Raw genomic sequence first — 57,671 nt, forward strand, 5'->3', positions numbered from 1 at the left:
CTTGAAGATGAAGAGCTTCTGGGGATTCTCCTGGATGACATGCTGACTCCCAAGAATGGCCAGCTCGCGGCTTTTTCTCCGGTTCTGGTCAATGTCATCCGTCAGCTCCTGCCCTGATATTCAAAGTATCGCGGTCATTCCGGCGGACAAAAAAATGGCGAACGTTTAATCACGTTCGCCATTTTCATTCAGAGCCTGCCGCAATCAATCATCCGGCATTTCCGGCGGCTTGGCCGGTTTGGTCGGTTTCGCCGGTTTTGTCCCTTTCGCACCTTTGGCCGGCGCCGGTTCTGCAGCAGCCGGGGCCGTCACCACAGTGGAAGTAGTTTCTTTCTCGGCGGCAGGCAGCGCATCGATGGTGTCGAAAATTTTCTTCAGGTCGACCGTCGCCGCTTCATCCCCCGAAGCCGACAGTTTGGTCTCGCCATCCTTACCCACCAGAAAGACCTTCGGATACGCCCCGGCGCCCAGCTTCAGCGAGCGCAGCAGCGCCATGGTTTGCTGCTGCTCCATGCTTTTGCCATCGACCTGACCGCTCATGCTCAGGATGGTGTAAACCTTGATCTTGCGGTCGGCGATGCCTTGTTTGTTGGCCGGGTCGTCCAGCGCTTTTTTCAGGCTGACCCAATAAGAATCGACCGTACTGGAAGCGATCACGATCACCGGGCGGTTGATGCCCTTGTCGACGTCCAGAGGGGAATCGCCGTCGGCGGCGAACAGGGGGCCGGCAATCGCCAGCAAGAGTGTCAGGGTCAGTGACCTGATGAGCATGCGCATCTCCTTTTGATATCCACGCTCTAATGATTGCGCATCGTGGCGATTGTTCCGGGGTTGCCCGGCAAATATGTGTCGCCTTGTTCAAAGCGTAGGTCAGCAACGATTTTGCGCAACCGCATGCGCTTGATCATGTCGCGCATTTGATTACCTTTTATGACCGTATCGGGATGACGATTCAGCGCGAAGCGCTCGCCTGGAACAGTACCGAATCCAGCGCCGCTTCCAGCCCGGCCGAATCGACACGTCGGCCTTCGAGCCGCAGCGCTCCGCCATCAAGGCTGACGCTCAAGGTCACCGCAGGCTTGTCACCCGGATACTTGCGCAGCAACAGGTCAATGCCGTCGGCTGTTTCTTTGCTGGAGTTCAGATCCCACTGGCTTGCGCTCAAGTCCAGTAGCGTCTGATTGCGCTGTTGATCGACCACCCGCGGCGCATACAGCCAGTGGCTCATGCGCATTTCCCGGGGCTCGACCGTGATGGCGAGGCGGCCATTGCAATGGAATGTCGTTTCGCTCATGGCTGCCTGCCAATCAGAACGCCAGTTTGTAACCAATCAACACCAGCATGGTCGCCAGGCATGGACGCAGCAGTTCATCGGAGACCCGACCGGTCAGGTGACTGCCAAGCCAGATGCCCGGCAGCGAGCCCATCAGCAGGAAACCCAGCACGCTCCAGTCCATGTTGCCCATGCTCGCATGCCCGAGGCCGGCGACCAGGGTCAGCGGTACGGCGTGGGCGATTTCGGTGCCGACCAGACGGCGCGTCGGCAGCAGCGGATAGAGGATGAACAGCGCGACGGTGCCGAGGGCTCCGGCGCCGATGGAGGTCAGGGCGACCATGGTGCCGAGGATCAGGCCGGTGATCACCGTCATGATATTCAAGCGAGTTCCGCTGGGGTTGTAGTTGCCGCCTGCGCGTTTGTGGGCGAATGCCAGCAGGCGTTTCTTGAACAGAATCGCCATTGCGGTGGCGAACAGCACATAGCCCAGCGCCTGCTTGATGATGGCGTTCATCGCATCCGGCGCGGTGTGCAGGGTACTGAGGAACCACAACGTCATCGCCACCGCCGGGACGCTGCCCAGGGTCAGCCAGCCGGTAATGGCCCAGTCGATGTTCTTGTTTTTCCTGTGGACCAGCACGCCGCTGGATTTGGTGATAGCGGCGTACAGCAGATCCGTGCCCACCGCCGTGGCCGGATTGATGCCGAACCACAGCAGGATCGGCGTCATCAACGAACCACCGCCGACACCGGTCATGCCGACGATGAACCCCACCACCAGCCCGGCAACCACCAGGCCGAAATTTGCCAATTCCATGAAAACATCCAGAAGACGACAGGAAAAATCCGGTCCGCAGCATAGCGATTTTTCTTATAACCACCTATATCGATCCGATCTATCGTTATTCCATTTCACTGCACCGGTAGAAAATTCAAAAACAGCAGACTCTGGGCATAATTCAAACCGATGCGTCGGTAACGCTCGTCGAGCATCTGGGTCAGCAGATCCAGACGAGCCACGACTTTGCCGAACTCCGTGGCGAAACTCAGGTTGCTGCCCTCCTCCGATATCTCATTGGAAAACAGCAGCGGCTGGCCTTCTTTGTTTTGCCGCTGGGCAAGGATCCACGTGGCTTTCTCGATGTTGCGCGCGGCGTTGTTGACGAAGGTCGGGTTGATCGCATCGGTCATGTAGAACTCGGTACGGTTGCCGTGAGCGGTGACCAGCATGCTGCCGATGGCATAAATGAAGGCGCCGACCCGGTCACCCAAAAACTCCGGGCTCATGGCATAGCTCAGTGCCGCCAGATCTTTCTTGCCGCCGAGAGTCGGCAGCGGTTGCTGCTGCTCAATGGCCAACCGCACCTGCTTGACCGCCGTGCGGATGTCGAGGAAGCCGGATTTGCGCAATTCGTCCGGGTTGCGCAGGTACAACTTGCCCATCAAGCGATAGAGGCTGTCGAGATTGTCGCGCATCGCCAGGGTGGCCATGCGGTCGACGCTGGTCTGGAGAAATTCCTGTGGCCTGCCCTCGCGCATCTGACTGATGAAATTGTTGCCGTCCTGGTGGCTGCAAGCGCCGAGCAACAGCGTCGACAGGCAGACCAGCAACAGACACGGGCGATGAATGAATGCAGCGATGTGGGGCAAAACTCTCGGCATGAATTCTTTGACGGACACGTTGCTGTGCGGCGGGAGTCACCGCAACCTGGCCATGGATAGAGCCGGGGATTTCGCAAAAGTGCGGTGCCGCAGAGTTTTCCCGACTTTCGGTGTTTGACGAATCACCATTTAGTCCGACTTTATTTTTGCAAAATGCGTTTAATCGTCTATAAATTTTTACTCAAACGCCTATTAGCATGACTATTTAGTGATTTTGAAAACAACAACAAAAAAGGAAGGTCAACCATGCTTCAATCCCGACAATCACTCTGCGGCCTCGGACTGTCCCTGATGATCGCCACCCTCTCCGCCCAGGCCGCCGGCCTGACCAGCGAACACAAAGCCTTCGGCAAAACCAATGACGGCACGCCGGTCGAGCAATACATCCTGCGCAACAGCCATGGCATGCAGGCCACGGTCATCACTTACGGCGCGACCTTGCAGGCGCTGCAGGTGCCGGACAAACACGGCAGGCTCGACGACATCGTCCTCGGCTTCGACGATGTGCAGGGTTACCAGAAAGGCACCGCATACTTCGGCGCGACCATCGGCCGCTTCGGCAATCGCCTGGCCGACGGCGCCTTCGAGCTTGACGGCAAACGCTATCAAGTGCCGCAGAACGACAAGACCAATGCCTTGCACGGCGGCACGCAGGGTTTCGACAAAAAGGTCTGGAAGGCAACGGAAACCAAAGACAAGGATTCGGTCGGCGTGACCCTGACCTACCTGTCGGCGGATGGCGAAATGGGTTTCCCCGGTAACCTCACCACCGAAGTGACCTACCGCCTCACCGACAACAACGAACTGCGCATCGACTACAAGGCCAGCACCGACAAACCGACCGTGCTCAACCTGACCAACCACAGCTACTTCAACCTCGCCGGTGCCGGCAATGGCGACATCCTCAAGCAGGTCGCCACCCTGCACGCCAGCCATTACACCCCGGTCACCGCCAAACTGATCCCGACCGGCGAACTGGCCCCGGTGGCCGGCACGCCGATGGACTTCACCAAACCCACCGCCATCGGCCAGCACATCAAGGCCGATCACCCGCAGTTGAAATTCGCCGAACCGCAACACGGCGGCTTCGATTTCAACTGGGCGCTGGACACCCAGGGTGACGTCAGCAAACTCGCCGCCGAAGTCAGCGACCCGCAATCCGGTCGCCACCTGCAGCTGTACACCAGCGAACCGGGTGTGCAGTTCTACACCAGCAACTTCCTCGACGGCACGGTCAAGGGCAAGGGTGGCAAGGTCTATCCGCACTGGGGTGCGTTCACCCTGGAAACCCAGCACTACCCGGACTCGCCGAACCAGCCGAACTTCCCGAGCACCCGACTGGATCAGGGACAGACCTACACCCAGAGCGTGGTGTTGAAGTTTTCTGCGAAGTAAAAGCAAAAGATCGCAGCCTGCGGCAGCGTCTACAGGGGAAAATCAATCCTCATGCAGAGCTGTCGCAGGCTGCGACCTTTTTGCTTCTTGAACCCTTGGACCGGCCCTGCCCACTCTGGATATCGACCAAGGCAGACAGAAGTAACCGAAATTCAGGGACTCAGCTGATTACGGCGCCTTTCGGGCCACTGGAAATCAACGCGGCTCCACAGGCGGTTTTCATGCCGTCCAGCGCGATGGGCACGCCATCGACGGTGTAGGTGCTGCTGCCCTCGGCAATAGGAAAAACCCCTTTGCACAAGGGACAGCTGACTTTGTGACCAACCCCGGCAATTGGCTTACCGTTGAGGTTGGTTTGGGAGAATGCTTCGAGCACCTTGCCACCGTGTGTGGTGGAGTCGCCCAAGCGGATTGCGTCTTTCATGTAGTCACTCCTTTGACTCGAGGGTTAGCTGCCCGCTTCAATCTGTTGACCCGCGAGCAGCCCTCACTTTTTACTCAGCCATCCAGACGTCTTCATACCCTTCGCTATCGATGATGAATTTCGCGCCCGTGGGAAGGCAGAGATAGTTCACAACCTGCGGTAACATTTCGCTCAAGTGCTGAATGTGAACAGCCTGATAAAAGTCATCAGCTGCCGAGTAGTCGCCGCAGTGAATGAACCAGCTAACGTTCCCGCCTTCCGGCAATTGAACCCTGGTGCCGTAGATTGGTGACTTGCCAAGCGATCCAATGGCCACGGCCACCATCTCTTCTGGAGGGAGCACAGGCAGTCCGTACTGCTCACAGACCTTCTTCTGCAAATCGTCGGGATAAACGGGTTCAGCCTTTTGCATTGATCAGATTCCCAGCTTGGTTTTCATACATTTTGAGAAGAATGAAGCATGGCCACCCTGCTTTCTGGAGCAGACTGGGCAATGCGATTGCACAGCCCCCAGCGAGGTCTGGTGCGTCTTGTCGTTACTGCCTGTCCGATAGTACTCCACCACCAACGCATCTTTGTGATCCGCCACCATTTTAGGCGCGACCGTTCCACATACAACGCACGGGACACCTTGTACGGAAGCGGTTTGAGCTGTCGTGGGCCCACAGGCCGAGTCACGGGCATAGGGTTTGGTGATACCAGGCTTGGGGTCGAACTGGGTATTGTCAGGCACCCCCAAGTTGCTCAGGGGGACGGATTTCCCTTTGCCGTCGGTGGTGTTCGTCAAGCCCAACGGGTCGACCCAGCCTGTCGGGTTCGGTGCATACGCATAGGTGTTCAAGCCACCCGCATATCCCACCGGATCTTTGCTGATGAATCGACCAACTCCAGGATCGTAATAGCGATGGCGGTTGTAGTGCAGTCCTGTTTCCTGGTCGTGATACTGCCCCTGAAACCGGATCGGGTTGGTCAATCCCTGCTGCTGCGCCCACGCAGAACGTTTTTCGTGAGCCTCACCCCAAGCCTTGTAATGCGCACTCCATGCAATCTCGCCATTCTGGTCCGTCAGTTCTTGTGGCGTGCCAAGATGATCGCACTGATACCAAGCCAATGCATCGAATAGTTGCGGTGTCGGCTTGAAATTCCAAAGGGGATCATCGTCGAGACTGTATTCGCCGCCATAATCCGGCAGGCTCGGCAATTGAATCGGATTGTGTGAAAGAGCTTGGGCTACCGGTATGAAACTGCCGGGCTCAAAGATGTAATGAACCGTGCGCCCCGAACTTCCGTCCGCTTGTGCCGGGCTGCTTTCCCACGCCAGATTGTCTCCGTCCCAGCCAAACAGCGTGAACCCGCAGCCAAGCTCTCGTTGTTTACGCGTGCGCTCGTTACGGTTCCATTGAGAGCCTGCTTCCGAACGCTCCTTATAATGAGCGTTCGAGTCCTTGTACAAGCGCCGACCCAAGGCATCGTATGCGAAGTCGACGCTCAGACGCGCGTCGTCGAAGTTCACCAGACGGTCGAACAGATCCCAGCGCATGCGGCTGTAATTGCCGTTCTGCCAGCGCTGGATAAGATTGCCCCTCTCGTCGTATTCGTAATGCGTACCGGCGTACTCCCGTAAAAGGTTGTCCAGTAACTTGCTGCGCGGCTTGTCTTGATCCAGCGGTCGACGAATTTGCGTAACCGCATCATCCAGCAGATTGCTGGCCGGATCGAAAGCAAATGTTTCCGTACTCAAGCGGCTGACGGCGCTGATGAGACGACCGACCGGGTCGTAGCGGTAAGCCAGTGGCCCGCGACGGGTGTCATTCAGGTCGGTCAGTTGGCCAATCGCATCGTACTTGTACTCGCGTTTGAGCAGCGTCGTTTTGTCATCGCTGCGTCCAAGCAACTGCTCTTGGAGCCGACCTGCCGGATCCCACTTCTGTGTCTGCAGTAATCTGTTGCCTTGATGACGTGCCACTTCACGATGTAGATCGTCACGCTCGTACCCGATCAGGTCATGCTCATCCAGGCGCAACCCCAGAAGATGGCCGCTCCCATAGGTCAACCAACTGACCTTGTGCCCATCTGGCCGAATGGTCGCGATTCGCTGATTGAGAGCATCATATTCATGGTGCCAGACGGCCGCCAAAGGCTTGTCGAGATCCAGATAATGCTGATGCTCTCGGATCAGGTTGCCTGCCGGGTCATGGAACCAATGCAGACGACTGTTAGCGTTGCTGGCCATGACCAAACGACCATTACCATCGTAGGCGTAGGTTTCGCTTTGAGACTCACCGCCCAAGCTGGCATGGCGATCCGTCAGCCGCCCCATCGAGTCGAAGGTGAATTTGATGACGCGTTGGCCATTAAGTTTGCTGGCCAGGCGACCGGTTTCAGGATCGTATTGATAACGCGTGATCCGACCATCGAAACCGGTTTCCTCCAACAACCGGCCCAGTGGGTCATAGTGAAAGTGGGCCCGCCGTTCGTTCTGGTTCTCCAACTCGACCAGCCGTCCCAACCGATCCCAGTTGTAACGCAAGGTCTGCTCGGCGGCATCCACACGTTCGCTGACAAGTCCTGCCGCCGTGTAGCTCCAGGTCGTGCATTGCCCCAAGGCATCCACGTGTACCAGCAACCGTCCCTCGGCATCGCGTTCAAAGCGCTCTTCAGTTTTGTCCGGGTGTATGATCAGCACCAACTGACCGTTCTTGTACTCGTATTCTGTGCTTTGTCCCGCCGCATCGGTGAAACAGATCAGTTGACCACGAGCGTCGTATTCCCACGCGCTGGTCTTGCCGGAGCAGTCGGTATATTTGGCCAACTGGCCAGCATCGTTGTATTCGATAACCTTCTCATTGCCGTTGGCATCCTTGATCGCAGTGGGAAGGCCGGCCTTGTTGTAGGCATACTCGGTCTTGTTGCCTAGAGGATCTACCGCCTCGACCAGATTGCCGTGGTCGTCATACTCCCGCTGCCACAGACCGCCCTCTGCATCGCTGATCTTGATCAGTTGATCATGATCGTTGAAGGCGTAGTGCTCCACGCTGCCATCCGGTCGGATATGCTCAAGCAGGTTCCCGCGCTCGTCGTAGCTGTAGCGGTCGGTGCTGCCATCCGTGTGGACATGACGAATCAGATTCTTGGCATTATCACGGAAGAACCATTCAGAACGTTCATCCGGATAACGAATGCGATACGTGTAGCCAAGAATGTCGTAGTAGTGCCAGGTTTCATTACCGTAGGCATCCGTCACATAGGTCAAACGAATGTTTTCGTCCCATTCCAGACGGGTATCGAAACTGCCATCATCCGCCCACTCACGAATCGCTTTGGCATCCGAACCCTGACCTTGCCATTCGAGGTTCATGCCCCGGGCCGTCCGATCGGTGTAACGCGTAATCAAATGATGCTGATACTGGTATGACCATGTAGCGCCATTCTGATCCTGGGCCAGAATCAGGTCGCCGAAGGCGTCGTATTGGTAACCACACAGTTGACGCTGAGGCACACCTTCGTGAATTTCCCATACCCCGGTCAGGCGGCCGTGGTCATCAATCATTGTCCCCAGGTGCGAAAGCACCTGAGTGACATCGTCCTGATAAGTGATCAGATCAGACAGTATCGATTCACTACCGTGACGATGTTCGTAGTGCAGCATGATGCCGGCACCATTGCGCAGCACAACACCGGCCAACAGGTATTGCTGACCACGACGGACGTAGGTTTCCTTGCGCTCAAAGCCTTGACACCGCAGTAACCGGTCTTCACTCACCCGTATCAGAGTGACGTTTTCCACGGCATCGTAATGAAACAGTCCAACTTTGGGCTGTGGGTACTCCTGGCTTCTGCCATCGGAACCGAAAAACACCAAGTCATCGCCCCGACAGTCGAAGCGAGTGCTGAACTCGGTCACCCAACGCGCGCCCAAAACGCCATCGTCATATGCGTCCAGACGTGAGTTGTAGATACGTGACCACTCAATCGGGAATGCGCCGGGAAGGCTGAAGTCGGTGTGACGAAGCAGCTCCGATCCCAACGAAAAGCTGATGCTGTGGCAAGTACCTGTACAGGCGACGTTCTTGTCCGGATTAGCCACGCCTTTTGCCGGCGCCTGACGACTGGTGGCTTCCAGACGCCCCTCACCGGCCTTGTGTTGAGCCTTGCTGGTAGCGTTCGGTTTAACGCTTGCGCTCTGACCATGACCGCGACGCTTACGCCATGCTACAACAGCACCACTGAGCATCTGCAACAACCAGCCGATTGAGTGACGCGTGCCGGGGTCGCCCAACTTGCTCAATTGGGTTTTGATCTCCGGCCCCATCGCCCTCAATGTTCCTGTATGGGTCAGAACCAGTTTTTTTGCTTCATCTGGGAGAAGATTCTTCGCCGCGCTATTGGCGACCCCTTTGCCAATAGCTTTGTAAGCACTGAAGGCCGCACCAAAAATGTTGCTGATGGCGGCTTTCGGATCGCTGAGTAACTGATTGCCCGCCGCAGTAATTTTCTGGCTGGCTGCTCGAGCATCGCCTTTTGCATCCAGCTTGCCGTTGACCACGGCCTCAAGGCCCTTGGCGATTTCATTGACTGCGCTTTCGCCCAGTTTTCCGGCATCGGCAAGAATGCCGGACAGCTTGCCTTGCGCCTGTTTGACGAAGTCGTCGATGGTGCCGACGATGGTCGCATTCAAGTGCCCGACCAGCACCTCGATCATAGAGTCACCGAGCAGCATCTTAGCGCTGTTGCGCAGCTCTTGACGCACCAGGAACAGAGTCGGCCGCATGCTCATACGCGCCGCAGCCATGGTCGGGGGCGCCGGCAATACGCCGATCAGATTGATGCCCAGGCTTACCCAATCGAGCAACTCACGCTGCTTGCTTTTGGCCAGGGTAACAATATCGCCCAGTGCGTCCACCAGCGCCATTATGTTGCCCACTACAGGTAAGGCACCTGCGACACTCTTTATACGATCCAGTGTCACCACATTACCGCTGATCGATTGAAGCCAAGCGTCAAATCTGGCCGCTCCGCGTCCCACGTCCTGCACATCCAATGTGTTCAACGGAACAACGGCAACCTGTGGTTCGCGTTTTTTCGCCCCACCTGCATCAGTCGTCATGACAACACCTCATCCACCGATAATCCCGGTGTTTTCAGGGAACGTTTCGGTAGACTCGGCAACTTGCCTGCCTTGCTCGCCGCCTCGAGGATCCCCGACGCACTTGGCATCGCCGCGCTTGCCGTTTTCGGCAACCCGGCCGCCCCACCCTGAATCACGCCTTTCACCTGCTGCGCCGTTTGCATAGTGCCTTGCGCGGTCTGCATCGCATTCATCCCTGTTTGCACCATGCCCTTACCCTTCTCCAAAACATCCCAATTCTTGCTCGGCAACGCCTGCGCCACCATGGCCTGCACCTGACTCGGCACGTCATCAGCACCCGGCAGACTCAACGGCCACTCCGGCTTGCCGATGTAGCTGCCCTCACTCCAGGTGTCTGCCGGATCCTGGCCGAAGAGGACACGGGCCGGGCCCGGCGCGGCACCGGCAACGCTGGCGAAGCCCTTCGCGTCGAGCTTGCCTTTGATGCTTTTACCCAGCGCATCAATGACTTCGTAATCACCTTCCTTGATGCCCTGACGCCCGGCGTACTGGTTGAACAATTCGAGGTTGCCCTTGCCGGGTTTCGGCGGTTCCGGGAACACGCCGGCCAAGCTTTTGGCGCCGGTGTAGGCGAAGTTCGCCGCGTGCGCGGTGTACGGGCCGCTGGTGGCGTGGGTGATGCCGCCGGCGTTGTAGGTCGTGGCGCTGCCGCCGCCCTGGATCACCAGTTCGGTCTTGGCTGTGATGGTGATCCGGTCGGCGTTGGCGGTGATGTTGAGTTTGGCCAGCAGGTTGATGCTGTCCTTGAGCGCCTTGATGTCGATGTCGCCGGAGGCCGCCACCAGCCGCCAGCCCATGCTCTGCACGAACAGGCGCATGCCGCGACTGGCACTGGCCAACAGGCGTTTGCCGATGGAAAAACTGGTGTGCCCGGTGCTGCTCAGCGCCAGGTGTTCGCCGGTGGCGATGTGGCTGGAGCGCGGTGTGGTCAGGGCGATGCCGGCGGGACTGGCGAGCACCAGATGCGGTTCGGTGAACTCGGGGAATTCGTTGGCGGAGAGGTTTGCAGGTCCCGAGCCGAGTACGCCTTGGTGCTGGGCGTGCAAGGCCTTGGCGACATCGTCCTGATCACCGGCCTCTTGAGCCTGAAGCTCTTTGGCCTGCGTGGCGAAACCGTCCTGTTGATCGCTGGCGGTGGCCAGGCGTTCGGCGGTTTCCGGCAGGTCCTTGTGGTGTTTGGATTCGTTCGGGCGCGGCTCGGTGGTGATCAGCAAACCGGCGCCGGCACGCACGGCGCCGTGGCGGTCGGTGCGCAGTTCGAACCCTTCACCGCGTGGCTGGCCGCCGCTCGGACGCGGATGGGTCAGGTAACCGAGGTTGATCGCACTGGCGCCGTGGTCACTGCGCAGCGCGATGCTGATCTCGCTGGTGGTGTCGTCGATGCGCAGTTCGTTGGCGCGGCTGCCCTTGTATTCCTTGCTCTTGACCGTGGCCAAGGTCTTGAAGTCCGGCAGTTTGTACGGCGGCAGGTTGGCGCCGTGGTACAGGCAACCGGTGATCAGCGGCTGGTCGGGATCGCCTTCGAGGAAGGTGATCAGCACTTCCATGCCGACCCGCGGAATGTTGATCGAGCCAAAGGTTTCGGCGGCCCAACTGGAGGCCACGCGCATCCAGCAGGTGGTCTTGTCGTCGTGCTGGCCTTCGCGGTCCCAGAAGAACTGCACTTTTACGCGGCCGTACTGGTCGCAGAAGATTTCTTCGCCTTCGGGACCGGTGACCACGGCGCTTTGCGAACCGAGGACCTTGGGTTTCGGGTGATCCAGAGGCGGACGGTACGGCACGTCCCACGGTATCGCGTTGAAGCGGTTGCGATAGCCCTGGTGGAAATCGTCTTTGTTGTCGGTGGTGTCGCTGGTCACCGACTCTTCCAGCACTTGCGGCTGCTTGCCTTCGTGGAAAATTTCGGTGAGCAACCACAGGTCGTTCCACATCGGGTTGGCGTGGTCGGTCAGGGCTAGAAAATGCCCGGTGACCAGAATCGGCTGATCGCTGTTGCCTTCGGCCAGGCGATAGTCGCTGCGGTGGCGTTCGAGGTTGCGGTTGGCCAGGTGCTTGCCGCGCTCGCGGTCCACAAAACGGCCTGGGTAATCGTAGTCTTCCAGGTCCGGCTGGGCGCTGCTCTTGGCGTCGCTTTCCAGCTCGATCTTCGGTTTGACGAAGTCGTAATCGCGCCGCGTGGTGCGGCTGGTGCGGGTGGCCAGACGCAGGCCGAAACGCTTGACCACCGGCTTGTCCGCCACCAGCCCGGAGTCCTGCTGATAGGCCACAGGCGCGAGTTTCGGGAACACCGTCTGGTCATCGCCGAAGGTCAGTTTGTGGCCGCTGGAGGTGTGCTGGAAGTGATAGTGAATCCCCTCCTCTTCGCATAGGCGCTGGACGAAGTGCAGGTCACTTTCATCATATTGCGTGCAGTAGATGCGCTCGGGATAAACCGCGCTCAGCTGGAAGTGGTAGTCGCTGGCGAGAATGCCGTGCTCTTCCAGCACCGTGCTGATGATCTGCTGCACGGTCATCTGCTGGAAGATGCGCTGATTGAAGCGGTGCGCGAGGTACGAAAGCTGCGGGCGCAGGGAAATCTTGTAGCGGGTCAGGCGTTTGCCCGCCTCGCCCTGGGCGATGCTGTAGATCAGCCCGTGAATCCCTGTGCCGCTCGGCGACAGCTGAAGGAACGCCAGTTTGTGCAGCAGGCTTTCGAGGTTGATCGAGGCCTTTTCGCTGACCAGTTCCAGCTCGAATTCAAAGGGCGTGTTGAGGGCTTCTCGACCGGTGAACGACAGCACCTGAAAATCGCTGTCCGCGCCATCGATGGTCAGATTGAAATGAGCCTGGTTGGCCGGTGAGAACATTCCCTTGTCCCTCGCACAGTGCTGCGACACACGCCCGATCAATAAGGATCCGACGGTAAAAACTCTTTGAGTCGTAAAGACGCCTCGACCGGCAAAACCGGCCGAGGCGCTACAACCGTCAGCCGAAATTAAACGACTGGAGCACGCCAGTCATCGGAACCCGAAGTACCGGATACTTCGTGGGTCCAGGTGATTTTGCGGTAGGTGAACTGCACTTCTTCCAGGTGGGTGAAGTGAGCGTTCGATGGGTCCTGGCAGTTGTGCATCTTGTTGTTGATGGCGACGATGATCGCGTCTTCCAGTTTGGTGGTGTAGTAGTGCTCTTGAGTACCTTGAGCCGAAGTGCGGTACCACTGGATGACGATTTCGCTCATGCGCTCGCCGGAGGTCAGAGCCGCTTGCAGCAGAGGCGAAGACTTGTCGTAGACCTTGGTGATGATCACTGGCTTGTGAACGCGCTGACCGGTTGGCTGACCGGACTGTGGGTCACGCGGGATGATCACGTTGTGTTCGAACGCCTGAACCATGACCTGGTCTTCGTGACCTTCCTGGTAGGTGTTGCCAACGGAGTCGGCGGTGAAAGCGCCGGCAGTGATCAGGCCTTGTTTTTCGCCGGTAACCGACATGTACGCTGGTGTTGCCATGGGATGCTCTCCTTGCTCAAAAGACAGGACCGGACGGCGTGATTGCCTGTCCAGGCGGCAAAGGAGGAATCAAAAGTCATACCAGCAATCACATGGCCATTACCCATCAAGGGCTTACAAACTTCGTGTGGGAATTCTCCAATTTTTTCTGTAGGAAACAGCGAAAAAGTGCGCAAGAAGTTGCGCAGTACTGTGCAACTTCTTGCGCACTTGGCTGGAGGCCCTGATCAGCAAGTCCTGTAGCGGTTTTTAGTAGGGTTTTATTACGGGTAACTGCGCAACTTTTTGCGCACTTCCAAAACGCCCTTTCAATACATCGCAACAACAGAACCTCACCATAGTCGCCTCAACGGGCCGACACGCCTCATTTGGAACTCATGGGCTATCCTGCTGCCACTTAAAGGTATCGACCGTTTTCAGATAGGAGGATTGAATGCGTACCCTCGAACTGGCTGGCGTACAGGTTCCGGTGATTGGCCAGGGCACCTGGCGCATGGGCGAAGATCGCTCGGCGTACAAGCGTGAAGTGGCGGCCCTGCGCAGCGGCATCGAACTGGGCATGACCCTGATCGACACCGCCGAAATGTACGCCGAGGGCGGTGCCGAAAGCGTGGTCGGCGAAGCCATCGCCGGCCTGCGCGATCAAGTGTTCCTGGTCAGCAAGGTCTACCCGCACAACGCCAGCCGCAAAGGCATTCCCCAGGCTTGCGAACGCAGCCTGCGCCGGCTCGATACCGATTACATCGATCTTTATCTGCTGCATTGGCGCGGTCAGTATCCACTGGAGGAAACCGTCGAAGCCTTCGAGCGATTGCGCGAGGACGGCAAGATCGGTCGCTGGGGCGTGTCGAATTTCGATGTCGACGACCTCGAAGAACTGTCTTCATCGGCCTGCGCGACCAATCAGGTGCTGTACAACCTTGAAGAACGCGGCATCGAATTCGATCTGCTTCCATGGTGCCAGCACCAGCGCATGCCGTTGATGGCGTACTGTCCGATCGGCCAGGGCGGCGCCATGCTGGGCGAGCCGGTGCTGCAACGGATTGCCGCTCGTCACGGCGTGACCCCGGCACAGGTTTCGCTGGCGTGGATTCTGCGTCAGGATGGCGTGATCGCGATTCCCAAGGCCGTGCGCACGGAACACGTGCAGCTCAATGCACAGGCGGCGCAACTGCAGCTCGATGCCGGGGATCTGGAGGCGCTGGACCAGGCGTTTCATGCGCCACAACGCAAGCAGCGGCTGGCCATGGTCTGAGCCACCGCCAACGGGCAGAGGGCTTCGCCATGAGAAGCACTGATGAGTACGACCCGTTCAACCTGCAACGATTTGTCCAGGCCCAGGACCCGGTGTTCGAACGGGTCCAGCGCGAACTCGGCGAAGGCCGCAAGCGCAGTCACTGGATGTGGTTTGTGTTTCCGCAGTTCGCCGGGCTCGGGGGCAGCGACATGTCGCGACGCTACGCCATCGGCTCGGCCGGTGAGGCCCGCGCCTATCTGGCCCATGGACTGCTCGGCGCCCGGCTGCGCAACTGCACGCAATTGGTGCTGAATGTGCAGCAACGTTCGATCGCCGAGATTTTCGGCCATCCGGACGACCTGAAATTCCACTCGTCGATGACCCTGTTCGCCCAGTTCGCCGATGCAAGCAGTCCCTGTCATCAGGCGCTGGAGCGCTATTTCCACGGCATTCAGGACGAATGGACGCTGCAACTGCTGGACTCAAAACAGGCCCAGTTGCCCCCCGATCAGGGTTGAGAAATCGTCGTCGACAAACGGCAGGATCGCATCCGCCACCGGTTGCAGCTGGCGGGTGATGTAGTGGTCGTAATCGATGGCCGCACGCCGCACTTCCAGCGGCTCGGGGCCGGCCAGGGTAATGACGTAGCTGATCCAGCCGCCGTTCTGGTATTGCCGCGGGCGACCGCGCTGCGCGTTGTAATCGTCCGCCAGCCGTGCGGCACGCACGTGGGGCGGCACGTTGCGCTCGTAGTCGTCGAGGGTGCGACGCAGGCGCTTGCGGTAGACCAGTCGCTCGTCGAACTCGCCGGCCAGGGTCTTGCGCACGTATTCGCGCACGTAATCCTGATACGGCTTGCGCTGGAAGATCCGCTCGTACAGCTCCTGCTGAAATTGCCGGGCCAGCAGCGACCAGTCGGTGCGCACGGTTTCCAGGCCCTTGTAGACCATTTCTTCGCTGCCGTCGGCACGGGTCACCAGGCCGGCGTAGCGCTTCTTGCTGCCCTCCTCTGCACCGCGAATGGTCGGCATCAAAAAGCGCTTGTAGTGGGTTTCGTACTGCAATTCGAGCGCGCTTTCCAGCCCGTACTGCTCACGCACATGCGCGCGCCACCAGTCGTTGACGTACTGCACCAGTGCCCGGCCGATCGTCGCCGCTTCTTCCTGTCCGTGGAGGCGGCGCAGCCAGACAAACGTCGAGTCGGTGTCGCCATAGATCACCGTGTGCCCCTGGGCCTCGATCAACTGCCGGGTACGCAGCATGATTTCGTGGCCGCGCAAGGTGATCGACGAGGCCAGCCGTGTATCGAAAAACCGGCAACCGCTGGAGCCGAGCACGCCGTAGAAGGCGTTCATGATGATCTTCAGCGCCTGGGACAGCGGCGCATTGTGCTCGCGCTTGGCGGTCTCGCGGCCCTCGGCGACCCGGGCGACGATGGACGGCAGGCAATGCCGGGTGCGGGAAAACCGCGCGCCACGAAAGCCCGGCACCGAGTCGCTGTCATCGGGGTGCTGCAAGCCTTCGATCAACCCCACCGGGTCAATCAGAAAGGTACGGATGATCGAGGGATAAAGGCTTTTGTAATCGAGCACCAGTACCGACTCGTACAGCCCCGGTTGCGAATCCATGACAAAGCCGCCGGGGCTGGCCTGGGGCGGATGGGTGCCGAGATTCGGCGCCACAAACCCCTGACGGTGCATCAGCGGCATGTACAAATGAGTGAACGCCGCCACCGAGCCGCCGCTGCGATCCGCCGGCAGACCGGTCACACTGGCGCGCTCCAGCAAGAACTTCAGCAGCTCGGTCCTGGCAAAGATCCGCGTGACCAGTTCGCAATCCTTGAGGTTGTACCGGGCCACCGCCGGTTTGTCCTCGGCGAACATCCGGTTGATCTCGTCCATGCGCTGGTACGGGTTGTCGATGGACTTGCCCTCGCCGAGCAACGTCTGGGCGACGTTTTCCAGGCTGAACGAAGGAAAACTCCAGGTCGCCGAACGCAGGGATTCGATGCCGTCGATGATCAGCCTTCCTGCCGCTGCCGCGAAGTAATGGTTGCGGCTGCCGTGTTCGCGCCACTGCATTTCCTCGCCACCGCGCCCAAGCTTGAGCGGCACGCCGAGGCGCCGGGCGTGTTCATGGAGGATGCGCAGATCGAACTGCACGAGGTTCCAGCCGATGATCGCGTCGGGATCGTGACGGGCGAACCAGTCGTTGAGTTTCTTCAGGATCAGCGTGCGGGATTCGCAGTATTCGAGGTCGAAATCGACAAGGCTGTCATCGCCGTTCGGCGCGCCGAGCATGTACACCTGCCGTTCGCCGCAGCCTTCCAGCGCGATGGAGTACAACTCGCCCTGCTCGGTGGTTTCGATGTCCAGCGAGACCAGCCGCAGTTGCGGGCGATAGTCGGGCGCAGGCTTGAGGTGAGCGTCGAGCAGCACACCTTCGGCATCGGGCGTGCCGCTGAACCACACCGGTGCGGTGATGAAACGCTCCATCAGGTAGCGTTCGGGCGGCCGCACATCGGCTTCGAAGACATCGACACCGTGACGGTTGAGCGCCGTTTCCAGGCGCATCAACTGACCGTGCTGCTGGCAATACAGCCCGAGCACCGGGCGATGTTCGAAATCCTGCAGGGCCAGGGGACGCAGTTCGACGTTCTTTTCGTCCGCCAGCACGCGCTCGGCCTGCTCGCGCTGCGCCGCCGGGATGAACGCCACCGACGGCTGATGCGGCAACCGCACGCGGCGCGGCCCGGCGTCGGTCGCCAGCCAGAACTCGACTTCGGTGCCGGCCGGAGTGTCGCGCCAATGCCGGGTCAGGACGAAGCCCTGCTGTAAATCCACCACTGCAGCCTCAAGAATTGATTCAGACGGGCATTCTACGCGGCAATGCAGCGATCGGTGACAAACCGCCCGGATTGAAAAAACCGGCAAATGACGTTTTTTGCGTGTTATCTGCCGTTTTGCGACCTTGCCCTGCGCGCCACGGTCTACGATGCTTGGAGAACAACGACAACACCTGAGTAACCGCCATGAAAACCGTCGCCCAGCTGCTCAAGCTCAAAGATCAGAAAAATCAGGAAGTGCACCAGATCAAACCCGATCACATGGTGCTCGAAGCGCTGATGAAGATGGCCGAGAAAAACGTCGGCGCCTTGCTCGTGGTGGAAGACGAAAAAGTGGTGGGCATCATCAGCGAGCGCGATTACGCACGCAAACTGGTGCTGCACGGGCGCTCGTCGGTGGGCACGCCAGTGCGCGACATCATGGTGTCGAACGTCATCACGGTGGACACCCACCAGACCGTCGATACCTGCCTGGGCATCATGTCCGACAAACGTCTGCGGCACTTGCCCGTGGTTGAAAACGGCAAACTGATCGGCCTGCTGTCGATCGGCGACCTGGTCAAGGAAGCGATTGCCGAACAGGCCGAGCTGATCAAACAGCTGGAGCAGTACATTCGCGGGGAATGATCAACCGGGCCAGTGCCTTGCAAAGACCGGCGCCAGCACCGGGTGCCGGTCGATGCGTTGCAGCCACGCATAAAACCCCGGCCGGGCCTGGCGCAGGTGTTCGCGGGTGCCGGCCCAGCGCGTCACCACTGCCGCCAACACATCCAGCGCGCCCGGTGTTTCGTCATCCAGATACAACTCGGCGGAAAACTGGTCGGCAAACACTTCCCACATCCAGTGCAATCGCTCCCGGGCGCCTGTCATCAGGTTCTGCCGTGACGCTTCGTCCGGCATCACCAGCCAGCGCTCGGGGTAGTCGATGACGCCGATGGCCCCGTAGCAATTGCTGACGATGTACACCAGACCGCGAATCGCCTGATCACGGTCGGCGGCGTTGGCCGGCAGCAAACCGGACTTTGGAAAACTCAATCCGAGATGGATCAGGATCGCCGCGCTCTCGGTCAGCACACTGCCGTCCGGCAGTTGCAGGGTCGGGATCTGCTTGAGCGGATTGAGCCTGGCCAGCTCCTGTGCGACTTCCGCGCTGGCTTCGACATCAATGAACCGGTAAGCGACCTGACACAGTTCGAGCGCTGCCTCGATGGCCGCCGCCCCTGAATTGCGATGTCCGTAGAGCTGATACATACCCCCTCCTCCATCTCGAAAGACATCCTCTCAAAGCCTATTTATAGCCGTTGTATCGAATTTGGCACGGATTGCGCATTCAACCGCAACTTGCGAATCCCTGATCTCGCAAAACAGCGCTGGCGGTGCCCATCCCGCACCAAGAGCAATCAGTGAACGCTACCCGCGTTCTTGTAAGGTGCGATACCGAACCAAAAGTTCGCGTATCCGAGCTGGCAACAAGGAGTTCACCGCGTGAATCTTCATCTGCTGCGCCACACTTTTCCCTCCGTACCCCTGTACCTGCGCCGCGTTCGTCCTGCGAACAGTCCGTGCATTCCTTTTATTACCTGAACGCCTGCACTATTTATTTTTTAAATAGCACGCAAAAAGTCATTGCGTGCGCGCTGCATTAATGAATGCAACAACACATTGTTCGACAATAACTTCCGGACAGCACACCGATACAACTTTCGCCGCTCGGCATTAATATTCAAAGCGCACCAAAACTGCACTTTCAATCACTACCCCGAGCCCGACTTTATTTAAACAAGAACAAGGAACATCACCTGTGACCCGCTAAAACACTGACCCGCACCAAATCAGTCCGCCACGCACCATCAAGCGTCCTGGCCGACACGAGAACAGCCGCTCTATCTCGCTGAACAGCGCGATACAGCGCCAAGCCTGTCTCGCCCCGAAAAAAGCCCTGCAAACAGGGCCGTCGGGAGGTTATGCGCCCATGAAAACCGGCGTGCTCAATGAAACTTATATAAATGCGACATAGGTATCATCCGTGAAATAGCCGCTACACAATTGGTCACTCTTTGGCACAGCGGTTGCTATTGCATCAATCATGAGGGCAAGAATGATGTTCGCCACTCAATTGCATACTCACTTATAAAAGAACAGCCACGGACCGGATCAATGAACCATCGAAGTTGGCATTACTGAAGCAACAAGCTGCACAAGCCCTGTTCAATAGATAGTTCAACTATCGGCTTCTGCACACCTGTATGAAAGTTGCGACCACTCACTCGAACAACGCTGTGTTGTTCGAACGGCACCTTATTGCCCTTCATCCACCCGAGGGAGCTTTAATGAACGATGCGGTAAAGCACAGAACACCGCCGGGGCCATTACCGAACGAAGCGCTTGCGTCGGTGGCGGATCGGCCCGTCTATAAGGCCAACACTTCGCAGCCCGGCGGCCTGAACAAACAGCAGATGCTGTTGCTGGTGGCGGTGTCGGCGTTGATACACGGCGGCGCCTGGTGGTTTTTCCAGCAGGCCAGGGCCGAGCCGCTGCCCACGCCACCGGAAATTCCGGAAATGACCGTCGAGCTGACCAGCCCGACACCTCCGGCCCCGCCGACACCGGAGCCGCCGCCCCCACCACCGCCCCCGCCCGAGCCGGAACAACCGGTGGAAGACGAGGACGCAGTCAAGCCGCCCAAACCGGTGGAGAAACCCAAGCCGATCGAAAAACCGAAACCGGTCGAGAAACCCAAACCGGTGAAAAAGGTCGAGCCGCCGAAAGCGCCGCCCGCCCCTGCGCAACCGACTGCACCTGCCACCCCGGCCACTCAGAGCGCGCCACCGGCACCTGCGGCGGCACCGGGTCCGGTGAAAGAGACGGCGGCGATTTCCGGCCTCGCCAGCCTCGGCAACCCGCCGCCGGAATACCCGTCGCTGGCCCTGCGGCGCAACTGGGAAGGCAGCGTGGTGCTGCGGATTCAGGTGCTGGCCAACGGTCGCGCGGGCTCGGTGACGGTGACCAAGTCCAGCGGCAAGCCGCAACTGGATGACGCAGCGGTCGCGGCGGTGAAGGCCTGGAAGTTCATTCCGGCCAAACGCGGCGACACACCGATCGACGGCTTCGCCACCCAGACCATCGATTTCAAATTGCCGCAATGACGGCGCGACAACCGAACTCACAACCGATTAACGCAAGCGAGGTGTAGCCATGAACGATTCTTTGTCTTCGATGATTGTCCCCGGCGTGCTCTGGGGGCTGGTGCTGTTTTCCGTGGTCAGCTGGGCGATCCTGCTGGTCAAGTCGGCGCAATACCTGCGCCAGAAAACCCAGAACCGGCAGTTCAGCAAAGCCTTCTGGGGCGCGCCGGATTTGCTCACCGCCGCCGAACACGCCAGCCAATATCCGGGCTCGCTCGCGCGAATCGCCAGCAGCGGTTTCGAAGCCCTGCTGGTGGAAGAATCCCCGCGCACCACCCAGCAACTGGCGCACACCATCAACCGTTCCGACCGACTGGAACGCAATCTGCGCCAACAGATCCAGAAGGAACGCCGCTCGCTGGAAAACGGCCAGGCGATTCTCGCAAGTATCGGCAGCACCGCGCCGTTCATTGGCCTGTTCGGTACCGTGTGGGGAATCATGGAAGCCCTGCAAAGCATCGGCGCCAGCGGTTCGGCCAGCCTGGAAACCGTGGCCGGGCCCATCGGCCACGCGCTGATCGCCACCGGTGTGGGGATTGCCGTCGCGGTGCCGGCGGTGCTGATTTACAACTTCTTCCTGCGGCGCCTGAAGCTGGCCTCGGCTGACATGGATGACTTCGCCCACGACTTCGATGCCCTCGCCTCGCGCAGCGCGTTTTCGATCAGCCGCCAGGCTATCGCCAAATCCACAGCCGCCGTGCGGGAGGCCAGCTGATGTCCTTTTCCACTCAAGACAGCGATGAAGTGCTCAGCGAAATGAACGTCACGCCGCTGGTAGACGTGATGCTCGTGCTGCTGGTGGTGTTCATCGTCACCGCGCCGCTGATGACCAACGCGATCAAGGTCAACCTGCCGAAAACCGACGCCGTCGCTCCCGCCGAAAAGAAAGATCCGGTGGTGGTCAGCGTGGATCAGGACGGCAAGTTCTTCCTGGCCAAGACCGAGCTGGCGCCGGAGTCACTGGAGGCCAGCCTCAAGGAGGTCAAGGCCAAGGACGCCGAAGTACGCGTGCAGCTGCAGGCCGACTCCGCCGTGAATTACGGCCAGGTTGCCAAAGCCATGGCGTCCATCGAGCGCTCGGGCATCACCAAAATATCGGTGATGACCACCCGCTGACAGCGGTGCCGGGCGCGCAGTGAGGGACGCGCCCGGCACCGTTGGCTGAATCCCGTCGCAATCGGCCGACCGAAAAAACGCAGCGCGTCTTCGGAGGGGATCGGCTTGCTTGAAGAAAGTGGTTTTCGCGGCGCGGCACCACCGTGCTCCGCGCAAAGAGGGCTCACAAGGCCATTTCGATAAACGTCTAACAAAGTCGGAAACAACCATGCTGATGAACACTCCACGCTTCACGCTCAAACCCTTGGTGGCGACGATTTCCCGCCACCGTTTCGTTCCGTTGTACCTGGTGGCCATGGGTATGGGCGCCGGGGTTCAGGCGGCCGAGGACGACAACAACGTCCCGGCCGCCGCTGCGGTGGTCGCACCGACTACGCAACTGCAACGGGTCGAGGTCACCGGTTCGGCAATCCGTCGGGTCGACGCGGAAACGGCGGTGCCGATCACCGTGCTCAAGGCCGATGAGCTGCGTAAACAGGGCGTGACCACCACCGCCGAACTGGTGCAGCGCATCACCGGCAGCCAGTCGATCAACAACAGCGCAGGCTCGGTCGGCGCGGCCACCGGCGGCGCCTCGTTCGCCGACATGCGCGGCATCGGCGCGAACAAGACACTGGTGCTGCTCAACGGTCGCCGGCTGGCCAACAACGCGCTGTCGGGCACCAACTCGGCCGGCGGCGCGGTGGATCTGAACATGATCCCGTTTGCCGCGATCGAGCGCGTGGAAGTACTGCGCGACGGCGCCTCGGCCCTGTACGGCACCGATGCCATCGGCGGCGTGATCAATTTCATCACCAAAAAATCCATGACCGACGGCCAGCTCACCCTCGGCGGCGAAACCCCGACCCACAGCGGCGGCGGTGCGACCAAGGACATGAGCGCCAGTTGGGGCTACGGCGACCTGGAGCAGGACCGCTTCAACGTGCTCGGCGTGTTCAACTACAACAAGCAGCAGAACCTCGACGCCAACGACCGCTCCTTCGCCCGCGACTACGTGCCCGGCCGTGGCCTGGACCAGACCTCAGGCACCGCGTTCCCCGGCAACTACAGCCAGAATGGCAACGCCACCAATCCACTGGCCAACAGCAATTGTAACGGCCCCAACCTGGTGGCCCGTGACGGCCTCTGCCGCTTCAGCACCCGCGAATACATCGACCTGGTGCCGCAGACAGAGAAGACTTCGTTCTTCGGCAAGACCACCGCCAAACTGGCCGACGATCACAACGTCAACCTCGAATACTTCTGGTCGCGCAACAACAACGCCACCGCCGTGGGACCTGCGCCATTGACCGGCCTGAGCCTGGATTCGTCCTCGCCCTACTACCCCGGCAACGGCATCACCCCGGCGCCCACAGGTTTCGCCCTCGACCCGACGCAACCGGTGGACGTGAACTGGCGCGAAACCGCCGCCGGCCCCCGCGAATCGAAAGACCAGAACACCAGCCAGCGCTTTTTGCTGAGCTTCGACGGTCTGGTCGGCGGCTGGGACTACAACGTCGGCGCCTCGTACAACCAGAACAAGATCGTCTCCAGCGTCACCAGCGGCTACGTCAGCGATCAGGCGATGATCAGTGGTCTGGCCAGCGGCCTGCTCAACCCGTTCGGCCCGCAGACCAGTGCCGGTCAGCAGTACATCGACCAAGCCATGTACCACGGTGCCTATTCCACGGCAGTCGGTCGGGTCGCCGGTTTCGACGGGCGGATCAGCCGCGAGATCGGCGACTGGTTCGGCGCCGGCCCGGCCGGTCTGGCACTGGGCGGCGAATACCGCAAAGAGAAATTCCATCAGGACTTCGAGTCGTTCGCCGGTGATATCCAGAGCCTGGGCATCGACCCGGCCGGCAGCGTCGAGGGCGACCGCAGCGTGAAAGCCGCCTACGCGGAAATCAACGTGCCGGTGCTCGACAGCCTGGAACTGTCCGCCGCCGTGCGTCACGACAAATACAGCGATTTCGGCAGCACCACCAACCCGAAATATTCGTTCCGCTATCAGCCACTCAAGGAACTGGTGGTGCGCGGTGCTTACAGCGAAGGCTTCCGCGCACCGTCGCTGTATGAGCTGTATTCACCGCGCAGCATCACCTACACCCAGGGCTACTACAACGACCCGGTGCTGTGTACCGGCGGCGTGGTGCAACCGGGCGGCAACGGCGGACGCGATTGCGGTCAGCAGTTCCTCAACCAGATCGGCGGCAACGAAGACCTGGCACCGGAGAAAGCACGCAACGTGACCTTGGGCTTCGTTTATCAGCCGGTCAACAATCTGTCCGTGGGACTGGACTTCTGGTGGATTCACATCTCCAACCAGATCCAGCCGTTCCCGGAGTCCACCGTGTTCGATCAGGCCGGCAGCTACCCCGACCGCTTCGTGCGCAACGCCGACGGCACGCTCAATTACATCGTCACCGGCAACGCCAACCTCGGCATCGTCGAAACCAACGGCGTTGACGTGTCGCTGGACTATCGCTTCCCGAACACGCCGTACGGTCAGTTCGGTCTGGGCCTGCAAGGCACTTACGTCGACGAGTACGACTTTCAGAGCACCATCAAGGGCCCGTTCACCGACAAGGTCGGCGACTTCAAGGGCGATGGTGTGATTGCCCGCTGGAAACACAACCTGACCGGTTCCTGGACCTTCGGCGCGGCCCGCGCGGCACTGACCAACCGCTTCACCACCGGCTACAACGACTACGACCGCGAGACCAACGCACGGGTCGCGTCGTACTCGGTGTGGGACCTGTCGGCCGGCTACACCTTCGACAAGGTGCTGGACGTGGATGCGGGAGTGAAGAACCTGTTCGACCGCGACCCGCCGTTCACCAACCAGGCCTACAACTTCCAGAGCGGCTATGACCCGCGCTACACCGATCCGCTGGGCCGCACGCTGTTTGCGCGCATGACGTACCACTTCTAAGGATCGAGCACTGCATAACCCTGTGGGAGCTGGCTTGCCAGCGATGGCGTCGTGTCAGCCGACATCGACTGCACTGACATACCGCTATCGCTGGCAAGTCAGCTCCCACATGGGCTCCTTGTTCTTTCAGAGGTTTGAGGAGTGATCTCATGAACCTTTTGCGCAACATGGCCGGCCTGCTGCTCGGCAGTGCGCTGCTGTGCAACGCGGCATCCGCGCTGGCCGCCGGCAGCTACGCGATGACGGTGTACGGCGAGGCGCCAAAATACCCCGCCGGTTTCCAGCACTTCGATTTCGTCAATCCCGACGCCCCGAAGGGAGGCTCGCTCAGCCGCGCCTCAATGGAAATCGGTCAGTACAACTACATCACCCCGTATGCCGATCAGGGCATTTCCGTGGTGCAGGTCAACGACTGGGTGTATTCGCCGCTGGCGTTCCGCTCGCTGGACGAGCCCTACACCGTCTATGGTCTGGTGGCGCAAACCATGGAGCGCGATACCGACGGTCTTTGGGTGCGTTTCAACCTCAATCCCGAGGCACGTTTCGCCGACGGTACACCGATCACCGCCGAGGACGTGCGCTACACCTTCGAGCTGCTGATGACCAAAGGCAGTCTGAGTTATCGCCAGCAATACGCCGATGTGCAGGACGTGCTGATCGAAGGTCCGCGACAGATTCGCTTCACCTTCAAGAACAACCTCAACCGCACCCTGGCGCTGGATCTGGCATCGCTGCGGCCAGTGCCCGAGCACTGGTGGAAAACCCGTGATTTCGCCAACGGCGGCGGCTTCGAACCACCACTGGGCAGCGGCCCGTACCGGGTGAGCAAGGTCGATGCGGGGCGCAGCATCGGTTTCCAGCGCGATCCGGATTGGTGGGGCAAGGACTTGCCGGTCAGTCGCGGGATGTACAACTTCGACAGCCTGACCGTGAACTTCTATGGCGACACCGACGTCGCCCGACAACTGCTGCAGGCCGGGGCGTTCGACTACAACCGCGAGTTTTCTTCATCCGGCTACGTGGTCGGTTACGACAGCCCGGCCCTGCGCGACGGTCGCCTGCAACAGGCGATTCTCGCCCCGGACAAACCGACCAGCGCCCAGGGGTTTGTGTTCAACCTGCAGAACCCGCTGTTCAAGGATCGCCGCGTGCGTCAGGCGCTGAGCCTGCTGTGGGATTTCGAGTGGACCAACAAGCAGATGATGCGCGGCTTCTACGTGCGCCAGAACAGCTACTGGCCGAAGAGTGAAATGGCCGCCACCGCCCTGCCCGACGCCGCAGAACTGGCGATCCTCGAGCCGCTGCGCGGACAGATCCCGGACGAAGTTTTCAACCGGGTCTATCAGGCGCCGAAAACCGATGGCAGCGGCTACATCCGCGACAAGCAGTTGCAGGCGCTGAAACTGCTGGCGGAGGCCGGATGGACGCCGAAAAACAACCGCCTGGTAAACGCCGCCGGACAGCCATTCGAATTCACCTTCCTCGACGGCCAGGGCGGCTTCGACCGCATGCTGCTGCCCTACAAACGCACCCTGGCGCAGATCGGCATCACCCTGAATCTGCGGCGCGTCGATTCGGCGCAGTACATCAACCGGCTCAACGCCCGGGACTACGACATGATCGTTACCAGTTTCCCCCGCAGCGGCGATCCGATCGTCTCGCCGGGCCGCGAGTTGTACAGCCTGTATGCCTCGCAGAGCGCCACACAAGTCGGCAGCTCCAATTCGATGGTGCTGGCGGACCCGGCGGTAGACCGGCTGATCGACGGCCTCGTCCAGGCCAATACCCGCGACGCCATGGTGCGTTACGCCCGCGCCCTCGACCGGGTGCTGCAATGGGGTGACTACATGATTCCCAACTACTACTCCAAAGGCACGCCGACGGTGTATCAGAACCGCTTCGGCAGGCCGTCGGTGCAACCGATTTACAGCGAAGGCCTCGACACTTGGTGGGAAGTCTCGGCCAAGCCGCTGACCAACCAGCAGATGAGTGCCCTGCACCAACTCGCGGGGGGCCAGTGACATGTGGCGTTATCTGAGTCGACGTCTGTTGCTGATCATCCCGACGCTGCTGTGCATTCTGGTGGTCAACTTCGTCATCGTGCAGGCGGCGCCCGGCGGTCCAGTGGAGCAGGCCATCGCTCGCCTGCAAGGCTTCGGCGGGCACAGCATGGGCGGCGCCAGCGAAGTGACCGCGATCGGCGGTGCCGGGCGCAGCAGCCGTGGCCTGGACCCGGCGCTGATCGAAGAGATCAAGCACCACTACGGTTTCGACCGACCGATGCACGAACGCCTGTGGCTGATGCTCAAGAACTACGCGCAACTGGACTTGGGCAGCAGTTTCTTTCGCGGTGCGAAGGTGACCGATCTGATCGTGCAGAAGCTGCCGGTGTCGCTGTCCCTCGGCCTGTGGGCGACCTTGATCACCTACCTGATTTCGATCCCGTTGGGGATCCGCAAGGCGATCAAAAACGGCAGCGCGTTCGATGTCTGGAGCAGCACGGCAATCATCGTCGGTTACGCGATGCCGGCGTTTCTGTTCGCGATTCTGTTGATCGTGGTGTTTGCCGGTGGCAGTTACGTCAACTGGTTTCCGGTACAGGGGCTGGTCTCGGACCACTTCGACAGCCTGAGCCTGTGGGGCAAGGTCGGCGACTACCTGTGGCACCTGGTGTTACCGGTGACGGCGCTGGTGATCGGCGGTTTTGCGACGCTGACGATCCTGACCAAAAACAGCTTCCTCAACGAGATCAGCCGTCAGTACGTGATCACCGCACGCGCCAAGGGCCTGACCGAAAGACGTGTGCTCTACGGCCATGTGTTTCGCAACGCGATGCTGCTGGTGGTGGCTGGTGTGCCGTCGGCATTGATCGAGGTGTTTTTCGCCGGTTCCCTGCTGATCGAAACCATCTTCAACCTCGATGGCCTCGGGCGCATGAGCTACGAAGCGGCGGTGTCACGGGACTACCCGGTGGTGTTCGGCACGCTGTTCCTGTTCACCCTGTTCGGCCTGTTGATCAAGCTGATCGGCGACCTCTGCTACACCCTGCTTGACCCGCGCATCGACTTCTCGGCGAGGACTGCCTGATGTTCACACTTTCCCCTATGGGCCGGCGGCGCATCGCGCAATTCAAGGCCAACCGTCGCGGGCGCTGGTCGCTGTGGCTGTTCGTCGGGCTGTGCCTGATCTGCCTCGGCGGCGAACTGATCGCCAACGACAAACCGCTGGTTATCCGCTACCACGACGCTTTTTACTTCCCGATCCTCAGCGATTATCAGGAAACCGATTTCGGCGGCGAATTGCCGTTCCAGCCGGATTACGCCAGCAATTACGTGCACCAACTGATCGAGGATCAGGGCGGCTGGATGCTGTTCCCGCCGATCCCGTTCAGCTACGACACGGTCAATTACGACCTTACGGAACCGGCGCCGAGCCCGCCATCCTCCAGCAACTGGCTGGGCACCGACGATCAGGCGCGGGACGTGTTGGCGCGGGTGATTTTCGGCACGCGGATTTCGATTCTGTTTGCGCTGATCCTCACCGCCGTCAGTGCGCTGGTCGGCATCGTGGCCGGGGCGTTGCAGGGTTATTACGGCGGCTGGGTCGACTTGCTCGGGCAGCGGGTGCTGGAGATCTGGTCGGGGCTGCCGGTGCTGTACCTGCTGATTATTTTGTCGGGGTTCGTCTCGCCGAGTTTCTGGTGGCTGCTGGGGATCATGGCGCTGTTTTCCTGGCTGGCACTGGTGGACGTGGTGCGCGCCGAGTTCCTGCGCGGGCGCAGCCTGGAATACGTCAAGGCCGCACGGGCCCTGGGCCTGACGGACAGCGAGCTGATGCGCCGGCACATTCTGCCCAACGCCATGACCTCCACCCTCACCTACCTGCCGTTCATTCTGACCGGCGCCATCGCCACCCTCACCGCGCTGGACTTTCTCGGCTTCGGCATGCCCGCCGGCACCGCGTCGCTGGGTGAACTGATCGGCCAGGCCAAGCGCAATCTGCAAGCGCCGTGGCTGGGGCTGACGGCGTTTTTTGCCCTGGCGCTGATTCTGTCCTTGCTGGTGTTTATCGGCGAAGCCTGCCGTGACGCATTCGATCCACGATCCTGATCCCCGGAGCTGAAATGACCGACAACCTGATTGAAATTCGCGACCTGCGCGTCGCCTTCGCCGGGCATGAAGTGGTGCACGGCGTGAACCTCGACATCCGCCGTGGCGAGTGCCTGGCACTGGTCGGCGAATCCGGCTCGGGCAAGTCGGTGACGGCGCACTCGATCCTGCGTTTGCTGCCAACCAAGACCGTCAGCAGCACGGGCAGCATCCGCTACAACGGCGTGGACTTGCTGCACGCCAGCGAACAACAGCTGCGCGGCTTGCGCGGCAACCGCATCGCGATGATTTTCCAGGAGCCGATGACTTCGCTGAACCCGCTGCACACGGTGGAAAAACAGATCAGCGAAGTGCTGGAGATCCACAAGGGGCTCAAGGGCCGCGCCGCGCGCCAGCGCACGCTGGAGCTGCTGGAACTGGTGGGCATCCGCCAACCGTTGCAGCGTTTGAAGGCCTATCCGCACCAGCTCTCCGGCGGCCAGCGGCAACGGGTGATGATCGCCATGGCCCTGGCCAACGAGCCTGAATTGCTGATCGCCGATGAGCCGACCACAGCGCTGGACGTGACCGTGCAACAGAAGATTCTCGAGCTGCTGATCGAGTTGCAGCAACGCCTCGGCATGTCGCTGCTGCTGATCAGTCACGACCTCAACCTGGTGCGGCGCATCGCCCAACGTGTGTGTGTGATGCGCCACGGGGAAATCGTCGAACAGGCCGATTGCGCAACGCTGTTCCGCACCCCGCAGCATCCTTACAGTCGCCTGCTGATCGAGGCCGAACCGTCGGGCGCACCAGTGCCGAGTCGCTACGATCACAACCTGCTGGAAGTGGACGATCTGAAAGTCTGGTTCCCGCTGCCCAAGGCGTTGTTCAGCCGCACCCAGGAATACATCAAGGCCGTGGACGGCGTGAGTTTCCGCCTGCAACGGGGCAAGACCCTGGGCATTGTCGGCGAGTCCGGCTCGGGCAAGTCGACGCTGGGCCAGGCGATTCTGCGGCTGGTGGAATCCGAAGGCGACATTCGGTTCGGCAACAAGCAATTGAGCCTGTTCAATCAGCGTTTGATGCGCCCGTTGCGCCGGCAGATCCAGGTGGTGTTCCAGGACCCGTTCGGCAGCCTCAGCCCACGGATGTCGGTGCAGCAGATCATCGCCGAAGGCCTGCTGACCCACGGTATCGGCACGGCCGAGGAACGTGAGGCGGCGGTGATCCGCGTGCTGGAGGAAGTCGGCCTCGACCCACGGAGCCGCCATCGCTATCCCCATGAATTCTCCGGCGGCCAGCGCCAGCGCATTTCCATCGCCCGGGCACTGGTGCTGGAACCGGCGCTGATACTGCTCGACGAACCGACCTCGGCGCTGGATCGCACGGTGCAGAAACAGGTGGTGGAATTGTTGCGGCAATTGCAGATCCGTCACGGCTTGACGTACCTGTTCATCAGCCATGACCTGGCGGTGGTGCATGCGCTGGCGCACGACTTGATGGTGATCAAGGATGGAAAAGTGGTGGAACAGGGATCATCGCGAGAGATTTTTGCAGCGCCGCAGCATGCTTATACGCAAGCGTTGCTCAAGGCTTCGGGTTTGGTACAGGTACAGAGTACCGAGCGAATGGCTGTGCTTTGAGAACCATCATCGGCGTCGATGTTCACCATCACGTCAATGAAGTTCTCATAAAAAATCCCGGGCGTAACATCGGCTCCATACCAACCAATAACACCCCGGAGCACAAAATCATGAAACGCCAAGTCATCCTCAGCATTGCCCTTTCGGTTCTGGCCTTCAACGCTTTTGCCGCCAAACCTGCCCACACCATGATCGCCGAAGGCGGTTCGGATCGTCTGATTGAACGCCGCGTCGCTGAAGGTGGCTCGGATCGCCTGATCGAACGCCGCGTCGCCGAAGGTGGTTCGGATCGTCTGATTGAACGTCGCGTCGCTGAAGGTGGCTCGGATCGTCTGATCGAACGCCGCGTCGCCGAAGGTGGCTCGGATCGTCTGATTGAACGTCGCGTCGCTGAAGGTGGTTCGGATCGCCTGATCGAACGCCGCGTCGCTGAAGGTGGTTCGGATCGTCTGATCGAACGTCGCGTCGCCTGAATGAATGGCTTGACCGCAACAACCCAGAAAAAACCCGGCTCCCGTCAGCCGGTTTTTTTTTATACCTTTTTGATCGTCCTCAGTCCTTGGCCATGCAGCGCCGATAGCGCTCGTCGACCCGTTTGGCAAACCACGCCGTGGTCAGTTTGCGGGTGATCTTCGGGCTTTGCAGCACGATGCCCGGCAGCACCGCACGAGGCAATGTCTTGCCTTCCGCACGCTCCGCCAGCTCGAACACCCGCTGATACAGTCTGGTTTCCTCGAAGGCCAGGCTATCGCCCTTCTCCAGTTGATCGCGGATCACCGGATTACGCATGCCCAGCGATTTGCCGAGGGTGCGCACCGCCAGTTCCGTGCTGCCCGGCATGATCGCGCCCGGGCGGATCAGGTCGCCATCCAGCGCCAGCGCAATGCCCGAAGCGCGGCTGACCGCGTTTTGAAACGCCGCGTTGCGACTGGCGTACCAGCCGGCGTTGAAGTCGGCAAAGCGGTACAGCGGCTCGCGGTAACTCACCGGATACCCCAACAAATGCGCGATACCGAAATACATCCCGCCACGACGGGTGAACACCTCGTGACGAATCGTCCCGTCCACCGGGTACGGATAGTCCTTGGCGTGCTGCTCGGCGAATTCGACGCTGACCTGCATCGGCCCGCCGGTGTGCACCGGGTTGAAACCGCTGAACAGCGTACGGCCCATCGGCACCGAGCCGATGAAGTCATCGAAAATCGCGCTCAATTCCTTTTCACTGCGGGCGGCGCTCAGGCGTTCGCTGTAGGTTTTGCCGTTGGGCGAGCGCACCTGCAAGGCACCACTGACCAACAGGCTCGGGATATGAACCTTGGCGGCGCGGCGGTCGATTTCGTCACGGGCGATCTTGCCCAGGCCGGGCACCGTCGGATCGACCTGAAAGGTGGACTCCTGCTCGGCAACGGCCAGCACCGAACACAGGTTTTGCGTGGTCGGGCTGATGCCCTGGGCGGCGAACGCGGCGTAGATGTCGGTGGCCCAGCCCTGGCGGTCGACGGTTTTTGCCGGCAGCAGGCGCACGATCTGCGCCTTGACCTCGGCGGGCGGGCGCGGCGCTGGTTCGATGCTGCGTTGACCGGCGCAACCGGCCAGCACCAGCAGCGCGGCGAGGCTGACGAATAATCGAGGGGTGTGCATAACGCTTCATCCAGTCCGTTGAGCCGGGTTAACCCTACGCGCAATCGCAGGGTGCAGGATAGGACTGCGGGCCGGCGGCGCTGTTCCATCGTCCCGTTTGGCAGGCCGACTGGCCGCCCTCGCCGACTGATCCATACTTGCTGCTGCACACGTAGCGGCATGCCGCAGGTCAGGACACGCGAGGAGGACAGCCCATGAACCGCAGTGATGTTCTGATCATCGGCGCAGGTCCCACCGGTCTGGTACTGGCCCTGTGGCTGAGCAAACTGGGCGTGCGCGTGCGCATCATCGACAAGACCTCCGCGCCGGGCACCACGTCGCGGGCGCTGGCGGTGCAGGCGCGCACCCTTGAGCTGTACCGGCAACTGGATCTGGCCGACACAGTGGTGCGCAACGGCCATCGGGTGGCCGCGGCGAATTTCTGGGTCAAGGGCAGGCCCGTGGCACAACTGCCGCTGAACCGGATCGGCGAAGGCCTGACGCCGTATGCGTTTCTCGAAATCTACCCGCAGGACGAACACGAGCGCTTGCTGATCGACCGCCTCGAAGACTACGACGTGAGGGTCGAGCGCAATACGACACTGGAGAGTTTCACGGAAAACGGTGACGGTCTCACCGCCCATCTGCGACTGCCGGATGGCGAGCAGGAAATCTGCCAGGCCTGTTACCTGGCCGGTTGCGACGGTGCCCGCTCGGTGGTGCGCAAGACCCTCGACACCGGTTTTCCCGGCGGCACCTATCAGCAGATCTTTTACGTCGCCGACGTCAAGGCCAGCGGCCCGGCGCTCAACGGCGACTTGCATCTGGATCTGGATGAGGCCGATTTTCTCGCGGTGTTCCCGCTGGCCGGCGAAGGCCGTGCACGGCTGATCGGCACGGTGCGCGATGAGCGTGCCGAGCGCGCCGAAACCCTGGAGTTTTCCGATGTCAGCAGCCGCGCCATCGAACATCTGAACGTGCACATCGAAGACGTCAACTGGTTCTCCACCTACCGCGTGCATCATCGGGTGGCGAATCACTTTCGCAAGGGCCGGGCGTTTCTGCTTGGCGACGCAGCCCACGTGCACAGCCCCGCCGGCGGCCAGGGCATGAACACCGGCATTGGCGATGCGATCAACCTGGCGTGGAAACTCGCGGCGGTGCTCGGCGGCGCAGCCACGCCAAAGCTGCTCGACAGCTACGAAACCGAACGCATCGCCTTCGCCCGGCGGCTGGTCTCGACCACCGACAAGGTTTTCAGCTTCGTCACCGCCGAAGGGCGAATGGCCGACCTGTTGCGCACACGGCTGGCACCGTTCGTGATCCCGAAATTGGCGTCATTCGAGACCAGCCGCGAATTCCTCTTTCGCACGGTGTCGCAAATCACCGTCAACTACCGGGGCATGGCCTTGAGCGAAGGCGTGGCCGGGCATGTCCACGGTGGCGACCGTTTGCCGTGGGCCCATGATGGCGAGGGGGACAATTACGAGCCGTTGCGCAACCCGTGCTGGCAGGTGCATGTGTACGGCGACACCAGCGACGAGATGATCGCCTGGTGCAATGAACATCACCTGCCGCTGCACGTGTTCGACTGGCGACCGGCGTTTGAGACGGCAGGCCTGGGGCGCAACGGTTTTTACCTGCTGCGCCCGGATACTTACGTGGCGATTGCCGACAACAGCGCGGATCCGAAGGTGATCGAGCGGTATTTTCGTGATCACGGGATCCGGCCGTTTTTCAATTGCCCCTGAAGATCAAATCCCGGCCAGCGCCAGATCCATCGCAAAGTAAGTGAAGATCAGGTCCGCACCGGCACGCTTGATCGCGCCGAGGCTCTCGCGCACCACGCGGTCTTCGTCGATGGCCCCGGCCTGGGCGCCGAACTTGATCATCGCGTACTCGCCGCTGACCTGATATGCCGACAACGGCAGGTTCGAGGCCTGGCGGATGTCGCGGATGATGTCGAGGTATGCGCCGGCCGGTTTGACCATCAGCGCATCGGCCCCTTCCTGTTCGTCGAGCAGCGATTCGCGCAGGGCTTCGCGGCGGTTCATCGGGTTCATCTGATAGCTTTTGCGGTCGCCCTTCAGCGCACTGCCGCCGGCCTCGCGGAACGGGCCGTAGAGTGCCGAGGCGAATTTGGTCGAGTAGGCCATGATCGCGGTCTGGGTGAATCCGGCATCGTCCAGCGCCCGGCGAATGGCCTGCACCTGACCATCCATCGCTGCCGACGGCGCGATCACGTCGGCACCGGCACGGGCGGCAGCCACGGCTTGCTTGCCGAGGTTGATCAGGGTCTGGTCGTTGTCGACTTCATGGTTGTGCATCACGCCGCAATGACCGTGGTCGGTGTACTCGCAGAAGCAGGTGTCGGACATCACGATCATTTCCGGCACGGCATCCTTGGCGATCCGCGACATGCGCGACACCAGTCCGTTTTCGCGCCAGGTGTCGCTGCCGCTGGCGTCCAGGTGATGGGACACACCGAAGGTCATCACCGACTTGATCCCGGCCCGGGCATAGCGCTCGATCTCGCTGGCCAGCTTGCGCTCCGGAATGCGCATCACACCGGGCATGCTTTTGATCGGCACGAAGTCATCGATCTCTTCTTCGACGAAGATCGGCAGCACCAGATCATTGAGGGTGAACTCGGTCTCCTGGAACAGGCTGCGCAGGCTCGCATTGCGGCGCAGACGGCGTGGACGTGCTTCGGGGAACTGACTGGACATGGGGCCTTTCCTGAAAACGGCGGATGAGACGAAAGTCGTAGGGGGCGAAGCTTATGCCTTGCGGGGGACGAGGTACAAACCTGGATCAATCAAGAGTGCGTTACCGGGCGCGCAATAATCGCCGGCCCTCACGCCGGCGACTCTGATCGTCAAAGCCTCAGTTGCCCCTCAATGCACGTGACCACGGAGCCGCCGATCCAGATCTCGTTCCCGAGCCGGTTTATCCGCAACTTTCCCGCTCGGCCCATGCTCAAGCCCTGGCTGACGGTATAGGACTCGGGCGCCAGGCCCTCGGCCAATAACCATTGGGCAATCCCGGCATTCAGGCTTCCGGTGGCCGGATCCTCGGGCATGCCATCTCCGGAAATGAACGCACGCACCTCAAACCGGGCCTCGTCACCGTCGCGCTCGGGATCCCACGCCGCGATGACGCCCACCGCCAGGCCCTGCATCTGCGAATGATCCGGTTGCAGGTTCAGCACCTGTTGCCGGTCCTTGAGCATCACCGCGAGCCACCCCGCACCGTTGTCCACCCATTGCGCCCGGACAACCTCATCAGGGGTGATTCCCAGTCCGCGCTGCACCCGCTCCATGACGTCAGCCTCGACCGGTCCCGACCTCAGGAGCGGCGGCGCGAGAAAAGCGAGTTCAGAGCCTTCGCGCCTGATTCTTACCAGTCCGACGCCGCACTCCTGAATGATCTCCGCACCCTTGGGCACGCCGCCTGCCTGCAGCCAGGCGTGGCAGGTGCCCAGGGTCGGATGCCCGGCAAACGGCAGTTCGCTCAGTGTCGTGAAGATCCTCACGCGATAGTCGGCGCGAGGGTCCTGCGGCTCAAGAATGAAGGTGGTTTCACTCAGGTTGGTCCAGTTGGCAAAGGCCGCCATGCGCTCATCGCTCAGGGAGCCGGCATCAAAGACCACCGCCAGCGGGTTGCCCTTCAAGGCAGTCTGGCTGAAAACATCGACTTGCTTGAAATGGAACGAATCCATGCATCGTCCTTATTGAGGAATCGTCAGACCACGCACCACCGCCGGCCGCGCCAGAAAGCGCTCCAGCACCCGGGTGACGTTCGGGAAGTCCTTGATGCCGACCAGATCGCCCGCCTCGTAGAAACCGATCAGATTGCGCACCCACGGGAACGTGGCGATGTCGGCGATGGTGTAGCGCTCGCCCATGATCCAGTCGCGTCCTTCGAGGCGGGTGTTCAGAACGTTGAGCAGGCGCTTGCTTTCGTCGACGTAACGGTCGCGGGGACGCTTGTCTTCATAATCCTTGCCGGCGAATTTGTTGAAGAAGCCGAGCTGGCCGAACATCGGGCCGATGCCGCCCATCTGGAACATCAGCCACTGAATGGTTTCGTAGCGCAGTGCGCCTTCCTGGGCCAGCAACTGGCCGCTTTTGTCGGCGAGATAAATCAGGATCGCGCCGGACTCGAACAACGGCAGCGGTTTGTCCTCGGGGCCATGGGGATCGAGGATCGCCGGGATCTTGTTGTTCGGGTTCAACGACAGGAAGGCCGGCGACATCTGGTCGTTGGTGTCGAAGCCCACGCGATGAGGCTCGTAAGGCAGACCGATCTCTTCGAGCATGATCGAGACCTTGACGCCGTTGGGAGTCGGCAGGGAATAGAGCTGAATCCAGTCGGGGTACTGCGCCGGCCATTTCTGGGTGATCGGGAACGCGGACAGATCGGTCATGTGTAGCATCCAGTCACAAATGAGAAGCCTGAGCATAATCCACGTTTTGCGCGCTGGCTCGGGTTCTTTTGGCCCCGACGGCCGGGCTTACTTAAATCCGCAACATGCTGTCGCTAACCTGCCCTCCGGCTGCGCAGGTACGCCGATCGAACCAAAGGCTTTCAAGGGGCTCCAAGGAAATCGTTCAAGACAGGGAATACACCCGGCGCCGGCGGCCCGTGGTGCAGTGGTTTGTCAGCCTTAACCGATCAGACTGAAGAACCTTTATCTCATGACGAAACTGATGAAAGTCGCCAGACGCTTCAAACATCGCGCTTATGTGGCCCTGCCCTCGCTGCTGGCAATGAGCGCGCTGTTTCTGTCCCTCGAGTCCAGCGAAAGCCGCGCGCAACCGGTGGACGGGACCCAGACCCTGATCTTCCTGCGCCACGGAGAAAAACCCGCCGGCGGGCTCGGCCAGCTCAATTGCCAGGGCCTTAACCGCGCCATCGAACTGTCGACCCTGCTGCCGGAAAAGTTCGGCAAGGCCGACTATGTGTTTGCCGCCAACCCGACGCGCAATGTCGAGGAAGGCGAGCTGGACAACGCCTACAGTTACATCCGCCCCCTGATGACCATCAGCCCCGCCGCCATCAAGCTCGGCCTGCCGGTGAACATCGAGTTTTCGGCCAACGACACCAGCGACCTGGCCCGGGAACTGATTGCCGACAAGTACCACAACTCGACCATCTACACGGCGTGGTCCCACGGCTACCTGCCCGAGCTGATCAACAAGGTCGCGGGCAAGGCCGTGGGCGAGAAGCAAAAGATCACCGAAGACTGGGCATCCAGCGATTACGACTCGCTGTATGTGCTGACCCTGACCTGGCACAACGGCAAGGCCAGCCTGCAGAGCCACAGCTACAAACAGGGGCTGGACAATGGCAAGGTCACGTGCCCGACCTGAGTTTTGCGCCGTCTGATCTACCCCTTTCGCGAGCAAGCCCGCTCCCAAATCCCTTCTTGTGCTGAACTCAAATGGCGGGTTCAGCGGATTTCCAGTGTGGGAGCGGGCTTGCCCGCGAAAAGGCCGCGGAGTAACGCATCAAGCCTTCTGATTCACGCGATCGTGCAGATATTCAAGGACTGCTTTCTGCTCCCCGGCAAACTCGATCCGCGCGCCCTTCTTCTCGCGCTGAAACACGTACATCGGGTCGTAATACTCGCGCAGCAGGCCTTCGATCCAGCCCCGGTGCAAATCCACCGAACCGCTGCGCCCCTGTTCCGCCAGGGCGTCTTCCATCAACGACAGCATCCGCCGGTGGCGCTCGCCGCCCAGACGCTTCTGCACATTGTTCAGGCTCTCGAGCAAGCGTTCGGAAAACAGCGTAAAGCCCCGCTCGCCATGCACCGCCGAAAACTCGGCCGACAGATCCACTACATAATCACGCAGGATGCGCTGCACCCGGTCTTCAAAACTGTCTTCCAGCCAGACCATCGGGTAGTGCTGCATGCCCTGATACAACGGCAGCGGCAGCGCGCAACTGCCCACCACCCGGCTTTCGTCTTCGAGCACGAACTGGCCGATGCCGGCATCGCGCTTCTTGAGGATGTCGATGGCCAGGCGATTCTCGAAGTCGATGTTCGACGGCTGGCCCGTGGCGCGCTTGCCGAAACTGGAACCGCGATGGTTGGCGTGACCTTCCAGATCCAGGCTGTTGCGCAACTGCACCAGCAGTTCGGTCTTGCCGGTGCCGGTCATCCCGCCCAAGAGCACGAAATCACACTGGTTCACCGCTTGTTCAAGGGTGTCGATCAGAAAATTGCGCAGGGCCTTGTAGCCGCCACCGATACGCGGATAGTCGATCCCGGCCTCGCTCTTGAGCCACTGCTGGGTGATCTGCGAGCGCAAGCCACCCCGGAAACAATAGAGATAACCGTCGGGATGGGCCCGGGCGAATTCGGCCCAGGCCTCGATGCGTTCGGCCTTCACCGCACCGGACACCAGACGGTGGCCCAGTTCGATGGCCGCCTGCTGGCCATGCTGCTTGTAGCAGGTGCCGACCTTTTGTCGTTCGAGGTCGTTCATCAACGGCAGGTTGATCGCACCGGGGAACGCGCCCTTGTGAAACTCGACCGGCGCACGGGCATCCATCAGCGGCCGGTCGTTGAGGAAAATGTCGCGGTAGTCGGTGCAGTCGCGGAGCATCAAATCACCTCGACTGCGTGGGTCTGTCGCTCGACCAGTTCGCCGATCGGCGCCAGCTCCAGGCCCAGCTCGGCGGCCACGGCGAGAAATTCGGCGTTGCCCTCCGGCGTCACGGCCACCAGCAGACCGCCACTGGTCTGCGGATCGCACAGCACGCGCTTGTGCAGCTCCTGCAAGCGCCCGAGCTTGCTCGAATAACTGTCGAAATTGCGCAAGGTGCCGCCGGGTACGCAGCCCTGTTCGAGGTAGTACTCGACGCTGTCCAGACGCGGCACGCGGTCATAGGCAATGCGCGCGGTGAGGTGGCTGCCGTCGGCCATTTCCACCAGATGCCCGAGCAGGCCGAAACCGGTGACGTCGGTCATCGCGGTGACGCCGGCCAGTTTGCCGAAACGGCTGCCGGGCTTGTTCAGCGTGCACATCCAGTCCCGGGCCACGCCGATGTCGGCGTTACGCAACTTGCCCTTCTTTTCTGCGGTGGTAAGGATGCCGATGCCCAACGGTTTGGTCAGGTACAGCAGACAGCCTGCGGTGGCGGTGTCGTTGCGCTTCATGAAGCGCTTTTCCACCAGTCCGGTGACGGCCAGACCGAAGATCGGCTCCGGTGCATCGATCGAATGGCCACCGGCCAGGGGAATGCCCGCCGCATCGCACACTGCCCGCCCGCCGCGAATCACTTCACGCGCCACTTCCGGTGCCAGCACGTTCACCGGCCAGCCGAGGATGGCAATGGCCATCAACGGGTCACCGCCCATGGCATAGATATCGCTGATGGCGTTGGTCGCGGCGATCCGGCCGAAATCGAACGGGTCATCGACGATCGGCATAAAAAAATCGGTGGTCGACACCACACCGCGTTCGGCATCGATTTCATACACCGCTGCATCATCACGGGATGCGTTGCCGACCCACAGTTTCGGATCGAGATTCTGTGCGCCGCTGCCGGCAAGGATCACCTCCAGCACCTGCGGCGAAATCTTGCAGCCGCAGCCGGCGCCGTGGCTGTATTGGGTCAGACGGATGGGCTCGCTCATGGGGCAACCTCTGGCTGGGAATGGGGCGGATTCTAGCAGAGGGGATTGCCGGGCAAAAAAAACCGCCCTTGCGGGCGGTCAAAGTGCTTCGACCACGATCAGAAGCTCTGGCTGAAGCTGATGGTCATTGCGCTGTCGTTGTTGTCGCTGGACACCTGGCCCGAATAGCCGATGCCAAGCTTGCCGGTCGGGCTGATCTGGAAGTCCACGCCGGCTTCAAGTAACGCACTGTCCTTGGCGATCGGCACGCCCTGGGTGCTGAACGACGCGCCGCCGTCGATGAAGGTCAGGTCAGCGTCAGGCTTGGTATCGCCGTAGGCATGCCGCCAGCCAATCGCCGCACGCGGGGTCAGTTGACTGCCGTTGGCCAGGGTCACCAACTTGCCGATGCGCACACCGAGGGTCGAGTAGGTGATGTCCTGATCGGCATCGCCCTTCAGGCGCCCTGCTCCACCTTTTTCCTTGGCGGTGTCGCTGTCGTAGTTGACGTAGGCCAGGCCGGCGAACGGTTCGATGGCTACGCCCGCCGCATTGATGGCGTACCCCACTTCACCGAACACCTGCGCACTGCGGGCATCGTAGTCAGCCTTCAGGCGATCGTTGTAGCTGCCGACGTTGACGTCGCGTTTGGTCTCGATGCTGTGCCAGCTGTAGGCCGCGCCGAGGCGCACGGCCAGGGCATCGAACTGCGAACTCAGGTACGCCGCCAGGTGATAGCTGTCGACCTTGGCATCGGAGTTGCGGTCATGGGCGTTGAGGTTGCCACGGGTGTAGCCCGCTGCCAAACCGGCACGCCATTGATCGTCGAGTTGCTTGTCCGTGCCGAGCATGAAACCGCCGAGGCTGCGATCGACTTTCGCCGTGTTGCTGTCGCCGCCCATGTCGCCCCACGCGCCGATGGCACGGGCCCAGCCGACCATTTCACCGTGACAGCCGTTGCTGCTCAGTTGCGTATCGCTCGGGGCCAGCGTGCGGCGTGGATCGTCCGACGCGCTGCACGTCGGTTGACGCATACGATCATTGACCGCTTCACGTACGAAGCGCGAATCCTCCAGCACCGCACTGGCGGTGCTGGCATGGATCTCCCCGGACAGACTGTCGAAAGCGTGACGCGCACCGGCCACGCTGAGGTTGACGATTTCGTTCTGCAACGCCGCGCCCGCCGGACCGTTGCGCATCAACGCCGAGGCGGTGTTGCGCTGGTTGCGGGTGGCGGCGACATCGGCGAACGAGTTGCCGTTGCGGCTGACCACCAGGTTCACCGCGTCCGGGCTGTACACCAGCGCCGTGTCGAGGAACGCGTACTGCGGCAGATCGGCTGCGCTAAAGGTGCCGCTCACTCCGCCACCGGCCGTGATCAGCGAATACACGGTGTTGCCGGTGAACGGCGCCAGGCTGTTCACTTGCAGGCCGCCGCCCAGGGCTGCCGTGCCGCCGACAGCCAGAGGCGTCGCGGTTGGCGAACTGACGGTCAGGGCCAGCACACCGTCGGCAGCGTTGGTCAGGTTGCCGGCCACGCTCAGGGTCCCGTCGCCGCCTCCGGAGGCCACTACACCGTGGTTGACCACAGAACCGACGCTGCCGTTACCGCTCAGGGCTGCGCCGTTGGCGACGGTCACTTGGCCACCCAATGAAGCACGTGCCGCACGGCTGCCGACTTGCAGCACGCCTTGATCCACCGACACGGTGCCGCTGAACGGTTGGTCGCCGGTCAACAGCAACCGCGCCGCGCCACGTTTGGCCAGGGCGCCAACGCCGCTGAGACGCCCGTTGAACTGGCCGTCGGTGTTCTGCTGGAACACTACCGAAGCGTTGTCGACGATATTGCCTTGCAGGCTGGTGGTATTACCGATCAGCGTACCGCCGCTGACGGTGGTGCCACCGCTGTAAGTGTTGGCTGCGGTGAGAATCAGGGTGCCGGAGTCGAGTTTCTCGATTCCGCCAGTGCCAATCAACGGCACATCGATTTGCGTGGTGGCGCCGGCATTGACGCGGATTGGCGCCGGCGTGCCGCCAGGTCCGTTGACCGGTGTCAGCGTATCGCCGGCATCCGGAACCAGGCTGTAACCGTTGACGAGGAATTGCAGCCCCGTGAAGTTCTGATTGCCTTGCACGGTCACCGTACCGCCCTGCCCGCCGAACACCGCGAACTGGCCGTTGGAGCCCAGTGCCTGGGTGCCGGTCGGGTCGGTCCAGTTGGTGCCCGGCCCCCACACGCCGCTGCCGCCGCCGATGCTGCCATCCGGGTTGGTCTTGCCACCGTTCCAGAACTGCACCTCGCCCGGCGTGTTCTGTACCAGCAGGTTGACCTGATTGGCCAATGCGGTCTGCAGGGTCAGGTTGGCGGCCGAGACCGGCAGGCTGCCGTACACTAGACCATTGTCGGTGAGCGTACCGCCGTAGCTGAACAGTTGATACACACCGGTGCCGAAGCCGCCGGAGTTGGTGATGTTCAGCGTGCCGTCAAGGGTCAGGTTGCCGGCAACGTTGACCACGGTTGTGGAGCTGGCGGCCGAGCCGAGGGTGAAGTCCAGATTCGTCCCCGAAGACAGTGCCAGAGAGCCGACCGACAACGGCGTCGCGCTGCCGCCACCCAGCAGGGTCGCACCGTTGGCCAGTTGCACAGCCCCACCGAACTGGCCGCTGCCGCCGATCTTCGCGCCGCTGGCGACATTGACGCTGGCACTGTCGAGCACGCCATTGACGTTCAGCGAACCGGCCTGAACCGAGGTATTGCCGGTGAAGGTGTTGTTGCCGGTCAGCAGCAAGGCGCCGGTACCGGTTTTGGTCAGGCTGCCGGCGCCCGTCAGATTGCCGGTATAGCTGCCGTCGCTGTTCTGTTCGAAGGTCAGCGCGGCGTTGTTGACGATGGCACCTTGCAGGCTGCTGGTGTCACCACGGGTGCTGCCGCCGTTGAGCGTGGTGCCGCCGCTGTAGGTGTTGGCGCCACTGAGCAGCAGGTCGCCGCTGCCGTTTTTCACCAGACTGCCGCTGCCGGTGATCGCGCCGATCAACGTGGTGTTCTGGTTGCCGGCCAGCGTCAGTTGCGCACCCAGGTTGATGGCGTTGGCCAGTTGCAGCGCCGAGGTGCTGTCGAGCGTTCCGTTACCCGATACATTCAGCGCACCGCTGCTGATCGCGCTGTTGTTGCCCAGAATCAGCGTACCGCCGGCGAGTTGGGTACCGCCGCTGTAAGAGTTGCTGCCATTGAGCGTCAGGCTCGATGGACCGGTCTTGATCAGGCTGCCGCTACCGCTGACCACACCGCCGAGAGTCAGTGCGTTGGAACCGGCGACGGTGAGCCCACCGTTGAGCAATACATCGTTGGCGAGGCTGACGGCGGTGTTGCTGTCCAGCGCCGTGCCGTTGGCGGCGGTCAATACGCCAGTGCCGAGGGCCGCATTGTTGCCGACCACAAGCTTGCCGCCGTTGAGCGCGGTGCCGCCGGTGTAGCCGTTGGCGGCATTGAGCACCAGGGTGCCGGTGTCGTATTTGCCCAGCGTGCCGGCGCCGTTGAGCGCGACACCAATGGTCGCCGTCGCGTTCGGGTCGACCCGCACGGTGGCGTTGCCCAGCGAACCGTTGACCAGATTCAGCGAACCCGCCGTACCGTTCTGCAGGCTATAGCCGTCGGTGACGAACTGCATGCCGGTGATGGTTTGCGCGCCATTGACAGTCACTGTGCCGGCCGTGCCCTGGAACACTGCGAAATTGTTGGTCCAGGCCTGGTTGGTGGTGCCGTTGACGTCGGTCCAGTTGGTGGTCCCGGTGCCCCAGGTGCCGCTGCCGCCATCCACCGAACCGTTGGCGACGAGCTGGTTGCCGTCCCAGAACTGAACGGTGACACCGGGTGCGGTGACCAGCAGGTTGATCTGATTGGCCAGTGCGGTTTGCAGGGTCAAGTCGCCCGGCGTGACGCTGCCCGGTACGCTACCAATCAGCATGCCGTTGTCGGTCAGGCCGCCGGTGTAGTTGATCAACCGGTACACGCCGCTGCCAAAGCCGCCGATGTCGCTGACGTTGAGCGTGCCGTCGAGCGTCAGGTTGCCACCGACGTTGACCAGCGCGTTGCCGCCACCGGAAACCGGTGCGCCGAGGCCGACATCGAAGTTGGAGTTGGCATTGAATACCAGCGAGTTCACCGACAGCGTGCTGCCTGTGGCACCGGCCAGATGACCGCCGTCCGCCACGGTCACCGCCCCGCCGAGCGAGCCGCCGCCGGTCAGGGTGCCGCCGCTGTTGACCAGCACACTGGCACTGTCCAGCGAGCCGTTGACGCTCAGGGTCCCGGCGTTGACCGTGGTGTTGCCGGTCAGGCTGTTGAGGCCGGTCAATGTCAGGGTGCCGGTGCCGAGTTTGCTCAGTTCGCCGGTGCCAGTGAGCACGCCGTCGAAAATACTGCTGGCGTTGTTGCCGCCGATGCTCAGGGTGTTGCCGCCGCCAATCAGCGCCGTACCGCTGCCGGTCAGGCTGGCGAGGCTGCCGGAGCCGCCGAGGTTCAGCGTTGCGGCATTGCCGAGATTGACCCCGGCGTTGCTGCCCAGCGCCGAGTTGCCCAGGGTGGTGAGGCTGCCGGCCTGTACGTCGAAGGTGCCGCTGAAGGTGTTGTTGCCGGTCAGCGTCAGGTCGGCCAGACCGTTCTTGGTCAGTGTCCCTGCCCCGGCAATCACGCCGCCCAGGGTCAGGTTGTTGTTGCCCGCAACGCTGAGGTTGGCATTGACGTTGAGGTTGTTGGCCAGCACCAGCGGCGCCGTCGTGTCGAGGGTCGACGCGCCCGCTACGGTCACCGCACCGGAGCCCAGGCCCGCCGAGGTGCCGAGGGTCACGGTGCCGGCGTTCAGCGTGGTGCCACCGCTGTAGGTGTTGATGCCATTGAGGGTCAGGTTGGAGGCACCATTCTTGATCAGTGCCCCGCTGCCGCTGACCACGCCGCCAAGGGTCACGTCGCTGTTGCCGGTGTTGGTGAGGTTGGCGTTGAGCACCACGTTGTTACCCAGCGACACCGCGGTGTTGCTGTTGAGCGACGACGCGCCGGCCACGGTCAGGTTGCCCAGACCGAGGGCCCCATTGCTGCCGGCGGTCAGGGTACCGGCATTGAGGGTGATGCCGCCGAGGAAGTTGTTGGCACCGCTCAGCACCAGGTTGGCCGCGCCGTTCTTGGTCAGGCTGCCGGCACCGTTGATCGCTCCGCTGAGTGTCAGATCGTTGCTGCCGACCACGCCGAGGTTGCCTGCCAGGTTGATCGCGTTGCCCGCACTGACAGCCGCGCCGGCATCCAGGGTGGTGCCGTTCGCCGCGTTCAGGGTGGCCGAGCCCAGCGCCGCGTTCGACGCCAGGATCAGACCGCCCGCATTCAGTGCCACCGGGCCGAGGAAGGCGTTGTTGCCACCGAGGGTCAGGCTGGCCGCACCGTTCTTGATCAAACTGCCAGTGCCGGAAATGACACCGTTGAGGGTCAGGGCATTGCTGCCCAGCACGGTAAGATTGCCGTTCAGTGTGGCGGCGTTGGCCAGGGTCACCGCAGTGTTGCTGTCCAGTTGCGTGCCGGCGTTGGCGATCAGCGCACCGCTGCCCAGCGCGGTATTGCTGCCGACCACCAGCGTGCCGCCGTCCAGCTGTGTGCCGCCGGTGTAGCTGTTGGCGCCATTGAGTACGAGGGTACCGCTGTCGAGCTTGTTGAGAATCCCGCTGCCGTTAATGTTCACGCCGACCGTGGCAGTCACGCCCGGATCGACCCGCATCGCGGTGGTGCCACCGCTGCCGTTGACCGCGGTCAGCAGACCCGCAGAGCCATTCACCACGTTGTAGCCATCGGTCAGGAACTGCATCCCGGTGAAAAGTTGCGTGCCGTTGACCGACACCGTGCCCGCCGTGCCCTGGAACACCGCAAAGTCGCCGGCCCAGGTCTGGTTGAGCGTGCCGTTGACGTTGGTCCAGTTGGTGTTGACGGCATCCCATGTTCCGCTGCCGCCATCGACCGTACCGTTCGGGATCGTCTGGCTGCCGTCCCAGAAGCGAATATTGGCGTTCGGCGCAGACACCAACAGGTTGATCTGGTTACCGACCGAGGTCTGCACCACCAGATCGCCCAGGCCATAACCCACAGGCACACCGGCCACGGTCAGGCCGTTGTCGGTCAGAGCCCCCGTGTAGTTGAACAAGCGATAGACACCGACACCGAACCCGCCGGCATCGGTGACGTTGAGATTGCCGCCGAGTGTCAGGTTGCCGCCGATGTTCATCAGCGAGGTGGTCGATGGCGTGGCAAGGCTCGCATCGACGTTGCTGTTGGCAGCGAGTACCAGCGACGCCGCCGACAAGGTGTTGCCCGAAGACAACGCCAGATGGCCGCCATTATTGATGGTCATCGCGCCCAGGGCCGAGCCGCTGCCCGTCAGAGTGCCGCCATTGTTGACGTTGACCTGGGCACTGGCCAGCGAACCACTGAGATTCAGCGTACCGCCATTGACGTTGGTGTTGCCTGTGATGCCGTTGGTACCGGTGAGGTTCAGTGTGCCGGTGCCGACTTTGGTCAGGCCGCCGCCACCACTGAGATCACCGTCAAAGCTACTGGTGCTGCTCACACCGCCCACGGTCAGAATATTGCCGCCACCGATCTGCACGCTGCCGCTGCCGCTCAATGCGTTCAGGCTGGCATTGCTGCCGAGGTTCAGACTCGCGCCGGCACTGATGTTGGCGCCGGAGGTATTGCCGAGTGCGCCGCTGGTCAGGGTGCTGACGCTGCCGGAGAGGATGTTCAGCGCACCGGTGAAGGTGTTGGTGCCACTGAGGGCCAGGTCATCCAGGCCGGTTTTGATCAGGCTGCCGGCACCGTCGATCACCCCGCTGAGGTTCAGAGCGTTGTTGCCGGCCACGGTCAGGTCGGCATTGAGCGTGATGTTGTTGCCGACGCTCAGCGGACTGCTGTTATCCAGCGTCGCTGCACCACCGACGGTCAGCCCGCCACTGCCCAGCGCACCGGCCGAGCCCAGTGTCAGCGTGCCCGCATTGAGTGTGGTGCCGCCGCCAAAGGTGTTGCTGCCATTGAGTGTCAGGTTGGCCGCGCCGTTCTTGATCAACTGACCGGCACCGCTGACGACGCCGCCGAGGGTCAGGTTCTGGGTACCGCCGACACTGAGCGCTGCGTTAAGGACGACCGCGTTGGCCAGGCTGGCCAGCGAGGAACTGCTGTCGAGCGTTGCGGCACCGCCGACGGTCAAGGCTCCCGTGCCCAGCGCCGAGCTGTTGCCGACGGTCACACTACCGGCGTTCAGGGTGGTGCCGCCAATGTAGGTATTGGTGCCGTTCAGATTCAGGTTGGCCGCACCGTTTTTCACCAGACTGCCGGCCCCGGCGACGGTGCCCGTGAGGGTCAGGTCGGCGCTGCCACCGACATTCAGCGCGCCGGCAAGGTTGACCTGGTTGCCCAGGCTGACGGCGGCGTTGGTATCCAGCGTAGTGCCGGCGGCCGCATTCAGGGCACCACTGCCCAGCGCGGTGTTGCTGCCGACGATCAGTTTGCCGACGTTCAACGCGGTGTTGCCGAAGTAGGTGTTGGCGCCGTTGAGTACCAGATCGGCCGGACCGTTTTTGATCAGGCCACCGACACCGGCGACGACACCGTTGAGCGTCAGGGCATTGCTGCCGCCGAGGGTCACGTTGCCGCCGAGGTTGACGTTGTTGGCCAGGCTTGTCGCGGTGCTGGCATCCAGCGTGGTACCGGCTGACGCATTGAGTACACCAGTGCCCAGCGCGGTGTTGGAGCCCACGCTCAGCGTCCCGGCATTCAACGCCGTATTGCCGGTGTAGGTGTTGTTGCCGGTCAGGCTCAGCGTCGAGGCGCCGGTCTTGATCAGGTTGCTGCCGCCACTGATGACGCCGCCAAGGGTCAGCGGGTTGGCGCCCCCGGCGGTGAGGTTGGCGTTGAGGGCAATCGCATTGTTCAGCGTGACGTTGGCGCTGCTGTTGAGCGAACCGCCCGAGCCGCCCACGGTCAGCGTGCCGGTGCCGAGAGCCGCCGCGTTGCCGACGGTCAGGCTGCCGGCGTTGAGTGCCGTGCCGCCGGTGAAGGTGTTGACGCCGTTGAGGGTCAGGTTGGCGGTGCCGTTCTTGATCAATTGACTGGCGCCACTGATGACACCGCCCAGGGTCAGGCCGTTGCTGCCGCCGATACTCAGGTTGCCGTTGAGCGCAACGTCGTTGCCCAGGCTGACGGCGGTGCTGCTGTCCAGGGTCGCGGCGCCGGCGACGGTCAGGCTGCCGCTGCCCAGTGCGCCGGCATTGCCGACAGTCAGGGTGCCGGCATTCAACGTGGTACCGCCGAGGAAGGTGTTGGCGCCGCTGAGAATCAGGTTGGCCGCGCCGTTCTTGGTCAGCCCGCCGTTGCCGCTGACCACGCCGCCCAGGGTCAGGTTGGCGTTGCCGGCGATGTTGAGGTTGCCACCGAGGGCGACGGCATTGCCCAGCGCGACGGTGGTGCTGGCGTCAAGCGTGGTGCCCGCCGCCGTGGTCAGTACGCCGGTGCCCAGCGCGGTGTTGGAACCGACAATCAGCGTCCCGGCATTCAGTGTCGTGCCGCCGGAGAAAGTGTTGTTGCCGCTGAGGGTCAGGTTTGCGGTGCCGTTCTTGATCAGGTTACCGGCACCGCTGATGACCCCACTCAGGCCCAGTGCCTGTGTTCCGCCGATGGTCAGGTCCGCCGCCAGCGCCACCGCATTGGCCAGGGTCACCGCCGTGGTCGCATCCAGCGTGGTACCCGCCGCCGCATTCAGCACGCCGGTGCCCAGGGCGGTGTTGCTGCCGACCAGCAAGGTGCCGCCGTTGAGCGCGGTGGTGCCACTGTTGGTGTTGTTGCCGGTCAGGGTCAGGCTGGCCGTGCCACTCTTGGTAATCGCGCCGGTGCCGGAGAGGATGCCGGACAGGGTCAGGGCGTTGCCACCGAGTACGTTCAACGCGCCGGTGATGCCGATGTTGTTGGCCAGCGTCACGTTGGCGGTACTGTCCAGGCTGGTGCCGGTGGCGGTGTTGAGCACCCCGGTGCCCAGAGCGTTGTTGTTGCCGACGAGCAAAGTGCCGGCACTCAGGGTTGTGGTGCCGCTGTAACCGGTGTTGGCGCCGTTGAGCGTCAGACTGCCGCTGCCGGTCTTGGTCAGGCCGCTGGCGCCGCTGATCAGCCCGCCCAGGGTCAGGGCCCCGGTGCCGGTCGCCGTCAATGTGCTGTTGAGGGTGATCGCGTTGCTCAACGAAATCGGGCCCGAGGCCGAAATGCTCGAAGCGCCGCCCACGGTAATGCCGCCGGTACTGAGGGCCTGGTTGTTACCCACCTGCACCACGCCACCATTGAGCACGGTACTGCCGGTGTAGGTATTGACCCCGTTGAGGTTGAGCTGGCCGCTGCCGATCTTGGTCAAACCGCCGCTGCCGGACAGCACGCCGCTGAGCGTTGTGGGGTTGGTCCCCTGCACCGTCAGGCCACCGGCACCGAGCGAGATCAGGTTGCTGATGTTCAGTCCGGCATTGCTGGCCTGGAGGATGCCGCCATTGGAGGTCAATACACCACTGCCGAACGCGCCATTGTCATTGAACAGCGCGACGCCGCCATTGAGGGTCGTCGCCCCGCTGACCAAGGGTCCCTGCAGGGTCCAGGTGCCGCTGTTGAGGGTCAGGTTGTTGAAGTTGACATAGGTGGCGCTGGACGCCGTGCCTGAACCGGTGGTGCCGCCGCCGACACCGATAGGGTTTTGCAGAATCAGGGTATTGGTGCCACCCGAACCGCCATCGATCGTGCCGGTCGGGGCGAAGGTCAGGTTGATACCGACCAGGCCGCCGAGGCCGACAGTGACCTGCACGCCGTCGCCGACGTTTACGCTCGAACCGGTGATCGCGTAGAACGTGTTGGTGCTGCCCGCCCCCATCGACACGCTGCCGGTGATGTTACCGGCGTTGGTGAAGGTATTGCCCGCCGCCGATGTCTCGAAGGCCACCCGGCCGTTGATCGTGCCGGTGCTGCTGTTGGTCATGACGACCTGTGAGCCGCCATACACACCGACCACCGGCGTATCGGCCAGGGTGATCCCGCCCACCGACAGACCGGTCGAGGTGATCGTCCCGTTGTTGGTGATGTTGGTGGTGCCGGCCGCCGCATTATTGACCCCTATCCCCAGGCCATCGATGCTGGTCAGGTTGAGGCCGAGCAGCATGCCGGTGCCGCGGATGATGCCACTGGCGTTGTTGAGCACGCTGACCGTACTGGAGGCGCCCGTTCCGATGAACGCGCCGCCGCTGAGCACGGATACCAGGCCCAGCAATGCCGGGTCGATGGTGCCGGAGTTGTTCAGGCTGATGTTGACGCCCGTCAGATTGAGCACCTTGCCGCCGAGCGTCGCGTTCATCTGCGCGCCCGAGTTGACGTTGACCGTCAGGCCGTTGCTGGCACTGCTGAAGTCATTGAGAAACAGCGGCAGACTCGGCACCCCGGTGCAGGTCACCGTGGATCCAGCAGTGGAACAGGTTGCAAGCGCCGGTGCACTGACGCCGCCGAACAGAAATCCGGCAATGCTCAGATGCACAGCAAGGGAAAGTGGGGAAAAACGCGAAACGAGGGCGACACCAGACCTTGCTTCCACGGGTTACTCCTTTCGTGGCCGATTTCTTCCTTGAGGGCGTGCAACGGCGGCAAGCTCCAACACGCGTATCAAGCGTATGACGGTCATCAGATAAACCGTCTGTTCCAGACACACGCTAGTAGATGCCCCGCGATGGGGCATTGATTAAATAGTGTTAATACTTTTGGGCGATAAGGCTCTGCGGCGATACTTCCAGCCGTTATGAACAAGGGTTTGGCTTGTTCCAGACACCACGGCGCGTGTACCTGACCGAGGCGCCAGATAATTCGATGATTTGATCGCGAATTCAGCGCTTTGCAGGAATTGGTACGGCTTGTGCAAACGTTTGCGAGTCGCCGTTGACCTCATTTTCGTTACAAAACCATACAGGCCCGCAAATCCGGGCGTTGATCCGCAAAAAGGACTTTGAATGCACGCTTCTTCCTGCCGCCGCCGACGTGCTGCGCGCCCGTTCGCTGTTTCCCTGCTACTGGCCGGCGTTACCGCAGTTCTCAGCCAGCCAGCGCTTTCACAACCTGCCTTGCCCGAAGAATCAGCTCAGGGCGAAGCCCTCAGCCCCGAGGCCAGCCCGCCGAAAAAAGGCGCTTATCTGTCGGACTGGTACAACCAGGACCTGATGCTGATCGGCAGCAAGGACATCAGCTTCGGCCCGCAACCGGCCGACGATATCTACCTGGAATACGAGTATTTCGGGCGCAAGGGCCCGTTCGAGCTGTACGGCTACATCGACATCCCGAAGATCTTCAACATCGGCAACAGCCATGACAAAGGCGTGTGGGATCACGGCTCGCCGGTGTTCATGGAGCATGAACCGCGCATCTCCATCGACTACCTTGCCGGCCGCAGCCTGGCCATCGGGCCGTTCAAGGAATGGTACGTGGCGTTCGACTGGATCTACGATCACGGCAGCCGCAAAGAGAACCGCGCCAACACGCTGTACAGCGGTCTGGGCACCGATATCGACACTCGTTCGCGAGTCAATCTGTCGGCCAACCTGTACGGGCGCTACCAGTGGGAAAACTATGGCGCCAGCAACGAATACTCATGGGACGGCTACCGCGCCCAGCTCAAGTACATCGTGCCGATCGACAAATTCAGCAACGGTGCCTCGCTGACCTACATTGGCTTCACCAACTTCGATTTCGGCTCGGACCTGCACAAGGACAACCCGGCGCGCACCGCCAATGCCACGGTGGCGACCAACGTGTTGCTGTACTCGTTCACGCACTTGCGCTTCACCCTGGTCGGCCGTTACTTCCACAACGGCGGCAACTGGGAGGACGGCAGCGAGCTGAATTTCGGCGACGGCAATTTCCGCGCACGTTCCAACGGCTGGGGTTACTACGCCGGCATCGGTTATCAGTTCTGAACTTGGGAGCAAACATGAAAGCAATGATGCGTGTATCACTGGCCGCTGCGGCCCTGCTCTGCTCTACCGCCTGGGCCACTGAGGCGCCAATTCAACCGAAAGTGGTGCTGATCACCATGTTCGCCCCGGAGGCGCAGCACTGGATCGATCGCCTGGAACTCAAGCAGGAAATCCGCGTACCGGGCCTGTCGGCCGAGTACCCGACCATTCGTTGCAACACGCAGCAGGTGTGCCTGATGACCACCGGCATGGGCCAGACCAATGCTGCAGCCTCGACCCTGGCCCTTGCGCTGTCACCGAAATTCGACCTGCGCAAAAGCTACTTCCTGATTGCCGGGATTGCCGGCGTCAGCCCGAAACACGGGACCATCGGCACCGCCGCCTGGGCGCACTATCTGGTGGAGTTCGGCACCCAATGGGAACTGGACTCGCGGGATGCGCCATCGAGCTGGCCGACCGGTTACCTCGGCATCAACACCAAGGGCCCCAACGAAAAACCGCCGCTGGACTACAAGACCGAAGTCTTCGAACTCAACCCGAAACTACAGGCCAAGGCTTTCGCCCTGAGCCACAAGGTACAACTGAGCGAGAGCCGGGAATCGGCGGCATGGCGCCTGAAATACCCGGCGGCACCGGCCAATCAGCCGCCGGTGGTCACCCGTTGCGACACGCTGGCGGGCAACACCTGGTTCTCAGGCACACGCCTGAGCGAACGCGCCGAGGTCTGGACCCGGCTCTTGACCGACAACAAGGGCGAATACTGCACCACCCAACAGGAAGACAACTCCACCTATGAAGCCTTGCTGCGCGCCAGCCGTGAAGGCCTGGTGGACGTGCAGCGCGTGGCCGTGGTGCGTGCCGGCTCCGACTTCGACCGCCCGGCGCCGGGCGGCAGCGAAGTGGACAACCTGCTCAAGTACGCCGATCAGGGCGGATTCGTGCCGGCGCTGGAAAACCTCTATCGCGCAGGCAATCCGCTGGTGCAGGACATCCTCAAGCACTGGTCGGCGTGGGAGCACGGTGTCCCTGAAGCCTGAGGATCAAGGCATCAGGATGACCTTGTCGCCGCTGCCCTGATTGACATCGGCATACCGCGCCAGTCCATCGGCCAGCGGCGCTTCGACAAGCCCTTGCGGCAGTGGCAGTCGGTCTTCGTCGAAGAACCGGCCGAACTGCTCCAGCATCGCCGCACAGGCCTCGACGCCGTACAGCAAGGAGTTGATGCCGACCACGGAGCCACCCTTGCGATACAGCGCCAGTGCCGGCAGTTGTACATGCCCGTCCACCGGCGCGGCGATGATCGCGATGCGCCCGAACGGTGCCAGCGCAGGCACCGAGGCCGGCAGCCAGAACCCGGTGGTGTCGAAGATCACGTCGGCGCCGCCACGGTATACCGCGTTGACCTGCGCGCCGAGTTCTTCTGGTTTATCCAGCTGAAGCGTTTGATAACCCTGCGCCTGCAAATCCTTGACCTGCTCCGGCCGCCGCGCCGCCGCCAGCAACTGCGCACCACGCACCTTGGCCAGCGCCAGCGCCGCTGTCGCCACTGCCCCGCCACCGATCACCAGCAAACGGGTTTCGGCATTCACCAGACTGCGCTCCAGCGCATCCCACGCCGTGGTGTAAGGCACACCGAGGCTGGCGGCCTGGGTGAAACTCAAATGCGCCGGTTTATGCGCCACGCCACTGGCCGGCAGCTTGACGAATTGCGCATGGGAGCCATCGGCGAAAAAGCCCAGCTCTCGCCCGGTGCCCCAGACTTCCTGACCGATCAGCGCCTGCGGACCTTCGACCACCACGCCGGCAAAGTCCCGGCCTGGAATGCGTGGCAGCGTGGTGTAGGGGAAACGCCCGAGCACGTTCTTCACGTCGCTGGGGTTCAGTCCCGCCGCCTTGATCTGCACCAGTACTTCGTCGGCCCCAGGCACCGGCGTCGGTACCTCGACGAAGCGCAGTGAGGACAGATCGCCGGTTTTATCGAATTGCAATGCTTTCATGAGTTCATCCACCGAATGAAAAAAGGAAATTCAGGACAGCCAGCCATTGACCAGTTGTCGCCCAAGCGGCCACAACTGCTCGCCCGCCAGCATGCCCAGCAGCCCGACCAGCGCGATGGCCGGTGGCGCCGGGGAACGGAAATCCAACGCGCCATATAGCAGGCCGACGCCCAGACCGATGCCCAGGGAAATCAGGTAGTTCATGAGATCACTCCGCCACATGAAGGGAATGGGCAGAGTCTAGGGAAAGGAGGCGACCGACACCGGCCAAGGACTTCTGAATTTCGGCCAAATCAGCCTGAAAGCGGTCCGGTACTGAATTGTGTAGGCGCGACACCCAGTTCACGGCGGAACATGTCGCTGAAACTGCTGGGTGAATACCCCAGCTCCCGGGCAATCGCGCTGACCGGTACGCCCTGTATCAATTCGGCCACCGCCGTCGCCAGTTGCACCTGACGCCGCCATTCGGCGAAGCCCATGCCCAGACCTTCCTTGAACAGCCGCGCCAACGTTCGCACGCTGGCCCCCGCGTTCCCGGCGTGTTGCTCGAAGGGAATGTCCAGCGACGGCGCAGCCATCACCGCCTGACACAAACTCATCAGTCGCCGGTCGGCGTCGTCCGGCAGCGGGATCTTCAACTGCGAACGCCTGGCGCGTCTGAGCTCCAGCAGCGCCAGCCCGACCAGTGCTTCGTAATATTCGGCATCGCCGTGGTCGCCCTGCTCCACCAGCCCGACGATCAGCTCGCGCAGCAGACCGCCGACCTCGATCACCTGCACGGTTTCGTCCAACGTCGCCGCCAGCGCCGGGCGCAGGTAGATATTGCGCATCTGCAAATCCGACACCACCCGGATCCCGTGGGGCACGCCCGGTGGCAACCACACCGCCCGCTGCGGCGGTACCACCAACGCCTCGTGCGGAGTTTCGACCCACATCACTCCGCTCATCGCATACAGCAACTGGCCCCAGACATGCTCGTGCGGTTCGATGAACAACCCGCGCGGATAGGTGCGCGACAGCGGTTGTACGGGCACGTCAGTGTCAGTGAGGTCAGGAGGTGCGGCGAGGGCCATGCGCAACATTCATCGGGATTGGCGAAGGCGTCATGGTAACCAGTCAGCCCGGTCCCTCGCCATCGATAGATACCGTCGGACAATCCGAGTGAATTTTCCCGAGACGCAGCGATCCCTCTATTACCACAGGGAGGAAGACCGGCTTTATGAACAACGCAAAACTGTTTGTCATCGAATACACCCTTCACGGCGCGCCCAAGTCGTTCATTATCCGCTCGGACAGAATGGACAACACCGAGGCGTGGCACTGGGCAAGCTGCGACGCAGGGGTCGGCCGCATCCCGCGATTCGGCCGGGAGAAAGTGCAAAAGACCAGCAAGCCGATGGCAGAAAAATTCGGCGTGGAAAACGTGACGTGGCGCCCGGCAAGCTAAGCTGTGGCGAAGGCGGGGACTCTTCGGGGGGAACACACATGACGACCATCAGCAGCCCGGCGCATCTGGACTATGGTCTGGACACGCTCTTTGGCCGCATGACCCGCAGCGTCGACTGTCCGGTGGGGCTGGAGCCTGTCGAACACGATCCCTTCCGCTTCGCCCTGCGGGTCCCGGCGCCCCTGCCGCAAGACCTCGAAAAAGCCAAAACCGTCGTGGTCAGCGTTGAAGGCCGTCGGCTGCAAGGTACCGTCCGCCATATCGAACGGCTGGACGATGACAGCCTGAAACTGGAAGTGGAGCCTGACTAGGCTCCACGTTTTCATGCCTTCCGTTACTTCGGATGCGCGCAGTGGCATCCCTTGCCGGAACATTCTTCGCCGCCCTTATGGTGATGTGCACAGGCTTCGCAGCAATAGTGCTTGCCGTGCGCCACATAAGAATGGTCGCCTTCCTTGATCTTGCAATTACAGCCCGGGCAATCGCATTTTCTATCTGGCATGGGACAGACTCCTTCGGTGGTGGTTGTCTGAGGCCTCAAAAGCAGGCCGTACCACCAGTGTAGAAGCTGTCAGTCCACCTGCCGCACACTGCTGCGATACATGAACACCAACGCCAGCCCCAGACAGGCCATCGCCAGAATCCGTGCCCCCGACAACTCGATGGCGGGGTTGCCCAGCCAACCGAAATTGTCGATCAACATCCCCATGCCCAGTTGCCCGACGATGACCGCCACCGTCGCCACCGCCGTACCGACGCGCGGCACCGCACCCACCATGACCATCATGTAAACCACGCCGAACAACGCCCCGGTGAGCTGCCACTTCGGCACGTCCAGCAGGCTGACCGCATGGGCAGGCTCGAAAAACAGGATCAGCAGCCCCGTACTGACAGCGCCGACCACGAACGTCAGGAGGCTGCTGCGCAACACTCCAACGGTTTCCCCAAGACGCCCATTGATCGCCGCCTGCACACTCAACACCGCACCGGCCAACACCACCACCGCCAACAAAATCGCCAGACTCATCTCATCAACCCCGCGCAATCAAAATCAGTGCCGCCACAATCAACCCCAGCGCCAGCCAGCGCTCGCCGTTGACCTTCTTGCGCGTGGCACCAAACCAGCCGAAATGATCGATCAGCACACTCTTGCCCACCTGCCCGGACAGAATCGCAATCATCGTCATGGCGATGCCGATATGCGGCGTGGCCAGGGTCAGCACCACCACATACATCGGCCCCAGAAACCCGCCGATCAACTGCCAGCGCGGCAGGTCGGTCAACGCCGGGCCTGTTTGCGGCCCCGCAAACAGCAGCAGCAAAAACAGAATCGCCGAGCCGACACCGAAAATGCTCAAGGTCGCCCACAAATGCCCGACCTGTTCACCCAGCGGCCCGAGCAACCCGGCCTCCACCGACAGGCCCATGCCGGCCAGGATCACCAGCGGCAGCAGCAACCAGCGCAATCCGGGCCGGGCGACAGGTGCCGGCGCAGCAACCACTTCATCAAACGACTGCATCTGCAAAACCTCTGAAGGAAACGATGGCGCGGATTATCGGCTGGCGCGGCTGTGCGATAAATGGGAGCATCCTGACAACACTTTTGCGCAATTCGCACAGCAGGACACGCAATGCACGGGCTCAACGAACTGGGATTCAAGGCGCTAAGGCTGTTTGTGGCGGTGCTTGATCACGGCAGTTTTTCCGAGGTCGCCCGGCGCGAAGGCGTGGCGCCCTCGTCGATTTCCCGGCAGATCCAGTTAATGGAACAGGCGCTGAATCAGCAACTGCTCTACCGCCATACCCGCGCGGTCACGCCGACCGAAGCCGGGCGCATGCTCGGTCACCATGCACGGCTGGTGCTGGTGCAACTGGAGGAAGCCGAACAGGCATTGCAGGAACAGCAAAGCGAACCCACCGGACTGGTGCGGATCAACGCTCCGGTGGTGTTCGGCCAGCGCCATCTGACACCCTGGCTGGGCCGCTTGTGCGAGCGCTTTGCGAAGCTGCAACTGGATATCCAGCAAACCGATCACTACATCGACCCGTTGCAGGAAGGCGCCGATCTGCTGTTTCGCATCGGCCCGTTGCACGACTCGAGCATGCAGGCCCGGATACTCGCGCCGCACCGCTTTCAGGTTGCGGCCAGTCCGGCGTATCTCAAGCGCTTCGGCACACCGCAGCATCCCGAAGACCTCGCCCGCCACCAGTGTCTGGCGTACAAGGGCGCGACAGGCCAGCAGCGCTGGTTCTTCCGGCGGGATCAGAGCGAGTGGACGCCGTATTCGGTCAAGGGCCCGATCACCGGCAACCACGCCGACACTCTGACCCAGGCCGCGGTACAAGGGTTGGGGCTGGTGATGTTTCCGTCATGGCTGATCGGCGAGGCGGTGCGCGAGGGTACGCTGGTGCCGGTGCTGGGGGCGTATCAGGTGTCGAACAGTGTCGAGCCGCAGCAGATTGCCGTGCTGTGGCCGGGGAGCCGGCGGTTGTCGGTGAAGGTGCGGACGGTGATTGATTTCTTTGTTGAGTGCT

45 protein-coding genes (2 of these 45 only partly in view) are annotated in these 57,671 nt (G+C 61.7%); 21 read left to right on the top strand and 24 right to left on the bottom strand.

Annotation, left to right across the window (positions count from 1 at the left end; genetic code table 11):
- Window positions 1-117: the 3' end of a retron system putative HNH endonuclease gene (locus NWV16_RS18140; protein WP_260520174.1), read on the top strand. The gene continues 504 nt to the left of window position 1, outside the view; only the last 117 of its 621 coding nucleotides appear in the window; its start codon lies off the left edge, out of view; its stop codon occupies window positions 115-117.
- Window positions 118-204: 87 nt separating this feature from the next.
- On the opposite strand, the gene NWV16_RS18145 is transcribed toward NWV16_RS18140, so the two are convergent.
- From NWV16_RS18145 to NWV16_RS18160, 4 genes are all read right to left on the bottom strand, one after another.
- Entirely contained in the window at window positions 205-771 is a 567-nt protein-coding gene (locus NWV16_RS18145; RefSeq protein WP_260520175.1) for a DUF4174 domain-containing protein, read from the bottom strand.
- A 181-nt stretch (window positions 772-952) separates the two neighbouring features.
- Complete coding sequence (locus tag NWV16_RS18150; RefSeq protein WP_260520176.1) at window positions 953-1,294, bottom strand: hypothetical protein; 342 nt, start codon at window positions 1,292-1,294, stop codon at window positions 953-955.
- Between the two features lie 13 nt (window positions 1,295-1,307).
- A complete protein-coding gene (locus tag NWV16_RS18155; RefSeq protein WP_260520177.1) occupies window positions 1,308-2,093 on the bottom strand; it encodes a sulfite exporter TauE/SafE family protein in 786 nt (261 codons plus the stop codon).
- A 95-nt stretch (window positions 2,094-2,188) separates the two neighbouring features.
- Window positions 2,189-2,938: a hypothetical protein gene (locus NWV16_RS18160; RefSeq protein ID WP_260520178.1), complete on the bottom strand. Its 750-nt coding sequence runs from the start codon at window positions 2,936-2,938 to the stop codon at window positions 2,189-2,191.
- Window positions 2,939-3,184: 246 nt separating this feature from the next.
- On the opposite strand from NWV16_RS18160, the gene NWV16_RS18165 reads away from it, so the two are divergent.
- Entirely contained in the window at window positions 3,185-4,333 is a 1,149-nt protein-coding gene (locus NWV16_RS18165; protein ID WP_260520179.1) for an aldose epimerase family protein, read from the top strand.
- A 160-nt stretch (window positions 4,334-4,493) separates the two neighbouring features.
- On the opposite strand, the gene NWV16_RS18170 is transcribed toward NWV16_RS18165, so the two are convergent.
- The 5 genes from NWV16_RS18170 to NWV16_RS18190 form a co-directional block, all read right to left on the bottom strand.
- Window positions 4,494-4,757, bottom strand: a complete 264-nt coding sequence (locus tag NWV16_RS18170; protein WP_134827451.1) for a PAAR domain-containing protein — start codon at window positions 4,755-4,757, stop codon at window positions 4,494-4,496.
- A 70-nt stretch (window positions 4,758-4,827) separates the two neighbouring features.
- Window positions 4,828-5,169 carry a hypothetical protein gene (locus NWV16_RS18175; RefSeq protein WP_260520180.1) on the bottom strand — a complete coding sequence of 114 codons (342 nt, stop codon included), beginning with the start codon at window positions 5,167-5,169 and terminating at the stop codon, window positions 4,828-4,830.
- A gap of 3 nt (window positions 5,170-5,172) precedes the next feature.
- Window positions 5,173-9,864, bottom strand: a complete 4,692-nt coding sequence (locus tag NWV16_RS18180) for an RHS repeat-associated core domain-containing protein (protein ID WP_260520181.1) — start codon at window positions 9,862-9,864, stop codon at window positions 5,173-5,175.
- Window positions 9,861-12,752 (bottom strand): type VI secretion system tip protein VgrG, encoded by a 2,892-nt coding sequence (locus NWV16_RS18185; RefSeq protein ID WP_260520182.1) that lies wholly within the window; start codon window positions 12,750-12,752, stop codon window positions 9,861-9,863. Before NWV16_RS18185 ends, NWV16_RS18180 begins: the two co-directional genes overlap by 4 nt.
- A 128-nt stretch (window positions 12,753-12,880) precedes the next feature.
- Window positions 12,881-13,396, bottom strand: coding sequence for an Hcp family type VI secretion system effector (locus NWV16_RS18190; protein WP_260520183.1), 516 nt, complete (start codon window positions 13,394-13,396; stop codon window positions 12,881-12,883).
- A 433-nt stretch (window positions 13,397-13,829) separates the two neighbouring features.
- Here NWV16_RS18190 and NWV16_RS18195 point away from each other — a divergent pair, with 433 nt between their 5' ends.
- Window positions 13,830-14,651: an aldo/keto reductase gene (locus NWV16_RS18195; RefSeq protein ID WP_260520184.1), complete on the top strand. Its 822-nt coding sequence runs from the start codon at window positions 13,830-13,832 to the stop codon at window positions 14,649-14,651.
- Between the two features lie 29 nt (window positions 14,652-14,680).
- On the top strand, window positions 14,681-15,151 hold the full coding sequence (locus NWV16_RS18200; RefSeq protein WP_260520185.1) for a DUF1810 domain-containing protein: 471 nt from the start codon (window positions 14,681-14,683) through the stop codon (window positions 15,149-15,151).
- On the opposite strand, the gene NWV16_RS18205 is transcribed toward NWV16_RS18200, so the two are convergent.
- Window positions 15,116-17,476: a DNA polymerase II gene (locus NWV16_RS18205; RefSeq protein ID WP_260520186.1), complete on the bottom strand. Its 2,361-nt coding sequence runs from the start codon at window positions 17,474-17,476 to the stop codon at window positions 15,116-15,118. The two genes, NWV16_RS18200 and NWV16_RS18205, sit on opposite strands and share 36 nt — an antisense overlap.
- 188 nt (window positions 17,477-17,664) lie before the next feature.
- On the opposite strand from NWV16_RS18205, the gene NWV16_RS18210 reads away from it, so the two are divergent.
- The gene (locus NWV16_RS18210) at window positions 17,665-18,105 is read left to right on the top strand and encodes a CBS domain-containing protein (protein WP_065259379.1); all 441 of its coding nucleotides are present in this window, start codon (window positions 17,665-17,667) and stop codon (window positions 18,103-18,105) included.
- Here the strand turns inward: NWV16_RS18210 and NWV16_RS18215 are convergent, their stop codons facing one another.
- Window positions 18,106-18,729 carry a glutathione S-transferase gene (locus NWV16_RS18215; protein ID WP_260520187.1) on the bottom strand — a complete coding sequence of 208 codons (624 nt, stop codon included), beginning with the start codon at window positions 18,727-18,729 and terminating at the stop codon, window positions 18,106-18,108.
- Window positions 18,730-19,808: 1,079 nt separating this feature from the next.
- On the opposite strand from NWV16_RS18215, the gene NWV16_RS18220 reads away from it, so the two are divergent.
- The 9 genes from NWV16_RS18220 (at window position 19,809) to NWV16_RS18260 (ending at window position 30,900) form a co-directional block, all read left to right on the top strand.
- On the top strand, window positions 19,809-20,624 hold the full coding sequence (locus tag NWV16_RS18220) for a TonB family protein (protein WP_260520188.1): 816 nt from the start codon (window positions 19,809-19,811) through the stop codon (window positions 20,622-20,624).
- A 49-nt stretch (window positions 20,625-20,673) separates the two neighbouring features.
- On the top strand, window positions 20,674-21,378 hold the full coding sequence (locus tag NWV16_RS18225; RefSeq protein ID WP_007959058.1) for a MotA/TolQ/ExbB proton channel family protein: 705 nt from the start codon (window positions 20,674-20,676) through the stop codon (window positions 21,376-21,378).
- Window positions 21,378-21,779, top strand: coding sequence for an ExbD/TolR family protein (locus NWV16_RS18230; protein ID WP_007959059.1), 402 nt, complete (start codon window positions 21,378-21,380; stop codon window positions 21,777-21,779). Before NWV16_RS18225 ends, NWV16_RS18230 begins: the two co-directional genes overlap by 1 nt.
- A 208-nt stretch (window positions 21,780-21,987) precedes the next feature.
- Complete coding sequence (locus NWV16_RS18235; RefSeq protein ID WP_085733583.1) at window positions 21,988-24,693, top strand: TonB-dependent receptor; 2,706 nt, start codon at window positions 21,988-21,990, stop codon at window positions 24,691-24,693.
- Between the two features lie 149 nt (window positions 24,694-24,842).
- On the top strand, window positions 24,843-26,714 hold the full coding sequence (locus tag NWV16_RS18240) for an extracellular solute-binding protein (RefSeq protein ID WP_260520189.1): 1,872 nt from the start codon (window positions 24,843-24,845) through the stop codon (window positions 26,712-26,714).
- 1 nt (window position 26,715) lies between these two features.
- Window positions 26,716-27,780 (top strand): microcin C ABC transporter permease YejB, encoded by a 1,065-nt coding sequence (locus NWV16_RS18245; RefSeq protein WP_085733581.1) that lies wholly within the window; start codon window positions 26,716-26,718, stop codon window positions 27,778-27,780.
- Window positions 27,780-28,802 (top strand): ABC transporter permease, encoded by a 1,023-nt coding sequence (locus NWV16_RS18250; RefSeq protein ID WP_085733580.1) that lies wholly within the window; start codon window positions 27,780-27,782, stop codon window positions 28,800-28,802. Before NWV16_RS18245 ends, NWV16_RS18250 begins: the two co-directional genes overlap by 1 nt.
- A gap of 14 nt (window positions 28,803-28,816) precedes the next feature.
- Entirely contained in the window at window positions 28,817-30,427 is a 1,611-nt protein-coding gene (locus NWV16_RS18255) for an ABC transporter ATP-binding protein (protein WP_260520190.1), read from the top strand.
- A 110-nt stretch (window positions 30,428-30,537) separates the two neighbouring features.
- Window positions 30,538-30,900 carry a hypothetical protein gene (locus tag NWV16_RS18260; protein WP_039770223.1) on the top strand — a complete coding sequence of 121 codons (363 nt, stop codon included), beginning with the start codon at window positions 30,538-30,540 and terminating at the stop codon, window positions 30,898-30,900.
- 79 nt (window positions 30,901-30,979) lie between these two features.
- Here the strand turns inward: NWV16_RS18260 and NWV16_RS18265 are convergent, their stop codons facing one another.
- A complete protein-coding gene (locus tag NWV16_RS18265; RefSeq protein WP_260520191.1) occupies window positions 30,980-32,068 on the bottom strand; it encodes a DUF1615 domain-containing protein in 1,089 nt (362 codons plus the stop codon).
- Window positions 32,069-32,262: 194 nt separating this feature from the next.
- Here NWV16_RS18265 and NWV16_RS18270 point away from each other — a divergent pair, with 194 nt between their 5' ends.
- Window positions 32,263-33,798 (top strand): FAD-dependent oxidoreductase, encoded by a 1,536-nt coding sequence (locus NWV16_RS18270; protein WP_260520192.1) that lies wholly within the window; start codon window positions 32,263-32,265, stop codon window positions 33,796-33,798.
- 3 nt (window positions 33,799-33,801) lie between these two features.
- Here NWV16_RS18270 and hemB read toward each other — a convergent pair whose 3' ends face one another.
- From hemB to NWV16_RS18285, 3 genes are all read right to left on the bottom strand, one after another.
- Window positions 33,802-34,776: a porphobilinogen synthase gene (gene hemB, locus NWV16_RS18275; protein WP_065259383.1), complete on the bottom strand. Its 975-nt coding sequence runs from the start codon at window positions 34,774-34,776 to the stop codon at window positions 33,802-33,804.
- Window positions 34,777-34,925: 149 nt separating this feature from the next.
- A complete protein-coding gene (locus tag NWV16_RS18280) occupies window positions 34,926-35,768 on the bottom strand; it encodes a PhzF family phenazine biosynthesis protein (protein WP_260520193.1) in 843 nt (280 codons plus the stop codon).
- 9 nt (window positions 35,769-35,777) lie between these two features.
- Window positions 35,778-36,476, bottom strand: a complete 699-nt coding sequence (locus tag NWV16_RS18285; RefSeq protein ID WP_260520194.1) for a glutathione binding-like protein — start codon at window positions 36,474-36,476, stop codon at window positions 35,778-35,780.
- Between the two features lie 271 nt (window positions 36,477-36,747).
- Between NWV16_RS18285 and NWV16_RS18290 the strand changes: the two genes are divergently transcribed.
- On the top strand, window positions 36,748-37,422 hold the full coding sequence (locus NWV16_RS18290) for a histidine phosphatase family protein (protein ID WP_260520195.1): 675 nt from the start codon (window positions 36,748-36,750) through the stop codon (window positions 37,420-37,422).
- 138 nt (window positions 37,423-37,560) lie between these two features.
- Here NWV16_RS18290 and mnmH read toward each other — a convergent pair whose 3' ends face one another.
- The 3 genes from mnmH to NWV16_RS18305 all read right to left on the bottom strand — a co-directional run bounded on the left by mnmH (window position 37,561) and on the right by NWV16_RS18305 (window position 50,323).
- Entirely contained in the window at window positions 37,561-38,664 is a 1,104-nt protein-coding gene (mnmH, locus tag NWV16_RS18295; protein ID WP_260520196.1) for a tRNA 2-selenouridine(34) synthase MnmH, read from the bottom strand.
- Window positions 38,664-39,698, bottom strand: coding sequence for a selenide, water dikinase SelD (gene selD / locus NWV16_RS18300; protein WP_260520197.1), 1,035 nt, complete (start codon window positions 39,696-39,698; stop codon window positions 38,664-38,666). The genes mnmH and selD overlap by 1 nt, the downstream gene beginning before the upstream one ends.
- Window positions 39,699-39,796: 98 nt before the next feature.
- The gene (locus NWV16_RS18305) at window positions 39,797-50,323 is read right to left on the bottom strand and encodes an autotransporter-associated beta strand repeat-containing protein (RefSeq protein WP_260520198.1); all 10,527 of its coding nucleotides are present in this window, start codon (window positions 50,321-50,323) and stop codon (window positions 39,797-39,799) included.
- Window positions 50,324-50,732: 409 nt separating this feature from the next.
- Between NWV16_RS18305 and NWV16_RS18310 the strand changes: the two genes are divergently transcribed.
- Both NWV16_RS18310 and NWV16_RS18315 read left to right on the top strand, forming a co-directional pair.
- Entirely contained in the window at window positions 50,733-51,692 is a 960-nt protein-coding gene (locus NWV16_RS18310; protein ID WP_260520199.1) for a nucleoside-specific channel-forming protein Tsx, read from the top strand.
- Window positions 51,693-51,706: 14 nt separating this feature from the next.
- Window positions 51,707-52,729 carry a purine-nucleoside phosphorylase gene (locus NWV16_RS18315; protein ID WP_260520200.1) on the top strand — a complete coding sequence of 341 codons (1,023 nt, stop codon included), beginning with the start codon at window positions 51,707-51,709 and terminating at the stop codon, window positions 52,727-52,729.
- Between the two features lie 3 nt (window positions 52,730-52,732).
- Here the strand turns inward: NWV16_RS18315 and NWV16_RS18320 are convergent, their stop codons facing one another.
- The 3 genes from NWV16_RS18320 to NWV16_RS18330 all read right to left on the bottom strand — a co-directional run bounded on the left by NWV16_RS18320 (window position 52,733) and on the right by NWV16_RS18330 (window position 54,771).
- Window positions 52,733-53,689, bottom strand: coding sequence for a zinc-binding alcohol dehydrogenase family protein (locus NWV16_RS18320; RefSeq protein WP_260520201.1), 957 nt, complete (start codon window positions 53,687-53,689; stop codon window positions 52,733-52,735).
- A gap of 30 nt (window positions 53,690-53,719) precedes the next feature.
- Window positions 53,720-53,893 carry a DUF1427 family protein gene (locus tag NWV16_RS18325; protein ID WP_082302397.1) on the bottom strand — a complete coding sequence of 58 codons (174 nt, stop codon included), beginning with the start codon at window positions 53,891-53,893 and terminating at the stop codon, window positions 53,720-53,722.
- A gap of 89 nt (window positions 53,894-53,982) precedes the next feature.
- Window positions 53,983-54,771 carry a helix-turn-helix domain-containing protein gene (locus NWV16_RS18330; protein WP_260520202.1) on the bottom strand — a complete coding sequence of 263 codons (789 nt, stop codon included), beginning with the start codon at window positions 54,769-54,771 and terminating at the stop codon, window positions 53,983-53,985.
- Between the two features lie 137 nt (window positions 54,772-54,908).
- Here NWV16_RS18330 and NWV16_RS18335 point away from each other — a divergent pair, with 137 nt between their 5' ends.
- On the top strand, window positions 54,909-55,136 hold the full coding sequence (locus NWV16_RS18335; RefSeq protein ID WP_065259393.1) for a DUF6555 family protein: 228 nt from the start codon (window positions 54,909-54,911) through the stop codon (window positions 55,134-55,136).
- Window positions 55,137-55,174: 38 nt separating this feature from the next.
- Window positions 55,175-55,447, top strand: a complete 273-nt coding sequence (locus NWV16_RS18340; protein ID WP_260520203.1) for a hypothetical protein — start codon at window positions 55,175-55,177, stop codon at window positions 55,445-55,447.
- A gap of 23 nt (window positions 55,448-55,470) precedes the next feature.
- Here the strand turns inward: NWV16_RS18340 and NWV16_RS18345 are convergent, their stop codons facing one another.
- From NWV16_RS18345 to NWV16_RS18355, 3 genes are all read right to left on the bottom strand, one after another.
- Entirely contained in the window at window positions 55,471-55,638 is a 168-nt protein-coding gene (locus tag NWV16_RS18345; protein ID WP_082302398.1) for a metallothionein, read from the bottom strand.
- 69 nt (window positions 55,639-55,707) lie between these two features.
- On the bottom strand, window positions 55,708-56,163 hold the full coding sequence (locus NWV16_RS18350) for a DMT family transporter (protein ID WP_260520204.1): 456 nt from the start codon (window positions 56,161-56,163) through the stop codon (window positions 55,708-55,710).
- A gap of 4 nt (window positions 56,164-56,167) precedes the next feature.
- Window positions 56,168-56,656, bottom strand: a complete 489-nt coding sequence (locus NWV16_RS18355; protein ID WP_260520205.1) for a DMT family transporter — start codon at window positions 56,654-56,656, stop codon at window positions 56,168-56,170.
- Window positions 56,657-56,767: 111 nt separating this feature from the next.
- Here NWV16_RS18355 and NWV16_RS18360 point away from each other — a divergent pair, with 111 nt between their 5' ends.
- Window positions 56,768-57,671 carry the 5' portion of a LysR family transcriptional regulator gene (locus NWV16_RS18360; protein ID WP_260520206.1) on the top strand. The gene runs 32 nt beyond the window's last position, so only the first 904 of its 936 coding nucleotides appear in the window; it begins with the start codon at window positions 56,768-56,770; its stop codon lies beyond the right edge, outside the window.

It is taken from the genome of Pseudomonas sp. BW7P1, assembly GCF_024981055.1.
Lineage (GTDB): Bacteria > Pseudomonadota > Gammaproteobacteria > Pseudomonadales > Pseudomonadaceae > Aquipseudomonas > Aquipseudomonas bananamidigenes.

Bases quoted from the DNA above. Each gene is read 5' to 3' on its own strand.
- NWV16_RS18145 (WP_260520175.1), bottom strand. From the start codon at position 771: ATGCTCATCAGGTCACTGACCCTGACACTCTTGCTGGCGATTGCCGGC.
- NWV16_RS18150 (WP_260520176.1), bottom strand. From the start codon at position 1,294: ATGAGCGAAACGACATTCCATTGCAATGGCCGCCTCGCCATCACGGTC.
- NWV16_RS18155 (WP_260520177.1), bottom strand. From the start codon at position 2,093: ATGGAATTGGCAAATTTCGGCCTGGTGGTTGCCGGGCTGGTGGTGGGG.
- NWV16_RS18160 (WP_260520178.1), bottom strand. From the start codon at position 2,938: ATGCCGAGAGTTTTGCCCCACATCGCTGCATTCATTCATCGCCCGTGT.
- NWV16_RS18165 (WP_260520179.1), top strand. From the start codon at position 3,185: ATGCTTCAATCCCGACAATCACTCTGCGGCCTCGGACTGTCCCTGATG.
- NWV16_RS18170 (WP_134827451.1), bottom strand. From the start codon at position 4,757: ATGAAAGACGCAATCCGCTTGGGCGACTCCACCACACACGGTGGCAAG.
- NWV16_RS18175 (WP_260520180.1), bottom strand. From the start codon at position 5,169: ATGCAAAAGGCTGAACCCGTTTATCCCGACGATTTGCAGAAGAAGGTC.
- NWV16_RS18180 (WP_260520181.1), bottom strand. From the start codon at position 9,864: ATGACGACTGATGCAGGTGGGGCGAAAAAACGCGAACCACAGGTTGCC.
- NWV16_RS18185 (WP_260520182.1), bottom strand. From the start codon at position 12,752: ATGTTCTCACCGGCCAACCAGGCTCATTTCAATCTGACCATCGATGGC.
- NWV16_RS18190 (WP_260520183.1), bottom strand. From the start codon at position 13,396: ATGGCAACACCAGCGTACATGTCGGTTACCGGCGAAAAACAAGGCCTG.
- NWV16_RS18195 (WP_260520184.1), top strand. From the start codon at position 13,830: ATGCGTACCCTCGAACTGGCTGGCGTACAGGTTCCGGTGATTGGCCAG.
- NWV16_RS18200 (WP_260520185.1), top strand. From the start codon at position 14,681: ATGAGAAGCACTGATGAGTACGACCCGTTCAACCTGCAACGATTTGTC.
- NWV16_RS18210 (WP_065259379.1), top strand. From the start codon at position 17,665: ATGAAAACCGTCGCCCAGCTGCTCAAGCTCAAAGATCAGAAAAATCAG.
- NWV16_RS18215 (WP_260520187.1), bottom strand. From the start codon at position 18,729: ATGTATCAGCTCTACGGACATCGCAATTCAGGGGCGGCGGCCATCGAG.
- NWV16_RS18220 (WP_260520188.1), top strand. From the start codon at position 19,809: ATGAACGATGCGGTAAAGCACAGAACACCGCCGGGGCCATTACCGAAC.
- NWV16_RS18225 (WP_007959058.1), top strand. From the start codon at position 20,674: ATGAACGATTCTTTGTCTTCGATGATTGTCCCCGGCGTGCTCTGGGGG.
- NWV16_RS18230 (WP_007959059.1), top strand. From the start codon at position 21,378: ATGTCCTTTTCCACTCAAGACAGCGATGAAGTGCTCAGCGAAATGAAC.
- NWV16_RS18235 (WP_085733583.1), top strand. From the start codon at position 21,988: ATGCTGATGAACACTCCACGCTTCACGCTCAAACCCTTGGTGGCGACG.
- NWV16_RS18240 (WP_260520189.1), top strand. From the start codon at position 24,843: ATGAACCTTTTGCGCAACATGGCCGGCCTGCTGCTCGGCAGTGCGCTG.
- NWV16_RS18245 (WP_085733581.1), top strand. From the start codon at position 26,716: ATGTGGCGTTATCTGAGTCGACGTCTGTTGCTGATCATCCCGACGCTG.
- NWV16_RS18250 (WP_085733580.1), top strand. From the start codon at position 27,780: ATGTTCACACTTTCCCCTATGGGCCGGCGGCGCATCGCGCAATTCAAG.
- NWV16_RS18255 (WP_260520190.1), top strand. From the start codon at position 28,817: ATGACCGACAACCTGATTGAAATTCGCGACCTGCGCGTCGCCTTCGCC.
- NWV16_RS18260 (WP_039770223.1), top strand. From the start codon at position 30,538: ATGAAACGCCAAGTCATCCTCAGCATTGCCCTTTCGGTTCTGGCCTTC.
- NWV16_RS18265 (WP_260520191.1), bottom strand. From the start codon at position 32,068: ATGCACACCCCTCGATTATTCGTCAGCCTCGCCGCGCTGCTGGTGCTG.
- NWV16_RS18270 (WP_260520192.1), top strand. From the start codon at position 32,263: ATGAACCGCAGTGATGTTCTGATCATCGGCGCAGGTCCCACCGGTCTG.
- hemB (WP_065259383.1), bottom strand. From the start codon at position 34,776: ATGTCCAGTCAGTTCCCCGAAGCACGTCCACGCCGTCTGCGCCGCAAT.
- NWV16_RS18280 (WP_260520193.1), bottom strand. From the start codon at position 35,768: ATGGATTCGTTCCATTTCAAGCAAGTCGATGTTTTCAGCCAGACTGCC.
- NWV16_RS18285 (WP_260520194.1), bottom strand. From the start codon at position 36,476: ATGACCGATCTGTCCGCGTTCCCGATCACCCAGAAATGGCCGGCGCAG.
- NWV16_RS18290 (WP_260520195.1), top strand. From the start codon at position 36,748: ATGACGAAACTGATGAAAGTCGCCAGACGCTTCAAACATCGCGCTTAT.
- mnmH (WP_260520196.1), bottom strand. From the start codon at position 38,664: ATGCTCCGCGACTGCACCGACTACCGCGACATTTTCCTCAACGACCGG.
- selD (WP_260520197.1), bottom strand. From the start codon at position 39,698: ATGAGCGAGCCCATCCGTCTGACCCAATACAGCCACGGCGCCGGCTGC.
- NWV16_RS18310 (WP_260520199.1), top strand. From the start codon at position 50,733: ATGCACGCTTCTTCCTGCCGCCGCCGACGTGCTGCGCGCCCGTTCGCT.
- NWV16_RS18315 (WP_260520200.1), top strand. From the start codon at position 51,707: ATGAAAGCAATGATGCGTGTATCACTGGCCGCTGCGGCCCTGCTCTGC.
- NWV16_RS18320 (WP_260520201.1), bottom strand. From the start codon at position 53,689: ATGAAAGCATTGCAATTCGATAAAACCGGCGATCTGTCCTCACTGCGC.
- NWV16_RS18325 (WP_082302397.1), bottom strand. From the start codon at position 53,893: ATGAACTACCTGATTTCCCTGGGCATCGGTCTGGGCGTCGGCCTGCTA.
- NWV16_RS18330 (WP_260520202.1), bottom strand. From the start codon at position 54,771: ATGTTGCGCATGGCCCTCGCCGCACCTCCTGACCTCACTGACACTGAC.
- NWV16_RS18335 (WP_065259393.1), top strand. From the start codon at position 54,909: ATGAACAACGCAAAACTGTTTGTCATCGAATACACCCTTCACGGCGCG.
- NWV16_RS18340 (WP_260520203.1), top strand. From the start codon at position 55,175: ATGACGACCATCAGCAGCCCGGCGCATCTGGACTATGGTCTGGACACG.
- NWV16_RS18345 (WP_082302398.1), bottom strand. From the start codon at position 55,638: ATGCCAGATAGAAAATGCGATTGCCCGGGCTGTAATTGCAAGATCAAG.
- NWV16_RS18350 (WP_260520204.1), bottom strand. From the start codon at position 56,163: ATGAGTCTGGCGATTTTGTTGGCGGTGGTGGTGTTGGCCGGTGCGGTG.
- NWV16_RS18355 (WP_260520205.1), bottom strand. From the start codon at position 56,656: ATGCAGTCGTTTGATGAAGTGGTTGCTGCGCCGGCACCTGTCGCCCGG.